This window comes from Streptomyces sp. AM25, assembly GCF_058146165.1.
The window spans coordinates 113,203-168,562 of the sequence record NZ_JBKIWN010000010.1 but is presented as its reverse complement, the minus strand read 5'-3'; the positions used below and the strand labels follow the sequence as shown (position 1 = coordinate 168,562).

Sequence of the window (55,360 nt, the reverse complement as noted above, 5' to 3'; positions counted from 1 at the left end):
CCGCACGCCCACCCGGGTGCGGGTGGCCACCAGCCGCCCCTCCTGCGGATAGGCGTGCCAGGTGCGCCAGCTGACCTGGCCGTCGCGGCGCTGGGCGAGCATCGCCGTAAAGGCGTGGGGGCTGCCGGGAAACGTTCCCGCCAGCCCCTGGGGATGCTCGGCGACCAGCGCCAGCAGCTCTTGTGCGCGCCCTGCGAAGGAACAGCGCGAGAGCGTCTCGACGCGGGCCGCGAATTCGTACTCCCATGCCCCCACCCGCTTGGCGACGCCGAGCGGCAGCGGGGTGCTGCTGCCGGCTATGCAGGCCACCGTCTCCGAACAGGTGCCGCCCTCCTCCTCCAGCAGGACCTGGTGGGAGGCGCCGAGGAGCCGCAACTGCACGAAGGACGCTTCGAGTCGGAGGTCGAGCACCGCCAGCGCCGGGAGGGGATCCTTCCCCAGGCACCAGGCGAGATCGGCGGCTCGGGTGTCGGTATAGGCGGTCTTGAGCGTGGTGAGCATGGGGTCGGCTCCGCGAGCGAGCAGTGAGGGTGGGCCGGCCCGCCCCGAGGAGGACCAGATTCCTTTTCGGTGCACCGGCTCATGCCCACTGGGGGTCCTTGGCCCGGGCCTTCGATTCCGGTGGAGCCGTGAATCCGGCCCGGGAGGGAGAGGCAATCATGAATGACCGGCGCTCACAGCCTTTTTACCCATCATCTGCATCTTTCCATACCCGGGAGGGCCGGATAGTTCACTTGTTCAACAGCCCGGCACCCGGCGGATGTTCGAGTTCCGCCGGGCGCATATGCGGGCAGCCATGGGCCGCTTGCACATCCACTGCGAACCCACTGCAGATCAGCGAATCAGACGGCGCGGGCCAGCTTCTCCACCGCATCCCGCACCGAGTTCTCCAGCTTGCAGAAGGAGAAACGCACCAGATAGGACGGGGCGTCGGGGCGCACATAGAAGGCGGAGGTGGGAATGGCCACCACCCCGGCGCGCGAAGGGAGTTCACGGCAGAAACGCACGCCGTCCGAGTGCCCCCACGCGCGGATGTCCGCCTGCACGAAATAACCGGCGTCCGCACGATACGGGCGCAGCCCGGCGCGTTCGAGCCCCTCGCTCAGCAGGTCACGGTTGCGCCGCAGCGTGAGCCGCAGCCCCGCCGCCCACGCCTCCACTCCCCCCAGCGCCCGCGCGAGCGCCTCCTGGTAGGGCGTGCCGGAGGCGTACGTCAGGAACTGCTTCGCCGCGGCGACCGCCGCCACCAGCGGGGCCGGGCCGCACACCCAGCCGACCTTCCAGCCCGTGACGTTGAAGGTCTTGCCCGCCGAGGAGATGACCAGCGTCCGCTCGCGCATGTCCGGCAGCGCGGCGATCGTCCGGTGCCCGAGCGCCTCGTCGTACACCAGGTGTTCGTAGACCTCGTCCGTGACCACCGTCAGGTCGTGCTCCCGGCACACCTCGGCGACGGCCGCCAGTTCCTCGTCCGTGAACACCTTGCCGGTGGGGTTGTGCGGGGTGTTGAGGATCAGCACGCGGGTGCGCGGGGTCACGGCGGCGCGCAGCGCGTCCGCGTCCAGGGCAAAGGACTTGCCTTCCTTCTCGTGGTGTTCCGCGAGCGGCACCCCCACCAGCGTCGCCCCCGCGAACCGGACGACCGCCGGGTAGGCGTCGTAGCAGGGGTCGAAGGCCAGCACCTCGTCACCGGGGTCGCACAGCGCCAGCAGCGTCGCCGCGATCGCCTCGGTGGCCCCGGTGGTCACCAGCACCTCGTCCTGCGGGTCGTACGCGACCCCGTGGCGCTGCAGCCGGTGCGCGGCCACGGCCTCGCGCAGGACCGGGAAGCCGTGCGCGGGCGGGTACTGGTTGCGGCCGGCGAGCACCGCCGCCGCCACCTCGTCCAGCAGCCCCTGGGGCCCGGCCAGCTCGGGCACCCCCTGCCCCAGGTTGACCGCTCCCGTGCTCCTGGCCAGCTCGGTCATCTCCGTGAACACGGACGTCCCGAGCCCCCGCACCCGAGCCGCCGGATACCACTTCTCCATGCGCCCTCCCTCGACGTGATCAACCCACGATAGGTGCCCCGTCAGGGGCGCGGGGAACTGCGCGACCGGCCCCCACCGACCCGCACCCGAAGTGCGCCCGAGCGGGTGGAAGCGTCACCGCTTCCGGGCGTACCTGATCCCCCGTGCGAGGCACACAACGGAAGGCCGGGGATGGTCGGTACGCCCGTATGCCCCGCACCCCACCGGAGGTGCCCCCGTGTTCGCCGACACCGCCGTGCCCGTCCGCACCCCCGAGCCGCGCCGCGCCCCCGGCGCCCGGCCCGACCGGCGGGTGGACCGGGTGCGCGAGGCACTGCGCCGGGCCCTGCCCGCGCTCGGGCTCTACGCGGCCGCCCGGCTGACCGGGATGACGGTGATGGCCGCCTGGGCCTGGTGGATCGGCAAGCACCCGCGCACGCTGCTCGGGCACCTGTGGGACGGCATCTGGTACGCGGGCATCGCCCGCCACGGCTACGGGACGGTCGTGCCGTCCCCCACCTCCCCCGGCGTGATCTTCAACGACCTGGCGTTCTTCCCGCTCTTCCCCGGCCTGGTCAAGGCCCTCACCACCGTCCTGCCGCTCACCGTCGTCACCGCCGGGCTGCTGGTCGCCTGGGCCTCCGCGGGCGCCGCGGCCTGGGGCGTCTACGCGGTCGGCGAGCGGCTGCACGGGCGCCGCACGGCCACCGTGCTGGTGCTCCTGTGGGGCCTGCAGCCGCACGCGATCGTGCAGACCATGGCCTACACCGAGTCGCTGATGACCGCGCTGTGCGCCTGGTCCCTCTACGCCCTGATCACCGGGCGCCGGCTGTGGGCCGGGGTACTGGCCCTGCTCGCCGGGCTGTCCCGGCCCAACGCCGTCGCGGTCGCCGCCGCCGTCTGCTGCTCGGCGGCCGTCGCGCTGTGCCGGGACGGCCGGGCCCGCACCGACTGGCGCGTCTGGGCGGGCGCCGCGCTCGCGCCGCTGGGCTGGGGCGGCTACGTGCTGTGGGCCGGGGTGCACTCGGGGCGCGGGCCGCTCGGCTACTTCGAGGTGCAGCGGCTGTGGGGCTCGCGCTTCGACTTCGGGCGCAACGCGCTGGGGTTCGTCCGCCACCTGATCGTCGGCCGCGACTGCCTGGCCTACTACATGGCCCTGGCCACCCTGGTGGTGGCGCTGGCGGCGCTGGTGTACCTGCTCGTCGACCGCCCGCCGGCCGCCCTGCTGGTCTACGTCGTCGTGCTCGCCGTGATCGCGGTCGGCGGCTCCAGCTACTTCGCGTCCAAGCCGCGCTTCCTGCTGCCGGCCTTCCCGCTGCTGCTCCCGGCGGCCCTGGCCATGACGAGAGCCCGGCGGCGCACCGCCGTCGTGACGGCGGGTGCACTGGCCGGGCTCTCGTTCTTCTACGGGACCTACCTGCTGACCGTGGCCCGCATCCCCATGTGAGCGGGGACGGGCCGTGGCGAACCGGTGATCAGGCCTCGTCGTCGGGCTTCTCGCCGTCGTCGGACTCGGCGTCGGCCTCCAGGCCGAGCTGCTCGACGAGCCAGCGGTCGAACTCGATGGAGGCGCGCACCCAGCTGACCGTGCTGGAGACGAAGTGCTCCAGCGAGACGCCGACGCCGATCAGCATCTGCGCCTCACCGATGAGGCGGACGGTGCCGTCGTCATTGGTGTGGGTGTAGACCTTCGGCCACAGGGTGCGGCGGTTCCAGTCGTCGATGGCCTCGAGGAGCCGGCCCTTCTCCTCGATGGCGTGCGGGCGGTCGTAGAACGTCCGCACGGAGAAGACCTGCTGCTCCTCCTCGCCACGGAACATGAAGTACGTGCGGAAGAGCTCCCACGGCGCGGCGAGGTCGCCCTCGTCGTCGACGACGTACTTCAGCTCCATCTGCTCGAGGAGCTGCTTGACCAGGTCCTGGTCGGGGATGACGGGGCCTGCCGGGCCCGTCTCGTGCGGTTCGGGCTGGCCCCCGAAATTCGGAATCGAGGACGGGTCGATGCTCACCGTGTATTTCCCTTCATGCGGATAAGACTCATCCTCCCCCATGCCCGGCGGTCACTGGCAACCCCTGGGGGCGCCGCCGGGGGGCTCACGCCTCCTGGGGCACCCGCTCGCTGGCCGTCACCGACAGACCCTCGGACCGGCCGGGCTCCCGGTCGACGACGACGGTGTCGCCGTCGCGGACCTCACCTCCCAGGATCGCGCGCGCGAGCCGGTCGCCGATGGCGGTCTGGACCAGACGGCGCAGCGGCCGGGCGCCGTAGCTGAGGTCGGGCGCCTCTGCGCCCTCCTTGTCCTCCTTGCCCAGGGTGGCCAGCCAGTGCAGGGCGGCGTCCGTGACGTCGAGGGTGAGGCGGCGGTCGGCGAGGCGGCGCTGCAGGTGGGCGATCTGGATCCGGGCGATGCGCTCCAGCTGGTCGGTGCCCAGCGGGTGGAAGACGACGATGTCGTCGAGCCGGTTGAGGAACTCGGGCCGGAAGGAGGCGCGGACCGTCTCCAGCACCCTCTCCTTCTTCTGCTCCTCCTTCAGCAGCGGGTCGACGAGGAAGGCGGAGCCGAGGTTGGAGGTCAGGATGAGGATGGCGTTGCGGAAGTCCACCGTCCGTCCCTGGCCGTCGGTGAGCCGCCCGTCGTCCAGGACCTGCAGCAGGATGTCGAAGACCTCGTGGTGGGCCTTCTCCACCTCGTCCAGCAGCACCACGGTGTACGGGCGCCGGCGCACGGCCTCGGTGAGCTGGCCGCCCTCCTCGTAGCCGACGTAGCCGGGGGGCGCGCCGACGAGGCGGGCGACGGAGTGCTTCTCGCTGTACTCCGACATGTCGATGCGGACCATGGCCCGCTCGTCGTCGAAGAGGAAGTCGGCCAGGGCCTTGGCCAGTTCGGTCTTGCCGACGCCGGTCGGGCCGAGGAAGAGGAAGGAGCCGGTGGGGCGGTCGGGGTCGGCGATGCCGGCGCGGGAGCGGCGCACGGCGTCGGAGACGGAGCGCACGGCCTCGGTCTGCCCGATCAGGCGCTTGCCGAGCTCCTCCTCCATGCGCAGCAGCTTCTGCGTCTCGCCCTCCAGCAGGCGGCCGGCGGGGATGCCGGTCCAGGCGGCGACGACGTCGGCGATGTCGTCCGGGCCGACCTCCTCCTTGACCATGAGGTCCTTGGCCGCGGCCTCCTGCTCGGCCTCCGCCTCGGCCTGCGCGGCCTCCTCCAGCTCGCGCTCCACGGCGGGGATCTCGCCGTACAGCAGCTTGGAGGCGGCGTCGAAGTCGCCGTCGCGCTGGGCGCGTTCGGCCTGCACGCGCAGGTCGTCCAGCTTCTCCTTCAGCTCGCCGACCCGGTTGAGGGACTGCTTCTCCTTCTCCCAGCGGGCGGTCAGGCCACGCAGCTCCTCCTCCTTGTCGGCGAGGTCGCGGCGCAGCTTGGCCAGGCGCTCCTTGCCGGCCTCGTCCGTCTCGTTCTTGAGGGCCAGCTCCTCCATCTTCAGCCGGTCGACGGCGCGCTGGAGCTCGTCGATCTCGACGGGCGAGGAGTCGATCTCCATGCGCAGCCGGGAGGCGGCCTCGTCGACGAGGTCGATGGCCTTGTCGGGCAGGAAGCGGGAGGTGATGTAGCGGTCGGAGAGGGTGGCGGCGGCCACCAGCGCCGAGTCGGCGATCTGCACCTTGTGGTGCGCCTCGTAGCGCCCCTTGAGCCCGCGCAGGATCGCGACCGAGTCCTCCACCGACGGTTCGGCCACCAGCACCTGCTGGAAACGGCGCTCCAGCGCCGGGTCCTTCTCGATCCGCTCGCGGTACTCGTCCAGCGTCGTCGCACCGACCATGCGCAGCTCGCCGCGCGCCAGCATCGGCTTGAGCATGTTCCCGGCGTCCATCGCCGAGTCCCCGCCGGCACCGGCGCCCACGACGGTGTGCAGCTCGTCGATGAACGTGATGATCTGGCCCTCGCTGGACTTGATCTCCGCCAGGACCGTCTTCAGCCGCTCCTCGAACTCGCCGCGGTACTTCGCACCCGCGACCATCGCGCCCAGGTCGAGCGAGACCAGCCGCTTGTTCTTCAGCGACTCGGGGACGTCGCCCTTCACTATCCGCTGCGCGAGCCCCTCGACGACGGCCGTCTTGCCGACGCCGGGCTCGCCGATCAGCACCGGGTTGTTCTTGGTGCGCCGCGACAGCACCTGCACCACGCGCCGGATCTCATGATCCCGCCCGATGACGGGGTCGAGCTTGCCCTCGCGCGCCGCGGCCGTGAAGTCCGTACCGAACTTCTCCAGCGCCTTGTACGTGCCCTCCGGGTCCGGCGACGTCACGCGCTGCCCGCCGCGCGCCTTCCCGAAGGCGTCCAGCAGCTTCTTCGCGGAGGCGCCCTGCCGGCCGAGCAGCTCCCCGGTGCGCCCGCCCTTGGTGGCGAGGCCGGTCAGCAGGTGCTCGGTCGAGATGTACTCGTCCCCCAGGTCCCGCGCGCGCTCGGCGGCGTCCGCGATGACGGCCAGCAGCTCCCGGTTCGGCTGCGGCGGCGAGACGGTGGACCCCTGCACGCTGGGCAGCTCGGCGAGCTGCCGCTCGGCACCGCCGCGCAGCGCGGCCGCGTCCGCATCCACGGCGGCCAGCAGGTCGAGCAGATTCTCGTTGTCCCGGCCGGCGAGCAGGGCCAGCAGCAGGTGCGCGGGCGTCAGATCGGCATGCCCGGCCGACACAGCCCGTTCCTGGGCGGCGCTCAGCGCCTCACGGCTCTTGTTGGTCAGCTCGGCATCCACGGTTCGGAACCCTCCTTGCTCATACCTGCGTGCAGTAAGTTGAGTGTAGTCGACTCAACCCGGATCCGGGAGGGGCGGCTCCGCAGATCACGTCCCTTTTGCGAGTGAAGCGGTACGAAGAAACGCCCGCCACTTGGGGGCGGGCGGTCAGGAAGGCGCTCCGAGCCGATCCTCCGAGCCGGCGGCAGGCCACTACGCTGCACCCATGGCCCAGGACCTCCGGAACCCCGACCCCGCCTACCTCGACTTCTGGCGCGAGCGGCACGTCTGCACCCTCACCACTCCGCGCCCGGACGGCTCTCCGCACGTCGTCCCCGTCGGGGTCACGTTCGACCCGGAGACCCTGACGGCCCGCGTCATCGCGGACAAGAACAGCCGCAAGGTCGCCAACGTCCAGGCAGCCGGCCCCGAGGGCGCCCGGGTCGCCGTCTGCCAGATGGAGGGCCGGCGCTGGGCCACCCTGGAGGGCCGCGCCGTGGTCCGCGCCGAATCCGACGCCGTGGCCGACGCGGTCGCCCGCTACGCGGTGCGCTACGGCCGCGACCCGCGCCCCAACCCGGACCGCGTGGTGATCGAGATCGCGGTGACGAGGGCCCTGGGCAGGGGCTGAAAACACGAGTTCCCCGCGCCCGTCAGGGACGCGGGGAACTGCGCGAGCAACCGAAGACGAACCCGCAGGCTCAGTCCTTCCGCTTGGGCCGCCAGACCACCAGCGCACTGGTCTGCTGCGCCTCCGCATACGGCACCAGATCCCGCCGGTACGACGCATGCACCTGCGCCTCCCGCTGCTGCATGGCGGCAGCGGCCCCGTCGACGACGGCCTGCAGCTCCGCCACCCGCGCGCTCAGCGCGGCGACCTGGTTCTCCAGCTCGATGATGCGCTTGATGCCGGCCAGGTTGATGCCCTCGTCCTGGCTCAGCTGCTGCACCTGGCGGAGCAGCTCGATGTCGCGCGCCGAGTAGCGGCGGCCGCGCCCGGCCGTGCGGTCGGGCGAGACCAGGCCGAGGCGGTCGTACTGGCGCAGGGTCTGCGGATGCAGACCCGACAGCTGAGCCGCGACCGAGATGACGTAGACCGGCGACTCGTCGGTCAGCTCGTAGTGGAGATTCCGTCGACGGCCTTCCATCTCAAGCTCCCTTCGCCGCCTGGAAGAGCTCGGCCCTGGGGTCCTCGCCCGAGGTGGCCTGGCGGTACTGCTCCAGGGCCTCACGGGCCTTGTCGTCGAGCGCGGTCGGCACCGCCACCTCGACGGTGACCAGGAGGTCGCCGCGGGTGCCGTCCTTGCGCACCGCGCCCTTGCCGCGGGCGCGCATCGTGCGGCCGTTGGGCGTGCCGGGGGGCAGCTTGAGGGTGACCGGCGAGCCGCCCAGCGTCGGCACCTTCACCTCGCCGCCGAGCGCCGCCTCCACGAAGGAGACCGGCACGGTGACGGTCAGGTTGTCGTCCTTGCGCCCGAAGACGGGGTGGTCGCCGACGTGCACCACGACGTACAGGTCGCCGTTGGGGCCGCCGCGCTCGCCCGGAGCGCCCTTGCCGCGCAGCCGGATCCGCTGACCGTCGGAGACGCCCGCCGGGATCCGCACCTGCATGGTGCGGGAGGACTTCGCGCGCCCGCTGCCGTGGCAGACGTCGCAGGGGTTCTCGGGGATCAGCCCGCGGCCCTTGCAGTCGGGGCAGGGGTCGGTCAGCGAGAAGCCGCCGCCCGAGCCGCGCGAGACCTGGCCGGTGCCCACACAGGTCGGGCAGACCCTGGGCGTACCGTTTTTGTCGCCCGTGCCGGAGCAGGCCTTGCAGGCCGCCGCGGAGGACATCCGCAGCGGAACCGTGGCCCCCTCCACCGCCTCGGTGAAGCTGAGCGTCACCTCGGACTCGATGTCCTGGCCGCGGCGCGGCTGGGTGCGCGTACCCGCGCCGCCGCCACCGCGGTTGAAGAGACCGCCGAAGACGTCGCCCAGACCGCCTCCGAAGCCGCCGCCCCCGCCCTGGGCGCCCCCGAAGAGGTCGCCCAGGTCGAAGTTGAAGGAGCCGCCGGCGCCGCCCGGCCCGGGACGGAATCCACCGTTCCCGAACAGGGCGCGCGCCTCGTCGTACTCCTTGCGGCGCTTGGGGTCGGCCAGGACGTCGTTCGCTTCGGAGATCTCCTTGAAGCGCTCCTCGGCCGAGGCGTCGCCCTTGTTGGCGTCCGGGTGGAACTCGCGGGCGAGCTTCCGGTACGCCTTCTTGATCTCCGCCTCGGTGGCGTCCTTGGGGACGCCGAGGACCTTGTACAGATCCTTCTCCAGCAGATCCCTGCTCAGGCTCATCGACGTCCCTCCTTCCTCATGTGCTCAGCCCTCGTCCGGGCCACCGCTCGCCTCGTCCGGTGCATCCGCTGCGTTCGGTGCCTCGCCGTCCTTGCCGGACGGCTGCGCGCCCGGCTGCGGCTCGGCCACGGCGACCCGCGCGGGGCGGATCGTCCGCTCGCCGATCCGGTACCCCGGCTGCAGGATCTGCACGCACGTGGTCTCGGTGACGTCCGGCGCGTAGCTGTGCATCAGGGCCTCGTGCACCAGCGGGTCGAAGGGCTCGCCCTCCTTGCCGAACTGCTGCAGGCCCATCTTGGCGACGACCGTCTCCATCGACTCGGCGACGGACTTGAAGCCGCCGACCAGCTCGCCGTGGTCACGGGCGCGGCCGATGTCGTCGAGCGTGGGGAGCAGCTCGGACAGGAGGTTCGCCACGGCGACCTCCTTGACCGCGACCCGGTCCCGCTCCACCCGGCGACGGTAGTTCTGGTACTCGGCCTGGAGCCGCTGGAGGTCTGCGGTGCGCTCGCCGAGCGCAGCCTGGGCCTGGTCCAGCTGTGCCTGGAGGCCTGCCTCGACGAGTTCCTCGCCCTTGGCCGGGCCGGCCGGGCCCGCCTTGTCGGCGGACCCGGCGGCCTTCGCCGCGTCGTCGGGTGCGGTGGCGTCGGAGGTGCCTTCAGGCTTCTCGTTGTCGAAGCCCGGGGTCTCCTCCGTCACGCGGACGCACCGCCCTTCGGCTTCTCGTCGTCCACGATCTCGGCGTCGACCACGTCGTCCTCGGCCTTGGCCTGCTGGCCGGCACCGGCACCCGCGCCCGCGGCACCGGCGGCGCCCTGCGCGGCCTGGGCGTCGGCGTACATGGCCTGGCCGAGCTTCTGGCTGACCGCGGCGACCTTCTCGGTCGCGGTGCGGATCTCGGCCGTGTCCTCGCCCTTGAGCTTCTCCTTCAGCTCGGCGACGGCGGTCTCGACCTCGGTCTTCACCTCGGCCGGAACCTTGTCCTCGTTGTCCTTGAGGAACTTCTCCGTCTGGTAGACGAGCTGCTCGCCCTGGTTGCGGGACTCGGCGGCCTCGCGGCGGCGGTGGTCGTCCTCCGCGTACTTCTCGGCCTCCTCGCGCATGCGGTCGACCTCGTCCTTCGGCAGCGAGGAGCCGCCGGTGACGGTCATCTTCTGCTCCTTGCCCGTGCCCAGGTCCTTGGCGGTCACGTGCATGATGCCGTTGGCGTCGATGTCGAAGGCGACCTCGATCTGCGGGACGCCGCGCGGGGCCGGCGGCAGGCCCGTCAGCTCGAACATGCCGAGCTTCTTGTTGTACGCCGCGATCTCGCGCTCGCCCTGGTAGACCTGGATCTGCACGGACGGCTGGTTGTCCTCGGCCGTCGTGAAGATCTCGGAGCGCTTCGTCGGGATCGTGGTGTTGCGCTCGATCAGCTTGGTCATGATGCCGCCCTTGGTCTCGATGCCGAGGGACAGCGGGGTCACGTCGAGGAGCAGGACGTCCTTGACCTCACCCTTGAGCACACCGGCCTGCAGGGCGGCGCCGATGGCGACGACCTCGTCCGGGTTGACGCCCTTGTTGGCCTCCTGGCCGCCGGTCAGCTCCTTGACGAGCTCGGCGACGGCGGGCATACGGGTGGAGCCGCCGACCAGGACCACGTGGTCGATCTCGGACAGGGCGATGCCCGCGTCCTTGATGACGTTGTGGAACGGGGTCTTGCAGCGCTCCAGCAGGTCCGCGGTCAGCTGCTGGAACTGGGCGCGGGTGAGCTTCTCGTCCAGGTGCAGCGGGCCCTCGGCGGACGCCGTGATGTAGGGCAGGTTGATCGTGGTCTCGGTGGACGAGGAGAGCTCGATCTTCGCCTTCTCGGCGGCCTCGCGCAGGCGCTGCAGCGCCATCTTGTCCTTGGACAGGTCGACGCCGTGGCCGTTCTGGAACTGCTTGACCAGGTAGTCGACGACGCGCTGGTCCCAGTCGTCACCACCGAGGTGGTTGTCGCCGTTGGTGGCCTTGACCTCGACGACGCCGTCGCCGATCTCGAGCAGCGAGACGTCGAAGGTGCCGCCACCGAGGTCGAAGACGAGAATGGTCTGGTCGTCCTTGTCGAGACCGTAGGCCAGGGCGGCCGCGGTGGGCTCGTTGACGATGCGCAGGACGTTCAGACCCGCGATCTCACCGGCCTCCTTGGTGGCCTGGCGCTCGGAGTCGTTGAAGTACGCCGGCACGGTGATGACCGCGTCGGTGACCTTCTCGCCCAGGTAGGCCTCGGCGTCCCGCTTCAGCTTCTGCAGGATGAAGGCGCTCATCTGCTGCGGGTTGAAGTCCTTGCCGTCCAGGTTGATCTTCCAGTCGGTGCCCATGTGGCGCTTGACCGACCGGACGGTCCTGTCGACGTTGGTCACGGCCTGGCGCTTGGCGACCTCGCCGACCAGCACCTCGCCGTTCTTCGCGAAGGCGACAACGGACGGCGTGGTCCTGGCGCCCTCGGCGTTGGTGATGACGGTGGGCTCACCGCCTTCGAGAACACTGACGACGGAGTTCGTCGTACCCAGGTCGATGCCGACCGCACGTGCCATGTCGATTCCTCCAGCTGACTTGAGTGGAACAGACTCAAGAGTGCAACACCGGAGCGCCGGTGTCAACGGAGCTGAGTCGGGTGGGCTCAACTTTTATATCGGTCTTACGATCATCCACCGCCGTGACGTCGCCACGAGACCCGTTCGGGCGACGCAGATCACCGGCTTTGCGGGTATGGCACGCGCGCGAGAGTGAGTAGTCTCGTACGGACTGGATAAGTTACTGATTGGTAATCCGGCTGGTGATCCAGCCCGGTCCCGCTCTCGCAGGTTCGAGGAGCCTCCCCATGCAACTCGCCGCGATCATCGTGGTGCTGGTCCTCAGCGCGGTCGGTGTCGCGCTGATCGGCCGCGCCATCGCGCAGTTCGTCCGCTTCTTCCGGCTCGGCGCACCCGTACCGGCCGGCACCCGTACCGACGACCCGGCAGGCCGCACGGTCACCCTGGCCAAGGAGTTCGTCGGCCACACCCGCATGAACAAGTGGGGCGTCATCGGCGTCGCGCACTGGTTCGTCGCCGTCGGCTTCCTCACGCTCGGCCTGACGATCGTCAACGCCTACGGCCAGCTGTTCAAGGCCGACTGGACGCTTCCGATCATCGGCGACTGGCTGCCGTACGGGCTCTACATCGAGTTCATCGGCACCACGACCACGCTGGGCATCCTCGCGCTCATCGTGATCCGGCTGATGAACCTGCCCTCCAGGGCCGGCCGCAAGTCCCGCTTCGCGGGCTCGACCGCCTGGCAGGCGTACTTCGTCGAGTACGTGATCCTGGTGATCGGCCTGGCCATCATGGTGCTGCGCGGGCTCGAGGGCGCGCTGCACGGCGTCGACCACTACGAGGCCGCCTACTTCGTCTCGTACCCCCTGGTCGCCGCCTTCAAGGGGCTGAGCGTCGGGACGCTGCAGAACCTGGTCTACCTGGTCGCGATGATCAAGCTCGGCGTCACCATGATCTGGATGATCACGGTCAGCCTGAACATCGACATGAGCGTCGCCTGGCACCGCTTCCTCGCCTTCCCCAACATCTGGTTCAAGCGCGAGGCCAGTGGTGACGTGGCGCTGGGCGCGCTGCAGCCGATGACGAGCGGCGGCGAGCCGATCGACTTCGAGGACCCGGCCGAGGACGCCCAGTTCGGCGTCTCGCAGATCGAGCACTTCTCCTGGAAGGGCCTGCTCGACTTCTCCACCTGCACCGAGTGCGGCCGCTGCCAGTCGCAGTGCCCCGCCTGGAACACCGGCAAGCCGCTGTCGCCGAAGATGCTGATCCTGGCGCTGCGCGACCACTCGCACGCCAAGGCCCCGTATCTGCTCGCCGGTGGCGGCAAGACGGTGGAGGGCGAGGAGAAGGCGACCGAGGAGCAGCTCAAGGACGTCCCTGCGGCCGCCCTGGCCGAGGCCGGGCGCCCGCTGATCGGCACCCTGGAGGAGAACGGCGTCATCGACCCGGACGTCCTCTGGTCCTGCACCACCTGCGGTGCCTGCGTGGAGCAGTGCCCGGTCGACATCGAGCACGTCGACCACATCGTCGACATGCGCCGCTACCAGGTGATGATCGAGAGCTCCTTCCCGTCCGAGGCGGGCACGATGCTCAAGAACCTGGAGAAGAAGGGCAATCCCTGGGGCCTCGCCAAGAAGCAGCGCCTGCAGTGGACCAAGGAGGTCGACTTCGAGATCCCGGTCGTCGGCAAGGACGTCGAGGATCTCACCGAGGTCGACTACCTCTACTGGGTCGGCTGCGCAGGCGCGTTGGAGGACCGGGCCAAGAAGACCACCAAGGCCTTCGCGGAACTGCTGCACATCGCGGGCGTCAAGTTCGCCATCATGGGCGGCGAGGAGAACTGCACCGGCGACTCGGCACGCCGCCTGGGCAACGAGTTCCTCTTCCAGCAGCTCGGCCAGCAGAACGTCGAGATGCTCAACATGGCGTTCGGTGAGGATGCCGAGGAGGGCGTCAAGGTCGAGAAGGCGAAGAAGAAGATCGTCGCGACCTGCCCGCACTGCTTCAACACCATCGCCAACGAGTACCCGCAGCTCGGCGGCGAGTACGAGGTCATCCACCACACGCAGCTGCTGCAGCACCTGATCGACGAGGGCAAGCTGATCCCGGTGACCCCCGTCGAGGGTCTGATCACCTATCACGACCCCTGCTACCTCGGCCGCCACAACAAGGTCTACACGCCGCCGCGCGAGATCATCGCCAAGGTGCCGGGCCTGCGCAACGAGGAGATGCACCGTCACAAGGAGCGCGGCTTCTGCTGCGGCGCCGGCGGTGCGCGCATGTGGATGGAGGAGCGCATCGGCAAGCGCATCAACAACGAGCGCGTGGACGAGGCCCTGTCGCTCAACCCCGACATCGTCTCGACGGCCTGCCCGTTCTGCCTCGTCATGCTGACGGACTCGGTCAACGGCAAGAAGGCTGCAGCTGACAGCGGCTCCGCCCCGGGCGGCCAGGCGAAGGAGTCCATCCAGGTCGTGGACGTGGCCCAGCTGCTGCTGGAGTCCGTCAGGACGCCCGCCGCGCCGGAGGGCGACGGCGAGACGGCGGACGAGCCGGAGCCCGAGCCGGTGAAGTAGCCCTTCCGAGCTGCCTGCTGCGGCCGGTGCCCCGCGATGAGCCGGGGCACCGGCCGCAGCCGTTCCCGGCGTGAAACCTCTTACGGGATGGCCTGTTCCCGGAGCTTTCCCCTAGGGGATGTCACAGCTCGGCCGCAAAGCCGGGCCCGTTCCCCTTTGCCCGGGTCCGGGGGCTCTCCGGACCGGGTACGTTCGAAGACGTGGCTGGATTCAGGATGGGACGCGGACGGGACGACCGGCACCCGAACCCCGCGCCGCAAGGACAACAGCAGTGGCAGCAGCCCGGCGGGTACGACGAGCCGGAGTACTTCGGCGGCGCGACGGCACCGCAGCCGGGATACGGGCAGCAGCCACCGGTGCAGCACGGCTATGCCCAGGGCGCGCAGCAGGGCGGTCCGTACCAGGACCCGTACTACGGCGGCCCGCCCGCCGGCGACCCCGGGCGCACCCAGCAGTTCGCCTTCGGCGAGGCCCCGGACGCCTACCCGCCCCAGGGGCAGGGCGGCCCGGACCCGTACGCGGGCTACGGCACCGGCAGCACCTACGGCCCCGGGCAGCCCGCCGCCCCCGCGCCGCCCCCCGGGCCGCGGCTGCACTGGAAGGAGCTGCTGAGCGGCATCGTGCTGCGCCCGTCGGCCACCTTCTGGCAGATGCGCGACCACGCGATGTGGGGTCCGGCCCTGATCGTGACGTTCGTCTACGGCCTGCTGGCGGTCTTCGGCTTCGACAAGGCCCGGCAGGACGTGCTGCACGCCACGCTCGCCGACAGCATCCCCTGGGTACTGGCCACCAGCGTCATCGTGCTGATGGCCGGGCTGATACTCGGGGCCGTCACGCACACGCTCGCCCGCCAGCTCGGCGGCGACGGCATGTGGCAGCCGACCGTCGGCCTGTCGATGCTGATCATGTCGATCACGGACGCCCCGCGGCTGCTGTTCGCGATGTTCCTCGGCGGCGACAGCCCGCTGGTGCAGGTCCTCGGCTGGGCGACCTGGCTGGCCGGCGGTGCGCTGCTGACGTCGATGGTGAGCAAGTCGCACGACCTGCCCTGGCCGAAGGCGCTCGGGGCCTCGGCGATCCAGCTGGTGGCCCTGCTGTCCCTGATGAAGCTGGGCACGCTGTAACCGCACCCCGGCCACGCGGAAGCCCGGGCCCCCACTGCGGGGACCCGGGCTTCCGGCTGTTCGCTGTGCTACGCGCTCACGCGTCGAGGATCTGGCCCTCGCGCCGCACGACCGGCGGCTCCACGCTCCACGGGAAGTTGATCCAGTCGTCCGTGCGCTTCCACACGTACTCGCACTTCACCAGCGACTGCGGCTTCTCGTAGATCACCGCGCTGCGCACCTCGGCGACGTGGTCGAGGCAGAAGTCGTGCACGAGCTTGAGCGTCTTGCCGGTGTCGGCGACGTCGTCCGCGATCAGGACCTTCTTGTTGGAGAAGTCGATCGCGTTCGGCACGGGCGCCAGCATGACCGGCATCTCCAGCGTCGAGCCGACGCCGGTGTAGAACTCCACGTTGACCAGGTGGATGTTCTTGCAGTCCAGGGCGTAGGCCAGGCCGCCCGCGACGAAGACGCCGCCGCGCGCGATGGAGAGGACGATGTCGGGCTCGTAGCCGTCGTCCGCGATCGTCTGGGCCAGTTCACGGATGGCCTGCCCGAAGAGCGGGTAGGTCAGGTTTTCGCGGTTGTCACTCACTGTCGTTGCTGCTCTCAGACCTGCGTGCGATGGAAATTCTGGAAGGAGCGCGAGGGCGTCGGCCCGCGCTGGCCCTGGTAGCGGGAGCCGTGCTTCGCGGACCCGTACGGGTGCTCGACGGGGGAGGACAGCCGGAACATGCACAGCTGCCCGATCTTCATCCCCGGCCACAGCTTGATCGGCAGGGTGGCCATGTTCGACAGCTCCAGCGTCACGTGGCCCGAGAAACCCGGGTCGATGAAGCCGGCCGTGGAGTGGGTCAGCAGGCCGAGCCGGCCGAGGCTGGACTTGCCCTCCAGGCGGGAGGCGATGTCGCCGGGGAGCGTGATGACCTCGTACGTCGAGGCGAGCACGAACTCACCGGGGTGCAGGATGAAGGCCTCGTCACCGTCCGGCACGACCTCGCGGGTGAGGTCCGCCTGCTCGACGGCGGGGTCGATGTGGGGGTACCGGTGGTTCTCGAACACCCGGAAGTAGCGGTCGAGGCGCACGTCAATGCTCGACGGCTGCACCATCGATTCGTCGTACGGGTCGATCCGCACCCGGCCAGCGTCGATCTCGGTCCGGATGTCCTTGTCTGAGAGAAGCACGGGTCGAGGATACGCAAGAAGCCGGACAACCGGAGAATGCGAGAGGGCCCGGTCCTCGATCGGACCGGGCCCTCGTGCACTCAGCCCTTCTCGGATGCCACCGGTACGGAGTGCCGCAGCCGGGCGCAGCGGGGGCAGCGCAGCAGCCGTCCCGGGCCGATCCGGCCGGCTCCGAGGTTCTGCATCGGGAACGAAGCGGTGCTGAACACGTGCCCTTCGGCACAACGGACGACGGTGCGCTCCATCGAGCTCCCTTTCCCCAATGTTGTGAAAGACAAAAGCCACATTAGGGGATCTATCCGACGCACTCGCACGCGGCACTCCCGGCACCCCCCGACCGGCTTCCACGCCCCCACGGTACGCCCCAACTCCCGCGCCCCACGCCCGCGTCCCCACCCCCCGCACAGGCCCCTCACACGACAAGAAGGCCACCCGGACCAGTGCACCGGGGGCCTTCGATGGGGTAGAGTGTGCGACGATGCGACGCCCTGAGGGCGTCCCTTCGCGGGCGTAGTTTAATGGTAGAACATGAGCTTCCCAAGCTCAGAGCGCGAGTTCGATTCTCGTCGCCCGCTCTTCGACAGAGCCCCAGGCCGGACGGCCTGGGGTTCTGCGTTTGTCCAGCCGCTCACGGAGCGGCCCCGTCACGGAGCGGCCGCCTCCAGGTCGGCGATGCTGCCCGACATGATCGTCCGTACATGCCCGGTGATGTGCTCCGCGGGCCAGTCCCACCAGGCCACCGCCAACAGCCGGGCGACGTCCTCGTCGTTGTAGCGGGTGCGGACGAGGCGGGCCGGGTTGCCGCCGACGATGCCGTAGGCGGGCACGTCGCTCGTGACGACGGCGCCGGAGGCGATGATCGCGCCGTGGCCGATGCGTACGCCGGGCATGACCGTCGTGCCGTGACCGAACCAGACGTCGTTGCCGACGACGGTGTCCCCCCGGCAGGGCAGGCCGGTGAGCAGGTCGAAGTGCTCGGACCAGGAGCCGCCCATGGTGGGGAAGGGGAAGGTCGACGGGCCGTCCATGCGGTGGTTGGCGCCGTTCATGATGAAGCGCACGCCCGTGCCGAGCGCGCAGAACTTGCCGATGACCAGCTTCTCCGGCCCGTAGTGGTAGAGCACGTTGCGCGTCTCGAACGCCGTCGGGTCGTCCGGGTCGTCGTAGTAGGAGTACTCCCCGACCTCGATCAGCGGGGACGTCACCAGCGGCTTGAGCAGCACCACGCGCGGGTGCTCGGGCATCGGGTGGAGGACCGTGGGGTCGGCGGGTACGGGCATGGGGGTTCCTCCATCGGCAGCGGGTTCGCGACCCGTCCATGATCGCGGCGCGCGCCGTCCGGGAACACCGGATTTCGTCACACCCGGACCAGCCCCGTCCGGTAGGCGGTGACGACGAGTTGGGCGCGGTCGCGGGCGCCGAGCTTGGCCATCGCGCGGTTCACGTGGGTCTTGGCGGTGAGGGGCGTGACGTGGAGGCGCCCGGCGATCTCGTCGTTGGACAGGCCGGTGGCGACGAGGGCGACCACCTCCCGCTCCCGCGGCGTGAGGGCGGCCAGTCGGGGCGTCCTCTCCGGGTCGGGGGCGTCGGGCCGGGACAGGAAGCGGGCGATCAGGGCCTTGGTGGCCGCCGGTGACAGCAGCGCGTCGCCGGCCGCCACGAGCCGTATGGCGTCCAGCAGTTCACCGGGGTTGATGCCCTTGCCCAGGAAGCCGCTCGCACCGGCGCGGAGGGCCTCGGCGACGTACTCGTCGTTCTCGAAGGTGGTGAGGACGAGGACCTTGACGCCCGCGAGGTCCTCGTCCTCGGTGATGAGCCTGGTCGCGGCGAGGCCGTCGAGGTCGGGCATCCGGATCACCCCGTGTCCGGTGTCGGCGCCGGGCCGCCGCCGCCCGTACCGGCGGGGCCGTCGTCCTCGACCGTGACGCGCAGGACGTCCGTGCGGTACTCCAGGCGGACCCGCGCCGGGACGGGACCGGCGTGCTTGCGGGTGTTGGTGAGCGCTTCCTGGCCGCTCCGGTAGGCCGCCAGGTCGGTGATGGCCGCGAGTTCCACGGCCCGGCCGGTGCGTTCCAGGGCGATGTCGAGGCCGCTGTGGCGGAAGGAGTCCAGCAGGTGGCCGATGTCGCCGAGAGCGGGCGCGGGTTCGCGGGGTGCGTCGGCGGTCTCGCCGTTCCGGAGCACCCCCACGGTGGCGCGCAGTTCGTCGAGGGCCGCCCGGCCGGTGTCACGGATGCGTTCGAGCGCCTGGCCGGCGTGGCCGGGATCGGAGCCCATGAGGTGGTGGGCGACGCCTGCTTGGGCGTTGACGAGCGTGATGTGGTGGGCGACGACGTCGTGCAGTTCGCGGGCGATGCGCAGGCGCTCCTCGGTGACCCGGCGGCGGGCCTCCTCCTCCCGGGTGCGCTCGGCGCGTTCGGCACGTTCCACGGCAGGCATCAGTTCCCGCATCCGGCGGACGGTGAACTGGCCGGTGAGCAGCCGGCGGAACCGGGTGTGCTCCGGCGCGTCCATGAGGATGAACCACCCCGGCGCGGGCGGCGGCACCGCACCGTCCTCGGCCAGGGGGATGCCCGCCCGGAGCATGCGACGCCGGGAGCTGAACCGCGGATCGGCGAGCACCGTCCGGATGTCCGCGTACCGCGTGACGAGCCAGCCGGCCGCTCCGTCCGGAAAGGTCACCTGTGCGACCGGGGCCTCTTCCCGGAACGTCCGGTACTCCGGCGGCGGGTCGAACGGGCACGTCCGCGTCACAGGCTGCAGTGCGGTGACGGGCTGTATGTCGCTCACGAAGCGGTCCCTTCAAGCGGTGCGGCGTCCTGGCGTCCACCGTGCCGTTTCGCCCGGAGCATGTCGTCGCGCGTCCGCAGACACTCGGGCTACTGCGGCTGCGGTACGGATCCGGCACCGGCTACCGCGCACGCGGACGGCGCGAGCCCTCTCACCCGGCCGGCAGGGTCCACTCGTTGACCAGCTGCCGGGCCCGGCCCGCGTCCTTGGCGAACACCAGCACCTGCAGCCGCCACGGGGACCGCCGGCGGCGCGGGCAGGGGGCCGTGGTGGAACGGATCCCGCACAGGTCGAGGAAGCTGCGGACCTCCTCGGCCGCCGTCGCCGTGGCGACGCGCACCACCGGGACCAGCAGGCCGTACGGATAGGAGCTGCGGCGGACCGGGCGTCTCACGGGAGGGGGACGGGCGCCGGGTCAGTGGCTGCCCTCGCCGACCTTGGCGACGGCATGGTGCTCGTGGTGGGCCTCCTGGATCTCCCGGAACTCCTCCGCCGTCGGCTTCGGGATCTGGCCCATCTCGCCGAAGTACGCCTCGGACAGCCGGGCCCGCACGCGCTGGAGCCAGGAGATCTTGCGCGGATTGCCGTTCTCGTCGACGGCGGGCGGCAGTTCCCAGGGCGTGTGCTGCTCGTGGGCGGTGAGCGTGTAGCGCGCCTCCTGCGACAACGGCTCGTGGATCTCGACGAATTCACCGTGCGGATAGCGCGCGATGACGCCCGACTCCCGTCCGTGCAGCACCTTTTCGCGGTCGCGGCGCTGGAGGCCGAGACACCACCTGTGGGTGATCACGAAGACCAGGACGGGAATGGCGAAGAAGCCGATGCGGACCAGCCAGGTGATCGCGTTGATCGACAGGTGGAAGTGCACCGCGATGATGTCGTTGCCGCCGCCCACCAGCAGGATGACGTACTCGGAGATCCAGGCCGCGCCGAATGCGGTGCGCACCGGGTTGTTGCGGGGCCGTTCGGCGATGTGGTGTTCGCGCCGGTCCCCGGTGACCCAGGCCTCGAAGAAGGGATAGCACCAGATCGCCAGGAAGACGGTGGGGAAGACGACCAGCGGGATGAAGACGCCGAGGACGAGCGTGTGGCCCAGGAAATTGATCTCCCAGCCGGGCATGACGCGGATCAGGCCCTCGGAGAAGCCCATGTACCAGTCGGGCTGGGCGTCGGTGGTCACCATGTCCGGCCGGTACGGGCCGTACGCCCAGATCGGGTTGATCTGCGCGAAGCCCGCGAAGGCCGAGATGATGCCGCTGACCAGGAAGAAGAAGCCGCCCGCCTTGGCCATGTAGACCGGCATGAGCGGCATGCCCACGACGTTCTCGTTCTTCCGTCCGGCGTGAATTCCCTGAGTGTGCTTGTGGTAGAAGACCAGGATCAGGTGGGCCGCCAGCAGGGCCGCCATGATGCCGGGGAGCAGCAGCACGTGGACGGTGAACATCCGCGGGATCCAGATGTGACCCGGGTACTCGCCGCCGAAGATGAAGAACACCAGATAGGTGCCGACGATCGGCACGGACAGGATCGCGCCCTCCATGAACCGGACGCCCGTTCCGGAGAGCAGGTCGTCGGGCAGCGAATAGCCCATGAAGCCGTCGAACATGCCGAGGATCAACAGGCTCGCTCCGAACAGCCAGTTGAGCTCGCGGGGCTTGCGGAAGGCGCCGGTGAAGAAGACGCGCATCATGTGGACGAGCATCGCCATGATGAACACCAGCGCGGCCCAGTGGTGCAGCTGACGGAGCAGCAGCCCGCCGCGGACGTCGAAGCTGATGTCGAGCGTCGACTCGTAGGCGGTCGACATCCTGATGCCGTTCAGCGGCGTGTACCGGCCGTGGTAGACGACCTCGTTCATGCTGGGCTTGAAGAACATCGTCAGATAGACGCCGGTCACGATGATGACGATGAACGAGTAGAGCGCGACCTCGCCCAGCATGAAGGACCAGTGGTCGGGAAAGACCTTCCGCAGATTGGCCTTGGCGAGTGAATACAGCCCGACGCGGCCGTCGAACCAGTCCGCGAGCCGCTCCCCCTTGGATGCCTGGGCAGAGGTCTTTTGCGTATTGGTCATGCGCCGCGCTCCCGGAACCTGGTGGTGGTCGTCTTCGCCACACCTGTGACCACAGTTCCGTCCATCTTCCATGCATTTGCCGAGGAAGATGGGATTTGCCCGGGAGTGTCGGGGCAGCCTGCCGAACCCCCAGGTCAGCAGCCTGATGTCACCCTTCCGGGTCCTCGAAGGGGGCCTCCTCGACGAGGCGTTCGCCGATGTCGTCGGACCACTCCTGCGCCCAGCGCCGCAGCGCCGCGCTCGCCTCGCCGTCCAGCCCGTACGCGGCGAACTCGGCGTCGCCGTACCAGTCGGCCCGGTCGAGCCGGTCCCGCAGGTCGGCGAGGTCGAGGGCGTCCCGCGCGTGCCGCCGGCCGAACTCCTCCAGCTCGGGCCGGGACCAGCGGGCCGAGGCGGCGTGCACGTCGACGAGGTCCCGCACGAAGCCCCGCTCGGCGAGGGCGCGCACCTTGGTGCCGACGACGTCCTCGACGGCGAGGGCCGGGCCCCAGGCGGTGGGGACCGGCGGGCGCCACATCGTCTCCTTGAGGACGTGCACCTGGCACTCCGCGTCCGTCACCGGGTCGCCCGCCGTGAAGCGGGCCGAGAGCGGGTCGGACTCCACGTCCCGCACCCGCCAGCCGCGTTCCGGCAGCCCGCCGCGCAGCACGGCGACGATCTCCGGCATCGGCGCCGGGGACCCCGTGGCCAGGGCCGGGCCGTGGACCGGCCGCTCCACCAGGCCGTGCGCCCGCAGCGCGTAGCCGCCGGTGAGCACCAGCGGGAAGGACGCCCCCACGGCGACCGCGTCGGCGAGCAGCCGCCGGTGCAGCTCGGGAGGGAGCTGCACTCGGCGGTCCGCTTCCATGGCCGGGATTATCGCGCACGGTCCCCGGCCGGGCCCGCAACCGCTCAGTGGCCGGGCCAGCCCTCGAGGTGGCGGTGCACGGTGACGGCCCGGGCGGCCGGGTGGTTCGCCGCTGCGACGGCGTCCTTGAGGATCCCGGTGACCTCGGCGGCCAGGGCGTCGGTCTGCTGCTTCAGCTCGGTGGCCGGCAGCCGGGAGCGGCCCAGGGCGTCGAGCCTGCGGTGGACGTCGGCCAGCCGGGCGCGGGTGGCGGCGCCCAGGCGGAGCGGGGAGGGCGTGGAGACGACGAACTGGTAGGCGCCCGCCAGGGTCTGGCAGCCGGTGCAGTGGTCGTTGACCGCCGTGCCGTCGTTGACCGCGTTGAGGTGGACGTGCTGTCCCGCGAGGGTGACGATCTGGAAGGACAGCGCCACCGAGCGGCAGGCGTCGTCGGCGGTGCAGCCGGCACCGGTCGCGGTGGCCTGGTTGCGGACGGCCGCGGTGCCGACCTTGCCGAGCTGGTGGACCGCGAAGCTGTCGCGGAACTGCACGTGGTGCTGGTGGTTCGCCGTGGTGCGGACGTTGTCCATGGTGATCTCGGCCGCCTGGGCGGGCACGGCGGTGGCGGCGGCCGCGACGCCTGCCGCCATCAGGCCGAGGCGGAGGACGGAACGGGACAGCGGTGTGGACTGGGACATGGTCGTGTTCCTTTTCGACGTACTGCTTTCGACGTACTGCTTCGGTGACGGTGCTCAGTTGCTCAGTGAGCGGGCCGCGGTGACGCGGGCGGCGATACGGCCGGCGGGCTCACCGCGGGCTTGGAGACGCCGGGCGACGGAGTCGCGCCGGCCGGCGGGGACGCGTGGGCGCTCGGGTGCGTCACGGGCGACGGGAGCGCGCCCGGGCCGACGACGGGTGCCGGCTTCGACGCGGCGGCCGAGGGGGCGGAGGCGGGCGGCCGCGGTGCCGCGGCGGTCGGGGCCAGCTTCGCGCCGGGGGGCGCGGGCGTCGTCCCCGGGTTCGGGGGCGGCAGCACCACGGCCGGGCTGCTCGGCTGCGGCGTGCGCCACGGCAGCGGCACGACCACCGGTCCCGTTCCGCCCTGGCCGCCGGACGCGCCGGGGCCGGTGTGCCCCCGGACGGGGGTGCGGCCGGGCAGGGTGGGCCGGTCCGCCGCGGGCGGAGCGGTGGGCACGTGGGGCTGCAGGATCGGTGCGATGGGCGGCGCGGGCGGCAGCGGCTTGGGCGTGACGCCGCTGAACCACGCGAAGCCCAGCGTCGTGGCCACCCCGGCGACGGCCGTCGCGAGGACGACCCGCAGCCACAGCCGGTCGGCGGTGGCGCGCAGGGCGTTGCGCGCCAGCCGCCCGGTGAGCCGGACGGACAGGTACGTCATGCCGGCCAGCGGACAGATCAGCATGAGACTGCCGAGCACTCCGGCCAGCCCGCCGGCCACCTGTCCGTCGGCGAACGCCTCGAAGGTGCCGGTGAGTTGCTGCGTGAGCGAGCGCACTCCGGTGTCGATGAGGCGGGGCAGGTTCCACAGCGCGTAACAGAGGTCGCCCAGCAGCAGCGGCACCATCGTGACGACCCAGGCGGTCACGATGACGCGGGTGCTGCGCTTGAGGTCGGCGACGGCCGGCTCGACCGGACGGCCCGGCACCATGCTCAGCAGGATCGGCCTGATCTTGCCGTAGAGGTCCGGTACTCCGGCGAGGTCGCCGAGGATGAAGTAGCCGTCCAGCCGGACGGCGGGCATCAGTTGCTCCAGCACCTCGAAGTGGCCGAGGTAGACGGCGCTCAGCAGGAACGGCTGTCCGGTGAGGAAGTACAGGCCGGTCAGGCCGAGCATGAAGACGACGTTGAAGTAGACGCCGCCGAGGTCGGTGCGGATCCGCCCGGCGCGGCCGATCCGGTAGACGTCGGTGACGTCGGTGTACATCGACGGCCAGATCAGGAAGAGCCCGCAGCCGATGCAGCCGGGATCCGCGCCGCCGTATCTGCACGCCGACGCGTGGCCGAACTCGTGGAACACGAGCGACGCCACGATCAGCCCGAACACGGCGAGCAGCAGCAGCGGTTGGTCCAGGACGTGCAGTACGGGCGTCATGGCGCCGTAGAAGCCGAACAGCCAGGTGTCCATGGCGACGGCCGCGAGCAGCACCAGCACCACCACGGTCGGCCGGTGCAGCCAGGCCAGTGCGCGGGAGATGGCGGCGACGCGGCGCTCGCCGAACAGGACGGTGTGGCCCTTGAGGCTGAGCAGCAGGTCCGACCGCGGGCCGCCGGCCGGGTCCTCCTCCTGGCCCTCGGGCACGGTGATGCCCATCGGGTCGAGCTTCTGCTCCACCAGGTAGGCAATGTTCTCGGCGCTGACCTCCCGCCCGAACTCCGCGCTGACCAGGCGGGCGATGGCGTGGGCGTCCCGTTCGCCGTCGACGGCGGACGCGGTCAGGTGCAGCAGCCGGGACAGCTGCACGACCTGGCCGTCGCCGCGGCGGGCGATGTACTTGGGCTCGGTGAAGCCCGACCCCTGGTACTCGCCGTGCAGACGCAGTCCCGCGCTGAGCCGCGGGACGACGGCCCGCGTTCCGGGCGACGGGCCGGCGGACTGCGTCTGCGGCGGCCGCTGCGGTACGGGCAGCGGCGCGACGGCGGTCTCCCCCGCCCCGTCCTCCCACGGCCGGGAGTACGGAAAGCCGCCGGGCCCCGGCACCGGGGCCCCGGATTCGTCCCCTGTCAGGACGTCCGGCCACACGGTGCCGAGCAGCGAGGTCGCGGTGTCGCCCGTGCGATGGCGGCTGCGGCCGGCGTCGTGGTCTCCGACCACCGTCATCTGTGTTCTCCCCCTCGGCGAAACCGCTGTCCCCCTCGCGGACCGCGTCCTCCCCCGGACGCGGTCCGCCTGCGTGGGTGTGCTGCGGGTGGAACTACTGGTGGATGTTGATCGACTGCGCCGCCTCGGACTGGGCCGTGGCGAACGGGGAGTCGTTGTTGAGCGCCAGCGACTGGTTGTGCGCGTGCACGTGGGCGACGTGCTTGGTGACGTGCGTGGTGCGGTGGAAGCTGAACTTCAGCTTGCCCAGGGCCTCGCGGCCGGGAAGCAGTTCGGCGGACTCGGCCTCGAGCTCCTGCGGGTTCATGCTCATGGTCTTGCCTCTCTCTGTCGGTGCGAAGTGCTACAACTGGGTGCTACAACTGGTGTGGCGGAACGAACTGCCGGTGCGGCTGGGGGTGTTGCTACTGCGAGACGGAGATCGACTGCATCGCCTCGGACTGGGCGATCGCGTCCGGCGAGCAGATGTTGACCGCGTCCGACTGGTTGTACGCGGCGACGTCGGCCGCGTGCGTGGTGAAGTTCTCCGAGCGGAAGAAGTCGAACTTCAGCTTCCCCAGGGCCTCGCGGCCCGGGAGCAGTTCGGCGGACTCGGCCTCGAGCTCGGTGACGTCCAGCATGGTCGTCCCCCTCCGGGATGGTGGTGCACGGCGTTGCGACCGGGACGCAGGCAGGACCCCCCAGCCTGCGTCCGATGCGATCGGACGAGCTGTCCAACGAGATTGGACAGTAGTGGCGCGGCACGGCTCCGCGCAAGCGGTTCGGCAACCTCCCCCATGGCGCGGCCGGCCCCCGCCCGTAGAATCGGTTCCACCCGAGCGGGCCAGAGCCAGCCGAGAGCAGGAAGCGACCGTCAGTGGCCAACGCACTGCAGCAGATCATCCGACAGCGACTCGACCGGCAGGGCTGGTCGTACGGGGAGGTCGCCCGGCGGGGTGGGATCCCCCGCTCGACGGTGCACCACCTGGCCACGGCCGAGCGCGTGGCGCGCATGCCGCAGCCGGCCACCCTCGAAGGCCTCTCCCGCGGACTCGAACTCCCCCTGGAGACCCTGCGCCGCGCGGCCGCCGAGGCCTGCGGCATCCACCTGTACACCTCCGAGGAGGAGCAGGCCGCCGAGTCCCGGCCCGACCCCGAGGTGGACCTGCTGATCGCCAGTGTCCAGCGGCTCTCCGCCGACGACCGCCGGCACGTGACCGCGCTCGTCGAATCCCTTCTCGACCGCGGCCCCAAGGGCGAATAGCCGTACGAGGCGATACGGGCAACGGCGCATATCCGCCCGGCACTTGGCGTTCCTGACGCCCGCCGTGCCCGTTCCGGTTCCCGGAACGACAGAATCCAGTGAATATTCCGGAGCGCCCGAGGATCAAGCAACCGCCCGGATATCGTCTCCACCTGCCCGAGGCGAGTGAGTGGCACGAACCCTCTGGTGGATGGGGGAACGTGTGCTCGTTGTCAGTGGTGGCTCGACGTCCAATGCCGTCGTCCGGGGCCGCTCCGGGGAGTCCGTGGTGCTGCTCTCCGGCGAACTGCCCGATGTGCTCACCGATCGCAGCGTCGCCGAACTGCTCGACCTGGCGGCCGCGGTGCTGACCGGTGAGGAGATGGAGATGTTCCGCAGATGCCTCGACGCCCTGCGCAAGGGCGAGGTCCGCGACCACCGGCGCATCGAGGTGGGCGGCGCGGTGCTCACCGTCTACCACGAGAGCCCGCACGGAACATGAAGAAGCCGCCCCCGGGTTCGCCGGGGGCGGCTTCCGTACTGCCCGCCGCGGCGGGCCGGCCGGCTGGTGGCCGTACCGGCCCGCGTGGTGGCCCTTACCGCCCGAAGCCGGGGCCGAACTCGTGCCCCTCCTCGTCGCCGGAACCGTTGCCGGAGAGGATCGGGATGTCGTCCAGGATGTGCGACAGCGGGTCGTCGCCGTCGTTGATCGTCGAGTTCTCGGTGCACATCTGCTGCTGCTGCGAGGACAGGATCGGAATGTCCTGCAGACCGATGTTGACCAGGCCGAGGACCGACTGGAGGCCCAGCTTGCCGATGGCGATGCAGGGCTTGTTGAACGAGCCGTTGATGAGGCCCATCTGCGGGCTCATGTAGCCGCCCGTGTAGGTGTTCCCGTAGGACTGGTACGCGCCGTTGGCGTTGGCGACACCGTTCTCGTTGCCCGCCGCCAGCGCGGGAGCCGTCCCTGCGCCGACGGCGGAAGCCGCCAGAGCGGCCGTGGCCACAACCTTCTTGATCACGTGATTTCCTTCGCTCCGGTCGACGAATTCCAGTGACTCAATGCCTAACTCACGGCATCGGCGGAGGTTATCCGGCATCAGTCGTTCGGCCCACGCCGCGACCCGATGAGAATCAAGTCGGCGGAATCCTCCGGGCATACGGAAATCCCCCTGTGGCAGGTCCCGCACACCCGCCACAGGGGGACTGTTCCGATGACCGGAAGGTCAGTGCCCGTTCGCCGAGCCGTTGCCCGAGAGCACCGGGATCTCGTCGACCAGGTGCGACAGGGCGTCGTCGCCGTCGTTGATCGTGGAGTTGTCGGTGCACTGCTGCTGCTGCTGCGACGTGAGGATCGGCACGTCCTGGACGCCGACGTTGATGAGGGCCAGGACCGACTGGACGCCCGCCTTGCCGACGCCGATGCACAGCTTGTTCAGCGTGCCCTGGATCAGGCTCATCTGCGGGCTTTCCTTGCCGCCCGTCGCAGTGTTGCCGTAACCGGTCTTGGCACCGTTCGCGTTGGCGACGTCGGTGTCGTTGCCGACGGCCATGGCGGGGCCGGCCATGGTGCCGACCGCGGTCGCCGTCAGCGCGGCCGTCGCGAGAACCTTCTTGAGCACGTCTATGCCTTTCGATCGAGTAGCGCCCCCATTGAGAAAGCGCTCTGCCTAACTCCGGCCCATTTGAGAAGTTCCGGGCTTTCACTCATTCGAGCCAGCGCGCCCAGAAAACAGGGGAGTTGTCGGCCGAAGGCATTCGACGGCTTTTATCGGGTGCGTCGTCGATAGGAAAAAATGCTGGTCAGGGTGACGTAGCGGTATTGCCCGCCGCGCTCGCTGACGAGTTCGCCGCGCTCTATGAGGTGGGCCACCGTCCAGGGGGAGAGGCCCAGCAGCGAGGCGGCCGTGCGGATGGGGACGCTCAGCCCCTCGAAGACGGCGGGGAGGGCGCCCTCCGGGAAGGACTCGTCCGGAAGGGAGTCGTCCGGTACCTGCCGGGCCACCACGCCGGGGTCCATCGCGTAGCGGCCCGTCGCATAGATGTCGTGTGCGGCTGCGGCAGCAAGGTGTCGTGCCATGTGACGCGCACCGTCCCCTCGGTCCGGAGTGTTGTTCTCAGATGTCGTGCGGTGCTGTGTCCAGCAAAACGGAACCAGGCATTCCGGTCAGCTCACCGGCTGCTTCTGACGACAGTTCAACTTCCTTACCTGCCGCCGGGCTAGCGTCCACCGAAAGACTAGAAACCGGCTTGCCGGGCGTCAAGTAGGCTAGGCTGCCTGCCTGCTGAGCGGCAAGAGAGCGGCCGGTCCCCGGCCCTCCCGAGCGAAGGGAACAGCCGATGGGGAGCACGACGACACCCCGCCGTAGCAACACCCGGCAGCGCATCCAGGACGTCGCACTGAAGTTATTCCTCGAGCAGGGATACGAGAAGACCGCACTCCGGGAGATCTCGGACGAGCTCGGTGTCACCAAGGCGGCCCTCTACTACCACTTCAAGACCAAGGAGGACATCCTCGTCAGCCTCTTCCTGGATCTCGGAAGAAAAATGGACGAACTCATCGCCTGGGGCAAGCGGCAGCCGCGCGAACTGGCCGTCAAACAGGAGCTGCTGGCCCGCTGCAGCGTCATCTTCCACGATGCGGCACCGCTGTTCGACATCCTGATAGCGAACCAGGCGACGCTCGACGCGCTCAGCGTCGGCCAGGACTTCAAGGACCGGGTCGCCGCCCTGTCGGACCTCCTCCAGGAGGAGAACTCCTCACTGAGCTCCCAGGTCCGCTGCGCCACGGCACTGCTCACCCTGCACTTCGGCACCTTCGCCATCCGGCAGCTGGACGGCGATCCGGAGGAGAAACGGCTGGCCCTGCTGGCCGGCGCGACCGAACTGCTCACCTCGGCGCACGAGGACGTCCTGTCCGGGGCGGCGGGGGTACCTCCGGAAGGGTGACGGCGGAGATTCCGTCGGCGTCGCGCGTCCGGATGACGCGAACCGCCCTCTCCGCAGCGATATCGCGCCAGCACCCGCCCCGCGGCGGCCGGTTCCTGCGCCATCATCGTCCTCCGCACCCCCGCGGGTGCGGGGCTCCCGACGACGGACCGGTGAACCTCCTTGCCGACCGGCCAGTTTCGTTCATAACGTAACCGGTCCGGTGGCTAACCGGGCGTCAAGTAGGCTCACCGGCCGGGGGGAGCGGACGGCTGGACGACGCGACGGAGAGCAGGAGAGCAGGTCATGGGCACAACCCCCCGGGCGCGCAGGAGCGACACCCGCGAACGCATTCAGCAGACCGCTCTCGGCCTCTTCGTGACGCATGGCTACGAGAAGACCTCGCTGCGGGAGATCGCCGAAGAGCTCGGGGTCACCAAGGCGGCCCTCTACTACCACTTCAAGACGAAGGAGGACATCCTCACCGCGCTCTCCGACCGGTTGGGCGAGCCCGTCGACGAACTCATCGCCTGGGGCCGGGAACGGCCGCCCACGCTGGCGAACAAGCGGGAGCTGCTGACCCGTTACAGCGTCGCGGTGCGCGACGCCGCACCGCTGTACCGGATCCTGCAGGAGAACCAGGCGACGCTGCGCGACCTCGGCATCGGCGCGCGGCTGCGGGAGCGGGTCGGCGCCGTCTCCCAGCTCGTGCACGCCGCGGAGGAGGGCGAGGACGCTCCCCTGGAGACCCTGGTGCGGTTCTCCAGCGCCCTGCTGACCGTGCACTTCGGCACCTTCACGCTGGACGAGATGCCGGGCGACCCGGAGGCGAGGCGGGCCGCGCTGCTCAAGGTCGCCATGGAGATCCTGGACTCCACGGACGGCGGCTCCACGGGCTGACCGGGGCCGCCGGCCCCGTCCGGGTGCGGCTGACCGATACCCCGGGCGACCGGAGTGTCCCTCGATTATGGTCGGGCGAAGTCACCGCAACCGATCGCCGCCGAGCCGAGGGAGCGCCTGCGGGATGAGTCTGACCGGAACCGCGTTCCTCGCGCTGCTCCTCGCGGTGACCGTACTGACCGTGCTGGCCACGCTGCTGCTCTGGGCGAGGATCCCCGGACCCGGGGCGGTGCGCTGGCTGGGGCGGGTGGTGCTGATCGGGCTGTGCCAGCTGACCGCGATCTGTGTGGTCGCCGTGTGGATCAACACCAGTTACGGCCTCTACGCCTCCTGGGACGACCTGCTGGGCCGCTCCGGGGACACGGGCCCGGTCTCCATGCCGGGCCCGCCCGCGCAGCGGGCCCGGTTCATCCGCGGGGACGACGGGATGAAGGAGACGTACTTCCACGGCTCCCGGTCCGGGCTCTCCGGCCAGGTCATGGTGTGGACCCCGCCGCAGTACGACGAACCGCGGTACCGCCGCACGGCGTTCCCGGTCGTCCTGCTGCTGCACGGGGTGCCGGGCTCGCCGCAGTCGTGGATGGAGCAGGGCAGGATGCCGGGGGCCTACGAGCGGCTGCTGCAGAACGGGGAGACGCGGCCGTTCATCCTGGTCGCGCCGATCATCAACCCCGGCGGCGTGGACACGGACTGCTCCGACGTGGACGGGCGCAAGGTGGCCACGTGGCTCGCCGCCGACGTGCCGGAGCTGCTGCGCAGCCACTTCCGGACGGCGCCGGAGCCGAAGTCGTGGGGCCTGCTGGGGATTTCCACGGGAGGCCTGTGCGCGGCGAAGCTGCCGCTGCAGTACCCCAAGGTCTTCGGGGCCGGCGCCGGGCTGGACCCGGATCCGCTCAACGGGGACCGGGGGGCGGTGAACGACCCGGTGCTGCGGGAGCACAACAGCCCCACCTGGCTGGTGTCGCACACCAAGGCCGAGGTGGCGCTGTTCCTCGCCACGTCGCGGCAGGACCGGGAGAGCCCGCCGAGCTACATCGAGGACTTCCAGCGGGCGGCGGCCGGTTCGCCGGTGCGGCTGAAGACGATGCTGCTGCCGTCCGGCGGCCACAACTACGGGACGTGGATCACGCTGTACCCGGCGGCGTTCGGCTGGCTGGGCGAGCAGCTGACGGGCGGGCCGCCGCGCTGATCGCTACTGGTGGTCCTGCTTGGGCTTGTCGGCGGTGTCCTGCGGGAAGGTGAGCTGCTGGCTCATCCACTCCAGGGCCGGGCCGATCTCCCGGCGCCAGGTCTGGAAGTTGTGGCTGCCCTCGGGAAGGATGACCGACGAGGCCGTCATCGGCTGCTTGACCGCCTTCAGGAACTTCTCGGTCTCCCCGAAGTTCTTCTCGCCCTTCCTGCTGCTGGTGACGAGCACCGACACCCGCGGCACCGGCATGTTCTCCAGGCGCCAGATCAGGTCGTGTTCGCGCTGGCGCTGCTTGGCGTCGGGGCCGCTGCCGAAGAGCTTGCCGGTCGTGGGGTCGCTGCCGACCTTGTAGTCGCCGGAGAGGGCGGCGGCCGCGGGGTAGACGTTCGGCTGGCGCATCGCGAGCTCCAGGGCGCAGGTGCCGCCCGAGGAGTAGCCGAGGACGCCCCAGGCGCTGGGGTCGCTGCCCACGCGGTAGGTGCTCTTCAGCGCGTCGGGCAGGTCCTTGGTGAAGAAGGTCTCCGCCTGCGGGCCGTCCGGCACGTCCACGCACTCGGTGTCGCGCGGCGGGGCGATGGTCGGGCGGACCATGACGATGATCGTCGGCTGCATCTTGTTCTGCGCGAGCAGCGTGCCCGCGGTCTGCGGCACCTGCAGGTGCTGGGCGAGATTCATGATCCCGCCCGGATATCCGCTGATGACCACCATGACGGGGAAGCGGTGGCGCTCGTACTGCTTCTGGAAGTACTGCGGCGGCAGATAGATGAAGGCCGGATTGATCGCGCGCGATTTCTGCCCCATGATCCGGACCGACTGGACCTTGCCCTCCTTCTCGGCCGGGCCGCGCGGAATTCCGCCCACCTTGTCGATGCCCTGCGGGCCGGCCGGCTGCACCAGTCCGTCCTTCGAGGCGCCGACCGTCGCGTACGGGGCGCCCTGGGTCATCTCGTTGACGTTGACCGGCGCCTTGTCGACGCGGCCGAGCAGCTGTCCCCAGGTGCCGTAGAACTGGCCCCAGGAGTTCACCGCGAGCAGCAGGGCCGCCATGATCGCCAGTTGGGTGGTCAGGATGGAGCCCAGCCGTCCCAGCACGGGCAGCACTCCGCGTCCCGCCAGCCGCGGCCACACCCACACCATGAGGGCAACGCACAACACGGCGCCGAACGTCACCGTGTAGAAGAGCGACCTGCTGGTCAGGCCCATGTGCGACTCAACTCCCTGCCCCCGTGGTGGGTACTCGTGTTCGTCCGGCAATACTCACCGATAAAGAGTCACGAACGGGACGGGAGGGTTGCCCGGCCCGCATTTATTGCCCTGCTCTTGTCCTGCCCGTGTCCTGGGCTTCCCCCCGTGTTCCCCGCTCCGAAAGGACCTCCGGGCGCTGCCGGAAAGTGCGGCCGCCGCTGGCAGAACTCCCCCTTCCGCTGGATGGTGGTCGGGAGGGCGCCGCGGGGGCGGGCCGGCGGGAGGCGGTGGGGACATGACCGGTGCGGACCGAGCGGCCAACCCCTTCCTCGGCGGCCTCTTCGCCCCCGTGCACGACGAGATCACCGCCTTCGACCTGCCCGTCACCGGCCGGCTCCCCGAGTCGCTGCGCGGGCGCTACCTGCGCAACGGGCCCAATCCGCTGCACGTCGACGAGCCCGCCGCGCACCACTGGTTCAGCGGCGAGGGCATGATCCACGGGGTGCGGCTGCGCAACGGCCGGGCCGAGTGGTACCGCAACCGCTGGATCCGCTCCGACGCCGTCGCCGGGCGGCTCGGCGAGAAGCTGCTGCACGGGCCGCGCCACCTGGGGACGGACTTCGCGCCCAACAGCCACGTGCAGTTCTTCGCGGGCCACTGCCTGGCGCTCGTCGAGGGCGGTGCGCTGCCCTACGAGATCGACTCCGAGCTCTTCACGATCGGCCCGTTCGACTTCCACGGCACCCTGCCCGGCGGGTTCGCGGCGCACTCGGTCGTCGACCCGCGGACCGGGGAGCTGCACGCGGTCGCGTACTGCTGGGCCTGGCCGTACGTGCAGTACCTGGTCGTGGGGACGGACGGCTGTGTGCGGCGCCGCGTCGACGTCCCCGTCGGGGGGCGGCCGATGATGCACGACTTCTCGCTCACCGAGCACCACGTGCTGCTCTACGACCTTCCCGTGCTCCTCGCCCCGGAGTGCGGCCGCAGCGGTTTCCCGTATGCCTGGGAGCCCGGGCGTCCGGCGCGGCTCGGGGTGCTGCCGCGGGACGGGCGGGCCGCGGACGTCCGCTGGCTGGAGATCGAACCGTGCTTCGTGCTGCACCCGGTGAACGCCTACGAGCACGACGGCGGGCGGTGCGTGACCGTCCATCTCGTGCGCTACGAGCGGCTCTTCGACGGTGACCGGCCCGCTCCGGACGAGCACCGCGGGCGGCTGGAGAGCTGGACGGCCGACCTGGCGGCCGGGACCGTGCGGCGGCAGCAGCTGGACGACCGGGCGGTGGAGTTCCCGCGGACCGATCCGCGGCGGCTGACCGGTCCGTACCGCTACGCCTATGCGGTGCACGAACGGGAGGACTGCCGGGGAACGGACGGCTACCGGGGCGGCTTCGGTGCCGGACTCGTCAAATATGACTTCCTGCGCGGAACGAGCGAGGAGTTCCGGGTTCCGCCGGGCGGCGACGTCGGCGAGGGCGTGTTCGTCCCCGCTGCCGCGGACGCGGCGGAGGACGACGGCTGGGTGCTGGCCTTCGCCTACGACCCGGCCCGCGCGGCCTCGGATCTGGTCGTGCTGGCGGCCCAGGACGTCGCGGCGGGTCCGGTGGCCCGGGTGCACCTTCCGGTGCGGGTTCCGCTGGGATTCCACGGCAATTGGATTCCTGATGACGCGTGATGACGTGTGAGGCGCGTGTTGCTGTCTGTGTGACAGCGACGCGCGCGGGGCAGGTGTGGCCCTGCGGGACGGGTGTTGACGGCTAGCCTTACTGCGTCGCACCACCGGGGAACTTTTCCCATCACATCAGATACTTCACACCAAGAGGACATCTCCCCATGGGCATTCGGAGTCTGCTGCGGAACGCATTCGGCTTGGGCAAATCCGCGAGCCGTGATGAACCGGGTGTGCCCCAGCAGAGTTCGGGGCCCGACAGCGCGGCGGCCGGTCCGGTGACCGTCCCCGCGCAGACCACCGCCGAGCGCGCGGGCGACCCGACGATCCCCGACCCCGGACCGCTGGGCCCGGTCCCCACGCCCGGCCCGCCGCGACCCGAGCCGGTCCCCGAACCGGAGCCCGCGCCGACCCCAATGCCGCAGCCCAAGCCCGTCCCGCAGCCGGAGCCCGCCCCCGCGCCGCAGCCGCACCCGGTCCCCGAGCCGGCCCCCGGCCCGGAGCCGGAGCCGTCCCCGGCCATGGGCGGGGCGGCCGTCAGCCTGGAGAAGGTGCAGCAGCAGGCCCCCGCGCTGGTCAGCCTCTACAAGTCGGCCGGGGTCTCGCTGCACAAGCAGGGCCTCGCGGGCCGGCGGGCGGCGGTCTACCTCGTCCTCGACCGCTCCGGCTCGATGCGCCCGTACTACAAGGACGGCAGCGTCCAGCACCTCGCCGAGCAGGCGCTGGGCCTCGCGGCCAACCTGGACGACGACGGCATCGTGCCCCTCGTCTTCTTCTCCACCGACGTCGACGGCACGGCCGAGATCGACCTCGGGAACTACGAGGGCCGGATCGACGAACTCCACGCGTCCTACGGCCACATGGGCCGGACCAACTACCACTGGGCCATGAAGGCCGTGATCGACCACTACCAGGCGTCCGGCGCCACCGATCCCGCCTTCGTCATCTTCCAGACCGACGGCGCCCCGTACAGCAAGCCGGCCGCCGAGAAGGCGCTGTGCGAGGCCGCGCACCTGCCGATCTTCTGGCAGTTCGTCGGCTTCGGCGACCCCGAGGGCAAGGGGTTCGACTTCCTGCGGCGGCTGGACGACCTGCCGGTGCCGGGGCGACGTGTCGTCGACAACGCGGGGTTCTTTCACGCGGGGCGTGAGCCGATGCTGCTGACGCACGACGAGCTGTACAAGGAGCTCATGGTGGAGTTCCCCGACTGGCTCGTCGAGGCGCGGGCCGCGGGGATCGTGCGTTAGCGCTCCGCGCCACGGTGCCCCGTGAGGGGCGCGGGGAACTGCGCGGTCAGCCACGACGAGCCTGCAGCCGAGGTCCCCGGGGCTTCGCCCCGGACCTCTGGGGCTGTGCGTCGACTGCAGGCCGTCGGTGGCTGGTCGCGCCCACGCGGCGGAGCCGCATATGTCACCGCCCCGCGCCCCTTACGGGGCTCTGCTGCTGCGGGCGCGTCGTGGTTGCTCGCGCCGTTCCCCGCGCACCGCGAAATCCACTGTCACCCTCAGGCCGCCCTCCGCGCGAGGAACCGCCTTTGCCGTGCCGCCGTGGGCGCGGGCGATGGAGCGGACGATCGACAGGCCCAACCCGACGCCCCCGCCGAGCCGCTCACGGCCGGCGCCCCGGCGGAACGGTTCGAAGAGCCCGTCGACCTCCGGACCCGGCACCGGCGGGCCGGTGTTGACGACGGTCAGCCGTCCCGGCCGGACGTCCACTTCGACGCTGCCGCCGGGGTGGTTGTAACCGACCGCGTTGCGCAGCAGGTTGCCGGTGAGCTGGGCGAGCAGGACGCGGTTGCCCTGCATCGGGGCGGACGCGGCGGTCAGCCGGAGCCGTACGCCGTTCTGCGTCGCCTGCGCGGACACCGCGGCCACCTCGTCGGCCACCACGGCGGCCAGATCGAGGCGTTCACAGCTGTCCAGGCCGCGTTCGCTGCGGGCGAGTACGAGCAACCCGTCGATCAGACGCTCCGAGTGCCGGTTGGTCTCCAGCAACGTGGCCTTGGTGCGGGCCAGTTCCTCCGGGGACGGGTCGCCTTCGAGCCCGACCTGGATCGCGGTGCGCTGCACGGCCAGCGGAGTGCGCAGCTCGTGCGAGGCGTTGGAGATGAAGCGCCGCTGACTGTCGAACGCCCCCTGCACGGGCCGCAGTACGCGCCCGGCCGTCCACCAGCCCACGCCGACCGCCAGCAGCGCGGTGATCAGCAGGGCCGCCGCGGACCAGACGACCATCTCCTGCGAGGCGGCGGCGCTGACGTCCCCGGAGACCCGGTAGACCGTCGACATGCTGATGGTCTCCCCCGGCCGCACGAGGTCCATGGGCACGGCCGTGCGCGCGATCGTCGTGGCCCGCTGCCGGGTGGTCTCGCGCGAGAGCACGTTCACGGTCGCCAGCAGCGCCGTCCCCAGGACGAGGAAGATCGCCCCGAAGGCGAAGGCGATCCGGGCCCGGGCGGTGAGGACGGGCCGCCTCACAGGGAGTACCCGACGCCCTGCACGGTGCGGATCAGCGGGGGTTCGCCGAGCTTGCCGCGCAGTTTGCTCATCGCGACGCGGACCGCGCCGGTGAAGGGGTCGGCGTGCGCGTCCCAGGCGCGCTCCAGCAGCTCCTCGGCGCTGACGACCGCACCGTCGGCCTCCAGCAGGATCTGCAGCAGCGCGAACTCCTTGGGCGAGAGGTCGAGCTCCCGCCCCTCGCGGTCCGCCGTGCGCCGCACGGTGTCCAGCCGCAGGCCGTGCCGCTCCAGCAGCGGCGGGGCGGGGCGGGCGCTGCGGCGGCGCAGTGCGCGGACGCGGGAGATCAGCTCGGGGAACTCGAAGGGCTTGGGGAGGTAGTCGTCGGCGCCCAGGTCCAGGCCCGAGACCCGGTCCTCCATGGAGCCGGCCGCGGTGAGCATCAGGATGCGGGTGCGGGAGCCGGAGGCGACCAGGCGGCGGGTGACGTCGTCGCCGTGCACCCGGGGCAGGTCGCGGTCGAGCACGACGACGTCGTAGTCGTGCAGCCCGAGGTAGGCGAGCGCGGCGTCCCCGCTGTAGACGGTGTCCACGGCGAAGCCCGCCCGGCGCAGCCCGGTGGCCACGAGCTCGGCCAGCACCTCTTCGTCCTCGGCGACCAGCACGCGCATGACCTTCGTTCCTCTCGTCGGTTATGCCCCCTTCTCTCCAGGATGCGGGTGTACCAGAGGGGATGTTTCGCAAATGTCTCTCTGGGACGAGGCTGTAGTGGGCATGGTTACGGCGTGACCGAAGAACAGTGCACGGGGCCGAAAACGGTCTACCGGTTCGCCCGGTGGACACTGCAGCCCGACCGCGAGCCGGACGCCGAGCCGATCGTCTACGCCATGCAGTGCGCCGTGTGCGGAGAGGGCTCGCAGCCGGACGAGGACCTCGCCGAGGCGCAGACCTGGACGTTCCGGCATGCGGGACGCCATCCCTCGCACCACACCTACCGGGAGACGATCACCCGGCCCTGGCGGGCCTGGATGGAGCGGCCGGGGTGAGCGGCCGGGCGGCAAATGCGGCGCGGCCGCGTCCCGGTGCTCGGATACGCTAAAGGCCTCCGTAAAAACACCGCGACCAGGGAGCAGCCGCAATGGCTCGACACCTCATCACCAGCGCCCTTCCGTATATCAACGGGATCAAGCACCTGGGCAACATGGTGGGGTCCATGCTCCCTGCGGACGTCTACGCCCGCTTCCTGCGCCAGACCGGCCGCGAGACGCTCTACATCTGCGCCACGGACGAGCACGGCACCCCGGCCGAGCTGGGCGCCAAGGAGCTCGGCCTGCCCGTGGACGCGTTCTGCACGCAGCAGCACGAGGCGCAGAAGGCGATCTACGACGGCTTCGGGCTCTCCTTCGACTACTTCGGCCGCAGCTCCTCCCCGGAGAACCGGGAGATCACGCAGCACTTCGCGCGGCAGCTGCAGCAGAACGGGTTCATCGAGGAGCGGGCGATCCGCCAGGTGTACTCGCTCACCGACGGCCGTTTCCTGCCCGACCGCTACATCGTCGGCACCTGCCCGCACTGCGGCTACGACAAGGCCCGCGGCGACCAGTGCGAGAACTGCACCCGCGTGCTCGACCCGACGGACCTGATCGACGCCCGCTCCGCGATCAGCGGCAGCAGCGACCTGGAGGTGCGCGAGACCAAGCACCTCTTCCTGCTGCAGTCCAAGCTGCAGGGCGAGGTCGAGGCGTGGATCGACGAGCACGGCAAGGACTGGCCGGTGCTGGCGTCCTCGATCGCCCGCAAGTGGCTGACCGAGGGCCTGAACGACCGCGCGATCACGCGTGACCTGGACTGGGGCGTCCCGGTCCCGGCCGACACCTGGCCGGAGCTGGCGGCCGAGGGCAAGGTCTTCTACGTGTGGTTCGACGCCCCGGTCGAGTACATCGGCGCGACGAAGGAGTGGGCGGGCCAGGACCCGGAGAACCGGGACTGGAAGTCCTGGTGGTACGAGGCGACGGACGTCCGCTACACCCAGTTCATGGGCAAGGACAACGTCCCGTTCCACACGGTGATGTTCCCGGCCACCCAGCTCGGCACCCGCGAGCCGTGGAAGAAGGTCGACTACGTCAAGGCCTTCAACTGGCTGAACTACTACGGCGGCAAGTTCTCCACCTCCCAGAAGCGCGGCGTGTTCACGCACGACGCCCTGGAGCTGCTGCCCGCCGACTACTGGCGCTACTTCATGATGGCCAACGCCCCCGAGTCGGACGACACGTCGTTCACCTGGGAGCTGTTCTCGGCGACCGTGAACAAGGACCTCGCCGACGTCCTGGGCAACTTCGTGAACCGCGTCCTCTCCTTCTCCAAGAAGCGCTTCGGCGAGGAGGTCCCGGCCGGGGCCGAGGCCGGCGAGGCAGAGGCCGCCCTCGGCCGGGAGGTCGCGCAGCTGCTCGCGGAGTACGAGGAGCACATGGAGGCCCTGCAGTTCCGCAAGGCCGCCCAGGCGCTGCGCGCCCTGTGGAGCGCGGGCAACGCCTACCTGGAGACCAAGGCCCCCTGGCTGGAGATCAAGACGGACCCGGAGGCGGCCGCGCTGACGCTCCGTACCGCCATGAACCTGATCCACCTCTACTCGGTGGTCTCCGAGCCGTTCATCCCGGCCTCGGCGGCCGCGATGCGCTCGGCGTTCGCGCTGGAGGGCGACACCCGTACGTGGGTGACGGCGGACGAGGCCCTGTCCCTGTCCTTCGTCCCGGCGGGCACGGCGTTCACGGTGCCGCCGGTGCTCTTCGCAAAGATCACCGAGGACGACCTGGCGGCGTACCGCGAGCGCTTCGGCGGCTCCGAGGAAGCCGCGTAGCAGTCGGTCACTGCTGTCACGGGCCCGGAAACCAGGCGGTTTCCGGGCCCGTTGATCGTTCGACAATCGTTCGTTCAGCGCGCTTCGGAACGCTGGTCCCGTCGTTACACGGGGGCAGACGAGGAAGTGCAACAGCAGTGTCCGAGAAGCGCATTACCGTACGCGTCCACACCGCCGACGAGGTCGCCCGGGCCCGCGTCGCCAGACAGCTGCGCGCACTGCCGGGGGTGAGCGTGGTCCGCGAGGGGGCGGCCGTCGACGTGCTGCTCCTGGGGCGGCACGACGACGGCGCACCGGGCGCGCTGCGACGGCTCGCGCGGGAGCACCGGGCGCCGCTGGTGGTCATCGCCGACGACCTCGGCGAGACCGAGCTGATGGCGGTGACGGAGTACGGGGTCCGGTCCGTGCTGTGGGGGCAGCGGCTGACCCCGGGACGGCTGCAGCGCGCGGTGCACCAGGCCGCGGGGTGCTGCCCGAGACTGCCGATGGTGACGGCGCTGAACGCACTGACGTGACCCTCGTGCAGAAACGAGGGCGGGCCGGTGAGAAGCTCACCGGCCCGCCCTCTGCGCTGTGCTGCCGCCCTTACTTGGTCGGCTTGTACGGGGTCGGCTTGGCCGCGCCCTTGTAGATGCTCAGGTGGAGCTCCTTCAGGCGGGCGTCGTCGACCTCGCTCGGGGCGCCCATCAGCAGGTCCTGCGCGTTGCCGTTGAGCGGGAAGGCGATCGTCTCGCGGATGTTGGGCTCGTCGGCCAGCAGCATCACGATGCGGTCGACGCCCGGGGCGATGCCGCCGTGCGGCGGGGCGCCGAACTTGAACGCGCGGAGCATGCCGCCGAACTCGCGCTCGACGTCGTCCTTCGAGTAACCGGCGATCTCGAACGCCTTGTACATGACGTCCGGCTCGTGGTTCCGGATGGCGCCGGAGGACAGCTCGGTGCCGTTGCAGACGATGTCGTACTGCCAGGCGAGGATGTCCAGCGGGTCCATGGTCTCCAGGGCCTCGAGGCCGCCCTGGGGCATGGAGAACGGGTTGTGGGAGAACTCGATCTGCCCGGTGTCCTCGTTCTTCTCGAACATCGGGAAGTCGACGATCCAGCAGAACCGGAAGACGTTCTCCTCGAAGTGGCCGGCGCGCTTGGCGGCCTCGACGCGGACCGCGCCCATGATCTTGGAGACCTCGTCGAACTCGCCCGCGCCGAAGAAGACCGCGTGGCCGGGGGCCAGACCGAGGGCCTCGGTGAGGGCCTTGACGTTCTCCTCGGTGAGGAACTTGGCGATCGGGCCGGAGAGCTCTGTGTTTTCAGCGGTCCCGCCCACCCGCACCCACGCAAGGCCCTGCGCACCCTGCTGGACCGCGTACTCGCCGAGGCCGTCGAAGAACTTGCGGGACTGGCCGGCGGTGTCCGGCACGGCCAGCGCGCGCACGTGCTTGCCGGCAAAGGCCTTGAAGCCGCTGTCGGCGAAGACCGCCGAGACGTCGACGAGTTCCAGCTTGGCGCGCAGGTCCGGCTTGTCCGAGCCGTACTTGAGCATCGCCTCGCGGAACGGGATGCGCGGGAAGGGGGAGGTGACGTGGCGGCCGTTGCCGAACTCCTCGAAGAGGTCGGTCATGACCTTCTCGATCACCTGGAAGACGTCCTCCTGCTCGACGAAGGACATCTCCACGTCGAGCTGGTAGAACTCGCCCGGCGAGCGGTCGGCGCGGGCGTCCTCGTCACGGAAGCACGGGGCGATCTGGAAGTAGCGGTCGAAGCCCGCGATCATCAGCAGCTGCTTGAACTGCTGCGGCGCCTGCGGCAGCGCGTAGAACCGGCCGGCGTGCAGCCGCGAGGGCACCAGGAAGTCGCGCGCGCCCTCGGGGGAGGTGGCGGACAGGATCGGGGTGGCCAGCTCGTTGAAGCCGAGCGCGGTCATCTTCTGCCGCATCGCGGAGATGACGGCCGAGCGCAGCATGATGTTGCGGTGCATGCGCTCGCGGCGCAGGTCGAGGAAGCGGTACTCCAGGCGGCGCTCCTCGTTCACGCCGTCCTCGGCGTTGATGGTGAACGGGATCTGCTCGGCGGCGCCGAGCACCTCGACGCCGGTGACCTCGATCTCGACCTCACCGGTGGGCAGGTCGGGGTTGACGTTCTCCGAGCCGCGGCTCATGACCTTGCCGTCCACGCGGACGACGGTCTCCTTGGTCAGGTGGCTCAGGGCCTCGTTGGCCGGGGTGCCGGGACGGGCCACCAGCTGGGTGATGCCGTGGTGGTCGCGGAGATCGATGAAGAGGATGCCGCCCAGGTCGCGCCGATTGTGCAGCCAGCCGCTCAGTCGCACGTCGGTGTCGACGTCAGCCGCACGGAGCTCGCCGCAGGTGTGGGACCGGTACCGATGCATCATTCATCCAAGTCGTGGTCGGAGTCGTTGGTCGGGCGGAACGCCGCGCGCCCGGTGGTGCGCCGCCGGTGCGGATGCGGCACCTGACTGGTGCGCATACAGCACCTGTGCAAGGGTACTGCCCCACCTGTCTTCGGTGGTCCCCACTGCCCACACCTGCATAAAGTGGGGCAATGCGCACCGAGGACGTACTGGCCGCCGTCTCCACAGGACTGTGGCACTGGGACAACGCCTCGGGCATCGTCACCTTCGACGCCGAGGCCGCGCGGCTCCTGGGCCTGCCCGCGGAGCGGGTGGAGCTGCCCGAGCGGGCCGCCCGGGCCCGCTTCCACGCCGTCGACTGGGTGGAGATCCAGAGCATCATCGGCCTGGCCGTCGCCGAGGACACCCTCGCCGAGGCCCGCATGCGCGTGGTCGACGAGGAGGGCCGGGTGCTGCGCACCGTCCGCAGCCGCACCAGGCCCGTCGCCACCGACGCCGGCGCCCTCCTCGTCGGCACCCTGGAGGAGGTGCCCGCGCCGCAGCCGGGCACCACCGCAGCCCGCACCCCCGTCACCGGCGACTGGAGACGCAACCGCGAGGCCTTCCTGCTGGACGCGGGCCGGGCGCTCTCCGAGGCACGCTCGACCTCCGAGGTGCTGCGGGTGGCGGCCGGCCTCTCCATGCCGGGCTTCGAGCCCTCCGCCCTCGCGGTCTTCGCCGGCGAGGCCAACCGCGTCCGGCTCATCGGCCAGCAGGGCTACACCCCCGGCGACATGGACGCCTTCCTGGACCTGCCGGTGGACTCGCAGTACCCGGCCGCCGAGGTCATCCGCACCGGGCGCGCGGTCTACATCCCCACCCCCGGCGAGTACGGGCGCCGCTTCCCGCTCATCTACCCGATGGTCGAGCGCTTCGGCCGCAGCTCCTGGGCCTTCCTCCCGCTGATCAACGCGGGGCAGGTGATCGGCGCCTGGATGGCCGGCTTCAGCACGCCGGTGGCCTTCACCCCCGACGAGCGGTCCGTGCTGACCACCGTGGCCCGGATGCTCGCCCAGGCGCTGAGCCGGGCCAGCGTCCACGAGTCCGAGCGCGAGCTGAGCGACGGCCTGCAGCGCACGATGATGCCGACCGTCCAGCCGGACATCCCCAACATGGCGGTGGCCGCCCGCTATGTGCCCACCGGCGGCGGTCTGCAGATCGGCGGCGACTGGTACGACATGATCCCGCTGCCCTCGGGCAAGATCGCCCTGGTCATCGGCGACGTCCAGGGCCACGACGTGCGCGCGGCCGGGCTCATGGGACAGCTGCGCATCGCCCTGCGCGCCTACGCCTCCGAGGGCCACCACCCCGACGCCGTGCTCTCCCGCGCCTCGCGCTTCCTCGCCGGCGTCAACGGCGCCGGCGGCGACGAGACCGACCCGCGCTTCGCCACCTGCCTCTACATCGAGGTCGACCCGCTCACCGGACTGCTCGTCATCGCCCGCGCCGGCCACCCCGACCCGGCCGTCCGGCTCAACGACGGCACCATGCTCGTCCGCTCCACCGCGGGCGGGCTGCCGCTCGGCATCGACCCCGACACCGACTACCCCACCACCCGGCTCGTCCTGGAACCCGGCGAGACCATGCTCGTCTGCACCGACGGACTGATCGAGACCGGCGGCCACGACCTGGAGAGCGGCTGGAACCGGCTGCGCGAGGTCGTCGAGGGCCACGCCCTGGAGCCGGAGCCGGGCGAGGGCGGCCTGGAGGAGAGCCTGGAGCGGCTCGCGGACTACCTCGTGCAGGCCGTGCACGGCCCGTCCTCGCACCACACCACCGGGCCGCTGGTCGACCGGCGCGAGGACGACATCGCCCTGCTGCTCCTGTGCCGCGAGCCGGGCGTCCCGGCCGGACCCGGCGTCGCCGCCCTGCCGCGGCCCACCCGGCGCACGGTCCTGAGCATCGCCCAGGCCGAGCCGGAGCGCATCGCCGAGGCCCGCCGGCAGGTGCGGGACCTGATGTACGACTGGCCGGACGAGGACCAGACGGACTCGGCGGTGCTGATGGTCTCCGAGATGGTCACCAACGTCCTCGTCCACACGGACGGGGACGCGCTGATGGTCGCCGAGATATCGGGCGAGCTCGGCTCGCGCTGCGTCCGCGTCGACGTCGCCGACAGCAGCGACGAGCTGCCGCACCGCCGGCACCCGGGGGAGATGGCCTCCTCCGGGCGCGGCCTGGTGCTGATGGAACTCCTCGCGGGGGCGTGGGGGGTGGACCCGCGGGGGGAGGGCAAGAACATCTGGTTCGAACTGCACGAGTCCTCGGCCGGGGAGGCCGAGGACTACGAGGGGATCACCTGAGGGGTGCCCGTGCCCCGTAGGGGCGCGGGGCTGTCACTCCCCCAGCTACCGCTGGGGGTGCCCCCAGGAGGTGCCCCCAGCGGCTCCGCCGCGTGGGCGCGACCAGCCACAGCCGGCCCGCAGCCGAAGGCTCACTCGCCTGCGGGCACGGTGCCGAGCCGACCGGCCTGGAAGTCCTCAAACGCCTGGGCCAGTTCGGCATGGGTGTTCATGACGAACGGGCCGTAGTGCATCATCGGCTCCCGGATCGGCAGGCCGCCGAGCAGGACGACCTCGAGGTTCTCGCTGCGGGACTCCTGGGCCTCGTCCGCACGGACCGTGAGCGAGTCGCCGTCACCGAAGACGACCGTCTGACCCATCCGGAAGGGGCGCCGTTCCGCGCCCGCCGAGCCGAGGCCCGCGAGACCGTACGCCAGGGCGTTGAAGTCCTTCCGCCACGGCAGGGTGACCGAGGCGCCGGGACTCACCGACATGTGGATCATCGTGATCGGGGTGTGCGTCGCGCCCGGACCCTCGTGGCCCGCGATGTCACCGGCGATCAGGCGGACGAGCGCACCGCCGTCCTCGGAGGCCAGCAGCTTGACGCTGCCGCCCCGGATGTCCTGGTACTTCGGCGCGATCATCTTGTCCTTGCGGGGCAGGTTCACCCACAGCTGGAGGCCGTGGAAGAGACCGCCCGACATGACCAGCGCCTCCGGCGGCGCCTCGATGTGCAGCAGGCCGGAACCCGCCGTCATCCACTGGGTGTCGCCGTCGGTGATGACACCGCCGCCACCGTGGGAGTCCTGGTGCACGAACGTGCCGTCGATGATGTAGGTGACGGTCTCGAAGCCGCGGTGCGGGTGCCAGGGGGTGCCCTTGGGCTCGCCCGGGGCGTACTCCACCTCACCCATCTGGTCCATCATGATGAACGGGTCGAGGTACCGGTGGTCGATCCCCGCGAAGGCCCTGCGGACGGGGAAGCCCTCGCCCTCGAAGCCGCTGGGAGCGGTGGCGACATGCAGCACCGGTCGCTGCTGCGCCGCCGCGGGAGCGGACACGCGGGGCAGGGTCAGCGGGTTCTCGACGGTCACTGCAGGCATGACGTCCTCCTCGGGGTCTCTGCGCCTCCAATTTAGTTGAATGGTGAACGACCCGCAAGACGGGGTTATTCCTGGGTCCGCCACAGCCTGCTCACAGCGCCAGGGTGGACACTTGATCAATGCGCCTGAACGTCAGAGGCCCCGGCCCTGCCGGGTACGCCGCCCTCGCCGCCGCCGTGCTGGCCCTGGCCGTCATCGGCCTGCTGGTGGCCACCCGCGGTCTGGCGGCGACCGACGCCCCGGTCGCCGAAGGGGACTCCGCCGGGCACTACCGGGAGCCCGCGGCGCTGAGCGCGGCATCGGCGCAGGCCATGCGCTCCGCGGTCCGTACGACCGTGCCGCGGGAGCCCGTACAGCCTGTCTCGCGCGGCATGCGCACCGAGACGCTGTCCCCGTCGGACCCCCTGCAGGCGGCCGCCATGGCGCCCTCGCCGGCCGTGGGGCCGCTGTTCTACACCGGGCAGGGCGATCCGGACCACGGCTGCACGGCGAGCGTCGTGCACAGCCCCTCGGGCAATCTGCTGATCACCGCCGCGCACTGCGTCCACACCGGCGGCTTCCGCACGGACATCGCCTTCGTGCCCGGCTACCACGACGGGCAGGCGCCCTACGGGGTCTGGGTGCCCACCTCCGTCGACGTCGCCCCGCAGTGGGCGGACTCCCGGGACCCGGACTACGACGTGGCGTTCGTCCACGTCCGCAGCACGGAGGGCGACGCGCAGATCGAGCGCGTGACGGGGGCGGAGCAGATCCGCTTCGACCCGCCCGTCCACCGCCCGGCACGGGTGCTGGGCTACCCGAGCGGCAGCGAGCAGCCGCTCGGCTGCCAGAACACGACCACCACCGAGGGCCCGACGCAGCTGCGCTTCGACTGCGAGGGCTTGCCGAACGGGACGAGCGGGAGCCCGATCCTCACGGACGTGGACGCCGCCACCGGGCTCGGTACGGTCGACGGCGTCCTGGGCGGGAAGGACGAGGGCGGTGACGACGAGACGTCGTACAGCTCGTACTTCGGCCCGGCAGTGAAGGCGCTGTACCAGCGGGCAACCGCCTAGACGGCGCTCAGCCGTACATCCGCCGCATCGCGAAGTCCACCATCTGTTCCACCGACTTCGCATCGAACACCATCCGGTGATCCCCCTCCATGTCGAGGACGAACCCGTACCCGGTCGGCAGCAGATCGAGTACCTCGGCGCCCGTGATCACGAAGTACTTGGACTCCTTGCCCGCGTACCGCCGCAGCTCCTTCAGCGAGCTGAACATCGGGATCACCGGCTGCTGGGTGTTGTGCAGCGCGAGGAAACCGGGGTTCTCGCCGCGCGGGCAGTAGACCTTGGAACCGGAGAACACCGTCTGGAAGTCCTCTGCGGACATCTGGCCCGTGGTGAAGGCACGCACCGCGTCGGCCAGGGACGGCGGCGACGGCTCGGGGTAGAGCGGCTGTTCGCCGTAGCCGCCGGGCTGCTGCGGCGGGGCGTAACCCTGGGCTCCCGCATTCTGGTCGTAGCCGTACATGGGCCAAAGCGTAACGAGTCACAGTTGGGCGATCGGGTCTTGCGCCTTATTACCGACGGGTAGCATCATGCTGCTTACTGACCGGTACGCACAGAGGATCGCACCTCCCGTCTCTTACGGAGCCGTCTGTCATGGGCCACTACAAGTCGAATCTTCGCGACATCGAGTTCAACCTCTTCGAGGTACTCGGCCGCGACAAGGCGTACGGCAGCGGCCCGTTCGCAGAGATGGACGTCGAGACCGCGAAGAGCGTCCTGTCGGAGCTCACCCGCCTCTCGGAGAACGAGCTGGCCGCGTCCTTCGCGGACACCGACCGCACCCCGCCGGTCTTCGACCCGGAGACCAACACCGCGCCGGTGCCGGCCGCGTTCAGGAAGAGCTACCAGGCGTACATGGACGCCGAGTGGTGGCGTCTGGGCATCCCGGAGGAGATCGGCGGCACCACCTCGCCGCGCTCGCTGATCTGGGCGTACGCGGAGGCCATCCTCGGCTCCAACCCCGCGATCTGGATGTACGCCTCCGGCCCTGCATTCGCCGGCATCCTCTTCGAGGAGGGCACGGAGCAGCAGAAGCACATCGCGAAGATCGCGGTGGAGAAGCAGTGGGGCTCCACCATGGTCCTCACCGAGCCGGACGCCGGCTCGGACGTGGGCGCCGGCCGCACCAAGGCCGTGCAGCAGGAGGACGGCTCCTGGCACATCGAGGGCGTGAAGCGCTTCATCACCTCCGGTGAGCACGACATGTCGGAGAACATCCTCCACTACATCCTCGCCCGCCCCGAGGGCCACGGCCCGGGCACCAAGGGCCTCTCGCTCTTCCTCGTGCCGAAGCACGAGTTCGACTTCGAGACCGGCGAGCTGGGCGAGCGCAACGGCGTCTACGCCACCAACGTCGAGCACAAGATGGGCCTGAAGGCCTCCAACACCTGCGAGATGACCTTCGGCGACAAGCACCCCGCCAAGGGCTGGCTCATCGGCGAGAAGCACGACGGCATCCGCCAGATGTTCCGCATCATCGAGTTCGCCCGGATGATGGTCGGCACGAAGGCCATCGCCACCCTCTCCACCGGCTATCTCAACGCCCTGGAGTACGCCAAGGAGCGCGTGCAGGGCCCGGACCTGGCCGCCTTCACCGACAAGGCCGCGCCCAAGGTCACCATCACGCACCACCCCGACGTGCGCCGCGCGCTGATGACGCAGAAGGCGTACGCGGAGGGCATGCGCGCCCTCGTCCTCTACACGGCCACGGTCCAGGACGAGATCATGGTCAAGGAGGCCGCGGGCGAGGACGCCAAGGCGCTGCACGGCCTCAACGACCTGCTGCTGCCGATCGTCAAGGGCTACGGCTCCGAGAAGTCCTACGAGCAGCTGGCCCAGTCGCTGCAGACCTTCGGCGGCTCCGGGTACCTGCAGGAGTACCCGATCGAGCAGTACATCCGCGACGCGAAGATCGACACCCTCTACGAGGGCACCACGGCCATCCAGGGCCAGGACTTCTTCTTCCGGAAGATCGTCCGCGACCAGGGCCAGGCGCTGACCACCCTCTCCGAGGAGATCAAGAAGTTCCTCGCCGAGGCCGCCGGCGGCGAGGACCTGGCCGAGGCCCGCGAGCAGCTCGCCAAGGCCGCGGTCGACCTGGAGGGGATCGTCGGCGCGATGCTGACCGACCTCGCCGCCACCGAGCAGGACGTGAAGTCCATCTACAAGGTGGGCCTCAACACCACCCGCCTGCTGATGGCTTCGGGTGACGTCGTCGTCGCCTACCTGCTCCTCAAGGGCGCCGCGGTGGCCGCCGGGAAGCTGCCCTCCGCCTCCTCCAAGGACAAGGCCTTCTACCAGGGCAAGGTGGCCGCGGCGAAGTTCTTCGCCCGCACCGTGCTGCCGGCCCTGGCCGTCGAGCGGACGCTGGCCGAGTCGGTCGACCAGTCGCTGATGGAGCTGGACGAGGCCGCGTTCTAACCACGCGCGGACACTGTCGAACGGGCAAGGGCCGGGCGCCGAAAGGCCGCCCGGCCCTTGCCCTGATCCTTATCCTGAGGCCATGAGCTCTGCGCACCGCTTCGACCGCGGCCACACCGATGACCTGATGTCCTACCTCGCCGCAAGCCCGTCCCCGTACCACGCGGTGGCCAACGCCGCCGAGCGGCTGGAGAAGGCGGGTTTCCGCCAGGTCGCGGAGACGGAGGCGTGGGACGCCGCGGCCGGCGGCAGGTTCGTGCTGCGGGGCGGCGCGCTCATCGCGTGGTACGTGCCGGAGGGGGCCACCCCGGCCACCCCGTTCCGGATCGTCGGCGCGCACACCGACTCCCCCAACCTGCGCGTCAAGCCGCTGCCCGACACCGGCGCGCAGGGCTGGCGGCAGGTGGCCGTGGAGATCTACGGCGGCACGCTGCTCAACACCTGGCTCGACCGCGACCTCGGCCTGTCCGGCCGTATTACTCTGCGTGATGGGGGCACCTCCCAGACGAAGTCTGGGGGAGGCAGCCACCGGCTCGTCCACGTCGACCGCCCGCTGCTGCGCGTGCCCCAACTGGCCGTGCATCTCGACCGGTCGGTCAACCAGGAAGGCCTCAAGCTCGACAAGCAGCGTCACATGACCCCGATCTGGGGTCTGGGCGAGGTGGCCGAGGGCGATCTGATCCGCTTCGTCGCCGAGGAGGCCGGCGTCGACGCGCAGGAGATCGGCGGCTGGGACCTGATGGTCCACAGCGTGGAGGCCCCCGCCTACCTCGGCCGCGACCGCGAACTGGTCGCCGGGCCGCGGATGGACAACCTGCTGTCCGTCCACGCCGGCCTCGCCGCGCTCATCGCCGCGGCCGGCTCGTCCTCGCTGCCCTGCATCCCGGTGCTCGCCGCCTTCGACCACGAGGAGAACGGCAGCCAGTCCGACACCGGTGCGGAAGGGCCGCTGCTCGGCAACGTCCTGGAACGCTCGGTCCTGGCGCGCGGCGGCACGTTCGAGGACCGGGCGCGGGCGCTCGCCGGTTCGGTCTGCCTGTCCTCCGACACCGGTCACGCCGTGCACCCCAACTACTCCGAGCGGCACGAGCCCGGGCACCACCCGCTGCCCAACAAGGGCCCGATCCTCAAGGTCAACGTCAACCAGCGGTACGCCACGGACGGCAGCGGCCGGGCCGTCTTCGCCGCGGCCTGCGAACGCGCCGGCGTGCCGTGGCAGCACTTCGTCTCCAACAACTCCGTCGCCTGCGGCACCACCATCGGCCCCATCACGGCCGCGCGGCACGGCATCCACACCGTCGACATCGGCGTGGCCATCCTCTCCATGCACTCCGCGCGCGAACTGTGCGGCGCGGAGGATCCGCACCTGCTCGCATCCGCACTGACGGCCTTCCTCGAAGGCTGAGGGGAACGCACCATGACCACGCGCACCGCGCGCAGGGCGGCCGCCGCCGCTGCGCTTGCCGCTGTGACCGCCCTGTCCCTCACCGCCTGCGGCGGCGGCAGCAAGGACGGTTCGGACACCGCCAAGGGCGACGCCGCGGAGCAGTCGGCGAGCCCCGACGACGAGGGCAGCGACGGCGGTGACGAGGCGGACGACGACGCCAAGTCGTCGCCGCAGGCGACCGGGGACGCGTGCACCCCGGCGCAGATGAAGGTGGAGGCGAAGGCGGTTCGATCGCCCGTGAACCACGTGCTGCTGGTCGCCACCAACACCGGCAAGAAGGAGTGCACCGCGTACGGTTTCCCCTTCCTCCGCTTCGACCAGGACCAGGCGACGGCCGGGGTGACGGAGGAGAGCAAGCCGGGGGCGGCGCTGAAGGTGGCGCCGGGGAAGGCGGTGTACGCCGGGGTGACGGCGTCGGCCGCGGATGCCTCCGGCGGCAAGGGGCGGGACGTGAAGAAGCTGTCGGTGTCCTTCCAGACGCCGAACGGGGATCCGGTGGACGGGGATCCGTCCGTTCCCGCCCTGCCGGGCGGGGCGCTGCACGTGGACGACTCGGCGAAGGGGACTTACTGGGTGGAGAGCGAGGGTGCGGCGCTGAAGTGGTGACGGGGCGGGCCGCAGGCCGCAGGCCTACGCCATACCCGCCAGCACCAGCGGCAACCGCCCCGCGCCCCCGGCAACGACCCGTACCGGCACCCCCCAGTCCTGCTGGTGCATGTGGCACGCCGGGTATTCGTTCTCCGGGTCGTCGTCGCACGACGCCGCCATCGCGGAGACGTGCAGCACGCCCTCCGTCACCCCGTCCGCAAGCACCAGGTCGCGCTGCAGGTCCGTGCCCGCACCCGCGCCCTCCGCCAGGAGTTCCGGCGGGGTGGCGGAGACGAGCAGCCGTGTGGACGGGCCGTAGCGCGTGTCCAGCTTCTGGCCCGCCGGGGCCTGGAAGACGACGTCGAGGTGCAGGCGCCCCGGCGCGATGTCCGTCGCGGCCCGCTGTGTGCGGTGCGCCACCGCCTCGACGCGGACCGCCTCCTCCGGCAGCCGCAGCCGGGTCAGCCGGTGCCGGGCGGACTCCACGACGACGATGTCGTCGCCGACGAGCACCGCGTCCGACGGCTCCCGCAAGTCGGTGGCCAGCGTGGTGACTTCGCCCGTGGCGGGGTCGTAGCGGCGCAGCGCGTGGTTGTACGTGTCCGCGACGGCCACCGAGCCGTCCGGCAGGGCGGTGACGCCCAGCGGGTGCTGGAACAGCGCCTGCGCGGCGTCCCCGTCCCGGTGCCCGAAGTCGAAGAGGCCGGTGCCGACGGCCGTCCGTACGGCGAAGCCGTCGCCGTCGCGCTCGACGTACCGCAGCGCGGACGTCTCCGAGTCGGCCAGCCACAGCCGGTCCCCGGCCGCGGCCAGTCCGGACGGCTGGGCGAACCAGGCCTCGTCCGCGGGCCCGTCCACCAGGCCCTCGTTGGTGGTGCCGGCCGCGACGGCGACGGTCCCGGTCGCGGGGTCGTACGTCCACAGCTGGTGGACGCCGGCCATGGCGATCCAGACGCGGTCCGCCCACCAGGCCACGTCCCAGGGGGACGAGAGCGCGACCTCGCGGGCGGGCCCGGAGGTCGGCTGCCCCTGCATCCACTGCCGGCCGGTCCCTGCGACGGTCACGACCTCGCCCGTCTCCGGGTCGTACGTGCGCAGCGCGTGGTTGACCGTGTCGGCCACGAGGACCTTGCCGTCCGGCAGCAGCGCGAGCCCCTGCGGCTCGCTGAAGCTCTCCGGCCCGAAGCCGCGCTCGCCGCTGCCGATGCGGCGCACGACGGTCTCGCCGTCGGCCTCCAGCTCGACGAGCTGGTGCCGGGTGGAGTCGGAGACCAGGAAGGTGCCGGCGGGCAGCACGACCGCCTTGCCCGGGAAGCGCAGGTCCGTGGCCTGCGGCTCGGGCGCCACGTAGGGGCCGTCGCCGCGCCGCAGGGTGCCCTTGGCGGCGTGCTCGGTCTCCAGTTCCTCGACCAGCGCGGCCAGCGCGTGGGCGTGGCCCTCGCCCGCGTGCTGCGCGACGACGTAGCCCTCGGGGTCGATCACGACCAGGGTCGGCCAGGCCCGCACCGCGTACTGCTTCCAGGTCGCCAGCTCGGGGTCGTCCAGGACGGGGTGGTGCACCTCGTAGCGCTCGACGGCGTCGACAACGGCCTGGTGATCGGCCTCGTGGACGAACTTCGGCGAGTGGACGCCGATGATCACCACGGTGTCGCGGTGCTTCTCCTCCAGCTCGCGGAGCTCGTCCAGGACGTGCAGGCAGTTCACGCAGCAGAACGTCCAGAAGTCGAGGATGACGATGCGGCCTCGGAGGTCGGCCAGGCTCAGGGCGTTGCCGCCGGTGTTGAGCCAGCCGCCTTTGCCGGTCGGTTCGGGGGCGCGGACGCGTGCACGGTTTGCCATGCCTTCATCCAACAGCACGGAAGCGGAATCGCTTCCCCCCGAATCATTAACGTCCGATGACGCGGTCCTTCAGCGCCGGGAAGTCCGCCCGCGTCTTCGCCACCGTCGCCAGGTCGAGGTCCACCGTCAGGACCTCCTCGTCCTCGCCCGCCTCCGCGAGGACCGTGCCCCAGGGGTCGACCACCATGCTGTGGCCCGCCTGCTGCACGTCCGCATGGGTGCCCGCGGTGCCGCACGCCAGGACGTAGCACTGGTCCTCGACCGCGCGGGCGCGGGCGAACAGCCTCCAGTGCTCGCGGCGGCGGGCCGGCCAGCCCGCGGGGACGACGAGGATCTCGGCGCCCGCGTCGGTCAGGGCGCGGAAGAGTTCGGGGAAGCGGAGGTCGTAGCAGGTCGCCAGGCCGAGCGTGGCCTCCGGCGTGGGGACGGTGACGATCTCGCTGCCGGCGCTCATCAGGACCGCCTCACCGCGGTCGAAGCCGAAGCGGTGGATCTTGCGGTAGGTGCGGGCGAGTTCGCCGTCGGGGGAGAAGACGAGGGAGGTGTTGTAGAGCGAACCGTCGGGGGCCTTCTCGACGATCGAGCCCGCGTGCAGCCAGACGCCCGTGTCGCGGGCGGCCCGCGACATCGCCTCGGCCGTGGGGCCGTCGAGGCTTTCGGCCTCCGCCGCGAAGGACTCGTACGCGAACGCGCCCACGGTCCACAGTTCGGGGAGCACCACCAGGTCGCTGCCGTGCCGGGCCCGCACGAGCTCCGCGGCACGTTCGCGGCGTGCCGCCACGGATTCGGCCGGATCGACCTTCATCTGCATCACGGAGGCGCGCACCGTACCCACCATTCCTCTGCCGAGTTGACCGTGCGCAGCGTAACTTAACGGGAGAGCACCCAGACAGCACTTGCCCCGCCCGCGCTCCAGTACCGCCGAGGGATCCACGTGACCGTGCACCCGAGTCTTCAGCCCGCCATCGACGCCTGGACCCACTCCATCGAAGCCGTCGGCGACTTGGTGAAACCGCTCGCCGAGAACGACTGGAACCTGCGCACCGAATGCCCGGGGTGGTCCGTGCGCGACGTGGTGTCGCACATCATCGGCGTCGAATGCGAAATGCTGGGAGAACCACGGCCCATTCACACCCTGCCGCGCGATCTGTACCACGTCACCGACGAGTTCTCGCGGTACATCGAGGTGCAGGTCGACGTGCGGCGCTGCCACACGGCGCTGGAGATGACCTCCGAGCTGGAGTACACGGTCATCCGGCGGGCGCGGCAGCTGCGCAACGAGATGCGTTCGCCGAATGCGGTGGTGCGCTGGCCGCTCGGCAGCGGCAACGAGGCGAGTCTCGAACGGACGTTGACGACACGGGCCTTCGACGTGTGGGTGCACGAGCAGGATCTGCGCAGGGCGCTCGGTGTGCCGGGGAATCTGGACTCCCCGGGTGCGCTGCTCGCGCGGGACTTCCTGCTGCGGGCGCTGCCGAAGGTGGTGGCCGAGGAGGCGGAGGCGAAGCCGGGTTCGACGATCGCCCTCGACGTGCACGGCGCGGTGGAGTTCCTGCAGACGGTGCGGGTCGGCCCGCAGGGCAGGGCCACGATCGACAGCAGCATCGCCCTGGGGCCGACGGTGGGGTTCGCAATGGACTGGGAGCTGTTCGTCCGGCTGGCGTGCGGCCGGGTGCGGGCCGAGGCCGTCGCCGACCGCATCAAGGTGGAGGGCGATCAGGCGCTGGCGGCCGCGATCCTGCGGGAGTTCGCGGTCACGCCGTGAGCGGACCGCCCCCTCACGCCGGTACGTGCACCGTCTCCACGCGCGAGGCCACGATGCGCTCGCGTTCGCGCTGCCGGGCCCGGCCGCGCAGGCGCAGGATCCGGTAGAGGCCCAGCGCCTGGAGGACGAACACCGAGGAGAAGGCGGCCCGGTAGTCCTCGCCGGTGGCGTCCAGCAGGATGCCCACCGCCAGCAGGGTGGTGATCGAGGCGGTGAATCCGCCCATGTTGACGATGCCGGAGGCGGTGCCCTGGCGCTCGGGCGGGTTGGCGGGCCGGGCGAAGTCGAAGCCGATCATCGAGGCCGGTCCGCAGGCCCCCAGCACCGAGCACAGCGTCACCAGCAGCCACATGGGCGCGTGCCCCGGCCAGGCCAGAACGGCCGCCCACAGCAGGACCGTTGCCGCGACCGTGCCGAGGGCGAGCGGCAGCCGGGCCGCGTGGTGGCGGCCGATGACCTGCCCGTAGACGAGGCCGACGGCCATGTTCACCAGCACCACCAGCGTCAGCAGCATCCCGGCCGTGCCCCGCGAGAGCCCCTCGGCCTCCACCAGGAACGGCAGCCCCCACAGCAGCAGGAACACCATCGCCGGGAACTGCGTGGTGAAGTGCACCCACAGGCCCAGCCGGGTCCCCGGTTCGCGCCAGGCCAGCGCGATCTGCCGGCGTACGAACCCCTTGCCCGCCGGGGGACCGGCCGGCGGCTCGTGGCCCTCGGGGTGGTCCTTGAGGAACAGCAGCATCAGCACGAGGACGAGCACGCCCGCGGCCGCGCTGCCGGCGAAGGTGGCGGTCCAGCCCGCGCTGTGCAGCAGCCGTGCGAGGACGACGGTCGAGACGAGGTTGCCCGCCATCCCGAACAGCGCGGCGACCTGCGCGATCATCGGCCCGTGCCGGGCGGGGAACCAGCGCGCGCCCAGCCGCAGCACGCTGATGAACGTCATCGCGTCGCCGCAGCCGAGCAGCGCCCTGCAGGCCAGGGCGGCGGCGTACGAGTGCGAGAGCGCGAAGCCGAACTGGCCTGCGGTGAACAGGACGACGCCGAGGGCCAGCACCT

General features: G+C 70.8%; 52 protein-coding genes, 1 tRNA gene and 1 pseudogene (2 of these 54 running past the window's edge). 21 read left to right on the top strand and 33 right to left on the bottom strand.

What is annotated here, in order from left to right; all coding sequences use genetic code 11:
- Positions 1-501 carry the 5' portion of a DUF2617 family protein gene (locus tag ACLHRZ_RS15810; protein ID WP_490419057.1) on the bottom strand. It extends 18 nt beyond the left edge of the window, so only the first 501 of its 519 coding nucleotides appear in the window; its start codon is at positions 499-501; the stop codon falls past the left edge of the window.
- A gap of 341 nt (positions 502-842) precedes the next feature.
- A complete protein-coding gene (locus ACLHRZ_RS15805) occupies positions 843-2,024 on the bottom strand; it encodes an aminotransferase class I/II-fold pyridoxal phosphate-dependent enzyme (RefSeq protein WP_490419056.1) in 1,182 nt (393 codons plus the stop codon).
- Positions 2,025-2,241: 217 nt separating this feature from the next.
- Here ACLHRZ_RS15805 and ACLHRZ_RS15800 point away from each other — a divergent pair, with 217 nt between their 5' ends.
- Complete coding sequence (locus tag ACLHRZ_RS15800; protein ID WP_490419055.1) at positions 2,242-3,450, top strand: hypothetical protein; 1,209 nt, start codon at positions 2,242-2,244, stop codon at positions 3,448-3,450.
- Positions 3,451-3,478: 28 nt separating this feature from the next.
- Here the strand turns inward: ACLHRZ_RS15800 and ACLHRZ_RS15795 are convergent, their stop codons facing one another.
- Together ACLHRZ_RS15795 and clpB are read right to left on the bottom strand one after the other, a co-directional pair.
- Entirely contained in the window at positions 3,479-4,012 is a 534-nt protein-coding gene (locus ACLHRZ_RS15795; RefSeq protein WP_490419054.1) for a YbjN domain-containing protein, read from the bottom strand.
- Between the two features lie 85 nt (positions 4,013-4,097).
- On the bottom strand, positions 4,098-6,752 hold the full coding sequence (clpB, locus tag ACLHRZ_RS15790; protein ID WP_490419053.1) for an ATP-dependent chaperone ClpB: 2,655 nt from the start codon (positions 6,750-6,752) through the stop codon (positions 4,098-4,100).
- Between the two features lie 205 nt (positions 6,753-6,957).
- Between clpB and ACLHRZ_RS15785 the strand changes: the two genes are divergently transcribed.
- Positions 6,958-7,362: a pyridoxamine 5'-phosphate oxidase family protein gene (locus ACLHRZ_RS15785; protein WP_490419052.1), complete on the top strand. Its 405-nt coding sequence runs from the start codon at positions 6,958-6,960 to the stop codon at positions 7,360-7,362.
- A 70-nt stretch (positions 7,363-7,432) separates the two neighbouring features.
- On the opposite strand, the gene ACLHRZ_RS15780 is transcribed toward ACLHRZ_RS15785, so the two are convergent.
- Genes ACLHRZ_RS15780 through dnaK form a run of 4 tightly spaced genes read right to left on the bottom strand, consistent with a single transcriptional unit; the run spans position 7,433 to position 11,614 of the window.
- Positions 7,433-7,879, bottom strand: a complete 447-nt coding sequence (locus ACLHRZ_RS15780) for a heat shock protein transcriptional repressor HspR (protein WP_490419051.1) — start codon at positions 7,877-7,879, stop codon at positions 7,433-7,435.
- Between the two features lies 1 nt (position 7,880).
- Positions 7,881-9,056, bottom strand: a complete 1,176-nt coding sequence (gene dnaJ / locus ACLHRZ_RS15775; protein WP_490419050.1) for a molecular chaperone DnaJ — start codon at positions 9,054-9,056, stop codon at positions 7,881-7,883.
- A gap of 24 nt (positions 9,057-9,080) precedes the next feature.
- Complete coding sequence (gene grpE / locus ACLHRZ_RS15770; protein ID WP_490419049.1) at positions 9,081-9,755, bottom strand: nucleotide exchange factor GrpE; 675 nt, start codon at positions 9,753-9,755, stop codon at positions 9,081-9,083.
- Positions 9,752-11,614: a molecular chaperone DnaK gene (gene dnaK, locus ACLHRZ_RS15765; RefSeq protein ID WP_490419048.1), complete on the bottom strand. Its 1,863-nt coding sequence runs from the start codon at positions 11,612-11,614 to the stop codon at positions 9,752-9,754. The genes grpE and dnaK overlap by 4 nt, the downstream gene beginning before the upstream one ends.
- 287 nt (positions 11,615-11,901) lie before the next feature.
- Here dnaK and ACLHRZ_RS15760 point away from each other — a divergent pair, with 287 nt between their 5' ends.
- Positions 11,902-14,190: a (Fe-S)-binding protein gene (locus ACLHRZ_RS15760; RefSeq protein WP_490419047.1), complete on the top strand. Its 2,289-nt coding sequence runs from the start codon at positions 11,902-11,904 to the stop codon at positions 14,188-14,190.
- Between the two features lie 215 nt (positions 14,191-14,405).
- On the top strand, positions 14,406-15,314 hold the full coding sequence (locus tag ACLHRZ_RS15755) for a Yip1 family protein (protein WP_490419162.1): 909 nt from the start codon (positions 14,406-14,408) through the stop codon (positions 15,312-15,314).
- 76 nt (positions 15,315-15,390) lie between these two features.
- On the opposite strand, the gene ACLHRZ_RS15750 is transcribed toward ACLHRZ_RS15755, so the two are convergent.
- The 3 genes from ACLHRZ_RS15750 to ACLHRZ_RS15740 all read right to left on the bottom strand — a co-directional run bounded on the left by ACLHRZ_RS15750 (position 15,391) and on the right by ACLHRZ_RS15740 (position 16,723).
- Positions 15,391-15,888 carry a phosphoribosyltransferase gene (locus ACLHRZ_RS15750; protein ID WP_490419046.1) on the bottom strand — a complete coding sequence of 166 codons (498 nt, stop codon included), beginning with the start codon at positions 15,886-15,888 and terminating at the stop codon, positions 15,391-15,393.
- Between the two features lie 14 nt (positions 15,889-15,902).
- Positions 15,903-16,478 (bottom strand): dCTP deaminase, encoded by a 576-nt coding sequence (dcd, locus tag ACLHRZ_RS15745; protein WP_171078667.1) that lies wholly within the window; start codon positions 16,476-16,478, stop codon positions 15,903-15,905.
- Between the two features lie 80 nt (positions 16,479-16,558).
- The gene (locus ACLHRZ_RS15740; protein ID WP_490419045.1) at positions 16,559-16,723 is read right to left on the bottom strand and encodes a hypothetical protein; all 165 of its coding nucleotides are present in this window, start codon (positions 16,721-16,723) and stop codon (positions 16,559-16,561) included.
- Positions 16,724-16,982: 259 nt separating this feature from the next.
- Here ACLHRZ_RS15740 and ACLHRZ_RS15735 point away from each other — a divergent pair.
- Positions 16,983-17,053 (top strand) — tRNA-Gly (locus tag ACLHRZ_RS15735).
- A 69-nt stretch (positions 17,054-17,122) separates the two neighbouring features.
- On the opposite strand, the gene ACLHRZ_RS15730 is transcribed toward ACLHRZ_RS15735, so the two are convergent.
- From ACLHRZ_RS15730 to ACLHRZ_RS15685, 10 genes and pseudogenes are all read right to left on the bottom strand, one after another.
- Positions 17,123-17,758 carry a CatB-related O-acetyltransferase gene (locus ACLHRZ_RS15730; RefSeq protein WP_490419044.1) on the bottom strand — a complete coding sequence of 212 codons (636 nt, stop codon included), beginning with the start codon at positions 17,756-17,758 and terminating at the stop codon, positions 17,123-17,125.
- A 77-nt stretch (positions 17,759-17,835) separates the two neighbouring features.
- Positions 17,836-18,333 (bottom strand): annotated as a pseudogene (locus ACLHRZ_RS15725) (LuxR C-terminal-related transcriptional regulator); the annotation flags it as partial.
- Positions 18,333-19,268, bottom strand: a complete 936-nt coding sequence (locus ACLHRZ_RS15720; RefSeq protein ID WP_490419043.1) for a sensor histidine kinase — start codon at positions 19,266-19,268, stop codon at positions 18,333-18,335. The gene ACLHRZ_RS15720 and the pseudogene ACLHRZ_RS15725, both read right to left, overlap by 1 nt.
- A 151-nt stretch (positions 19,269-19,419) precedes the next feature.
- On the bottom strand, positions 19,420-19,662 hold the full coding sequence (locus ACLHRZ_RS15715) for a hypothetical protein (protein WP_490419042.1): 243 nt from the start codon (positions 19,660-19,662) through the stop codon (positions 19,420-19,422).
- A 21-nt stretch (positions 19,663-19,683) separates the two neighbouring features.
- Positions 19,684-21,342, bottom strand: coding sequence for a cytochrome bc1 complex cytochrome b subunit (gene qcrB, locus ACLHRZ_RS15710; RefSeq protein ID WP_490419041.1), 1,659 nt, complete (start codon positions 21,340-21,342; stop codon positions 19,684-19,686).
- Between the two features lie 148 nt (positions 21,343-21,490).
- Positions 21,491-22,189 (bottom strand): nucleotidyl transferase AbiEii/AbiGii toxin family protein, encoded by a 699-nt coding sequence (locus tag ACLHRZ_RS15705; protein ID WP_490419040.1) that lies wholly within the window; start codon positions 22,187-22,189, stop codon positions 21,491-21,493.
- Positions 22,190-22,233: 44 nt separating this feature from the next.
- Complete coding sequence (locus ACLHRZ_RS15700) at positions 22,234-22,866, bottom strand: hypothetical protein (protein WP_490419039.1); 633 nt, start codon at positions 22,864-22,866, stop codon at positions 22,234-22,236.
- A gap of 62 nt (positions 22,867-22,928) precedes the next feature.
- Positions 22,929-25,004 (bottom strand): zinc metalloprotease, encoded by a 2,076-nt coding sequence (locus ACLHRZ_RS15695; RefSeq protein ID WP_490419038.1) that lies wholly within the window; start codon positions 25,002-25,004, stop codon positions 22,929-22,931.
- Between the two features lie 94 nt (positions 25,005-25,098).
- A complete protein-coding gene (locus ACLHRZ_RS15690) occupies positions 25,099-25,317 on the bottom strand; it encodes a hypothetical protein (protein ID WP_490419037.1) in 219 nt (72 codons plus the stop codon).
- A 91-nt stretch (positions 25,318-25,408) separates the two neighbouring features.
- A complete protein-coding gene (locus ACLHRZ_RS15685) occupies positions 25,409-25,624 on the bottom strand; it encodes a hypothetical protein (RefSeq protein ID WP_490419036.1) in 216 nt (71 codons plus the stop codon).
- A gap of 236 nt (positions 25,625-25,860) precedes the next feature.
- On the opposite strand from ACLHRZ_RS15685, the gene ACLHRZ_RS15680 reads away from it, so the two are divergent.
- Together ACLHRZ_RS15680 and ACLHRZ_RS15675 are read left to right on the top strand one after the other, a co-directional pair.
- Positions 25,861-26,247 (top strand): helix-turn-helix domain-containing protein, encoded by a 387-nt coding sequence (locus ACLHRZ_RS15680; protein WP_490419035.1) that lies wholly within the window; start codon positions 25,861-25,863, stop codon positions 26,245-26,247.
- Between the two features lie 190 nt (positions 26,248-26,437).
- Positions 26,438-26,728, top strand: coding sequence for a hypothetical protein (locus ACLHRZ_RS15675; protein WP_490419034.1), 291 nt, complete (start codon positions 26,438-26,440; stop codon positions 26,726-26,728).
- 94 nt (positions 26,729-26,822) lie between these two features.
- On the opposite strand, the gene ACLHRZ_RS15670 is transcribed toward ACLHRZ_RS15675, so the two are convergent.
- The 3 genes from ACLHRZ_RS15670 to ACLHRZ_RS15660 form a co-directional block, all read right to left on the bottom strand.
- Positions 26,823-27,248, bottom strand: a complete 426-nt coding sequence (locus tag ACLHRZ_RS15670; RefSeq protein ID WP_490419033.1) for a rodlin — start codon at positions 27,246-27,248, stop codon at positions 26,823-26,825.
- A 204-nt stretch (positions 27,249-27,452) separates the two neighbouring features.
- A complete protein-coding gene (locus tag ACLHRZ_RS15665; protein ID WP_490419032.1) occupies positions 27,453-27,848 on the bottom strand; it encodes a rodlin in 396 nt (131 codons plus the stop codon).
- A gap of 146 nt (positions 27,849-27,994) precedes the next feature.
- Positions 27,995-28,306, bottom strand: a complete 312-nt coding sequence (locus ACLHRZ_RS15660) for a hypothetical protein (protein WP_490419031.1) — start codon at positions 28,304-28,306, stop codon at positions 27,995-27,997.
- Between the two features lie 260 nt (positions 28,307-28,566).
- On the opposite strand from ACLHRZ_RS15660, the gene ACLHRZ_RS15655 reads away from it, so the two are divergent.
- The 3 genes from ACLHRZ_RS15655 (at position 28,567) to ACLHRZ_RS15645 (ending at position 31,243) form a co-directional block, all read left to right on the top strand.
- Positions 28,567-29,175 (top strand): TetR/AcrR family transcriptional regulator, encoded by a 609-nt coding sequence (locus ACLHRZ_RS15655; RefSeq protein ID WP_490419030.1) that lies wholly within the window; start codon positions 28,567-28,569, stop codon positions 29,173-29,175.
- 285 nt (positions 29,176-29,460) lie between these two features.
- Positions 29,461-30,054 carry a TetR/AcrR family transcriptional regulator gene (locus ACLHRZ_RS15650; protein WP_490419029.1) on the top strand — a complete coding sequence of 198 codons (594 nt, stop codon included), beginning with the start codon at positions 29,461-29,463 and terminating at the stop codon, positions 30,052-30,054.
- A gap of 124 nt (positions 30,055-30,178) precedes the next feature.
- Complete coding sequence (locus ACLHRZ_RS15645) at positions 30,179-31,243, top strand: alpha/beta hydrolase (RefSeq protein WP_490419028.1); 1,065 nt, start codon at positions 30,179-30,181, stop codon at positions 31,241-31,243.
- 3 nt (positions 31,244-31,246) lie between these two features.
- Here ACLHRZ_RS15645 and ACLHRZ_RS15640 read toward each other — a convergent pair whose 3' ends face one another.
- Positions 31,247-32,446 carry an alpha/beta hydrolase gene (locus ACLHRZ_RS15640; RefSeq protein ID WP_490419027.1) on the bottom strand — a complete coding sequence of 400 codons (1,200 nt, stop codon included), beginning with the start codon at positions 32,444-32,446 and terminating at the stop codon, positions 31,247-31,249.
- Positions 32,447-32,723: 277 nt separating this feature from the next.
- On the opposite strand from ACLHRZ_RS15640, the gene ACLHRZ_RS15635 reads away from it, so the two are divergent.
- Together ACLHRZ_RS15635 and ACLHRZ_RS15630 are read left to right on the top strand one after the other, a co-directional pair.
- The gene (locus tag ACLHRZ_RS15635) at positions 32,724-34,100 is read left to right on the top strand and encodes a carotenoid oxygenase family protein (RefSeq protein ID WP_490419026.1); all 1,377 of its coding nucleotides are present in this window, start codon (positions 32,724-32,726) and stop codon (positions 34,098-34,100) included.
- Between the two features lie 227 nt (positions 34,101-34,327).
- Positions 34,328-35,341 (top strand): vWA domain-containing protein, encoded by a 1,014-nt coding sequence (locus ACLHRZ_RS15630; protein ID WP_490419025.1) that lies wholly within the window; start codon positions 34,328-34,330, stop codon positions 35,339-35,341.
- 180 nt (positions 35,342-35,521) lie between these two features.
- On the opposite strand, the gene ACLHRZ_RS15625 is transcribed toward ACLHRZ_RS15630, so the two are convergent.
- Both ACLHRZ_RS15625 and ACLHRZ_RS15620 read right to left on the bottom strand, forming a co-directional pair.
- Complete coding sequence (locus ACLHRZ_RS15625; RefSeq protein ID WP_490419024.1) at positions 35,522-36,568, bottom strand: sensor histidine kinase; 1,047 nt, start codon at positions 36,566-36,568, stop codon at positions 35,522-35,524.
- Positions 36,565-37,218: a response regulator transcription factor gene (locus tag ACLHRZ_RS15620; protein WP_490419023.1), complete on the bottom strand. Its 654-nt coding sequence runs from the start codon at positions 37,216-37,218 to the stop codon at positions 36,565-36,567. Before ACLHRZ_RS15620 ends, ACLHRZ_RS15625 begins: the two co-directional genes overlap by 4 nt.
- Before the next feature lie 114 nt (positions 37,219-37,332).
- Here ACLHRZ_RS15620 and ACLHRZ_RS15615 point away from each other — a divergent pair, with 114 nt between their 5' ends.
- The 3 genes from ACLHRZ_RS15615 to ACLHRZ_RS15605 all read left to right on the top strand — a co-directional run bounded on the left by ACLHRZ_RS15615 (position 37,333) and on the right by ACLHRZ_RS15605 (position 39,919).
- Entirely contained in the window at positions 37,333-37,593 is a 261-nt protein-coding gene (locus tag ACLHRZ_RS15615; RefSeq protein ID WP_490419022.1) for a DUF7848 domain-containing protein, read from the top strand.
- Positions 37,594-37,685: 92 nt separating this feature from the next.
- Positions 37,686-39,404: a methionine--tRNA ligase gene (metG, locus tag ACLHRZ_RS15610; protein WP_490419021.1), complete on the top strand. Its 1,719-nt coding sequence runs from the start codon at positions 37,686-37,688 to the stop codon at positions 39,402-39,404.
- Between the two features lie 137 nt (positions 39,405-39,541).
- On the top strand, positions 39,542-39,919 hold the full coding sequence (locus tag ACLHRZ_RS15605; protein WP_490419020.1) for a DNA-binding response regulator: 378 nt from the start codon (positions 39,542-39,544) through the stop codon (positions 39,917-39,919).
- A gap of 70 nt (positions 39,920-39,989) precedes the next feature.
- Here ACLHRZ_RS15605 and aspS read toward each other — a convergent pair whose 3' ends face one another.
- Positions 39,990-41,786, bottom strand: coding sequence for an aspartate--tRNA ligase (gene aspS / locus ACLHRZ_RS15600; protein WP_490419161.1), 1,797 nt, complete (start codon positions 41,784-41,786; stop codon positions 39,990-39,992).
- Positions 41,787-41,959: 173 nt separating this feature from the next.
- On the opposite strand from aspS, the gene ACLHRZ_RS15595 reads away from it, so the two are divergent.
- On the top strand, positions 41,960-44,110 hold the full coding sequence (locus ACLHRZ_RS15595; protein ID WP_490419019.1) for an ATP-binding SpoIIE family protein phosphatase: 2,151 nt from the start codon (positions 41,960-41,962) through the stop codon (positions 44,108-44,110).
- A 131-nt stretch (positions 44,111-44,241) separates the two neighbouring features.
- Here the strand turns inward: ACLHRZ_RS15595 and ACLHRZ_RS15590 are convergent, their stop codons facing one another.
- Entirely contained in the window at positions 44,242-45,192 is a 951-nt protein-coding gene (locus tag ACLHRZ_RS15590; RefSeq protein WP_490419018.1) for a pirin family protein, read from the bottom strand.
- Between the two features lie 119 nt (positions 45,193-45,311).
- Here ACLHRZ_RS15590 and ACLHRZ_RS15585 point away from each other — a divergent pair, with 119 nt between their 5' ends.
- On the top strand, positions 45,312-46,247 hold the full coding sequence (locus ACLHRZ_RS15585; RefSeq protein WP_490419017.1) for a trypsin-like serine peptidase: 936 nt from the start codon (positions 45,312-45,314) through the stop codon (positions 46,245-46,247).
- Between the two features lie 7 nt (positions 46,248-46,254).
- Here ACLHRZ_RS15585 and ACLHRZ_RS15580 read toward each other — a convergent pair whose 3' ends face one another.
- Complete coding sequence (locus tag ACLHRZ_RS15580; RefSeq protein WP_336410223.1) at positions 46,255-46,707, bottom strand: SseB family protein; 453 nt, start codon at positions 46,705-46,707, stop codon at positions 46,255-46,257.
- 131 nt (positions 46,708-46,838) lie between these two features.
- Between ACLHRZ_RS15580 and ACLHRZ_RS15575 the strand changes: the two genes are divergently transcribed.
- The 3 genes from ACLHRZ_RS15575 to ACLHRZ_RS15565 all read left to right on the top strand — a co-directional run bounded on the left by ACLHRZ_RS15575 (position 46,839) and on the right by ACLHRZ_RS15565 (position 50,718).
- Positions 46,839-48,665 carry an acyl-CoA dehydrogenase gene (locus ACLHRZ_RS15575; RefSeq protein ID WP_490419016.1) on the top strand — a complete coding sequence of 609 codons (1,827 nt, stop codon included), beginning with the start codon at positions 46,839-46,841 and terminating at the stop codon, positions 48,663-48,665.
- 82 nt (positions 48,666-48,747) lie between these two features.
- A complete protein-coding gene (locus tag ACLHRZ_RS15570) occupies positions 48,748-50,070 on the top strand; it encodes a M18 family aminopeptidase (RefSeq protein ID WP_490419015.1) in 1,323 nt (440 codons plus the stop codon).
- Between the two features lie 12 nt (positions 50,071-50,082).
- Positions 50,083-50,718 (top strand): DUF4232 domain-containing protein, encoded by a 636-nt coding sequence (locus tag ACLHRZ_RS15565; RefSeq protein ID WP_490419014.1) that lies wholly within the window; start codon positions 50,083-50,085, stop codon positions 50,716-50,718.
- Between the two features lie 24 nt (positions 50,719-50,742).
- Here ACLHRZ_RS15565 and ACLHRZ_RS15560 read toward each other — a convergent pair whose 3' ends face one another.
- Positions 50,743-52,539 (bottom strand): NHL domain-containing thioredoxin family protein, encoded by a 1,797-nt coding sequence (locus ACLHRZ_RS15560; protein ID WP_490419013.1) that lies wholly within the window; start codon positions 52,537-52,539, stop codon positions 50,743-50,745.
- Between the two features lie 46 nt (positions 52,540-52,585).
- On the bottom strand, positions 52,586-53,365 hold the full coding sequence (locus tag ACLHRZ_RS15555; protein ID WP_490419012.1) for a carbon-nitrogen family hydrolase: 780 nt from the start codon (positions 53,363-53,365) through the stop codon (positions 52,586-52,588).
- Between the two features lie 108 nt (positions 53,366-53,473).
- Between ACLHRZ_RS15555 and ACLHRZ_RS15550 the strand changes: the two genes are divergently transcribed.
- The gene (locus tag ACLHRZ_RS15550; RefSeq protein WP_490419011.1) at positions 53,474-54,304 is read left to right on the top strand and encodes a maleylpyruvate isomerase family mycothiol-dependent enzyme; all 831 of its coding nucleotides are present in this window, start codon (positions 53,474-53,476) and stop codon (positions 54,302-54,304) included.
- Positions 54,305-54,317: 13 nt separating this feature from the next.
- On the opposite strand, the gene ACLHRZ_RS15545 is transcribed toward ACLHRZ_RS15550, so the two are convergent.
- Positions 54,318-55,360: the 3' portion of an MFS transporter gene (locus tag ACLHRZ_RS15545; RefSeq protein ID WP_490419010.1), read on the bottom strand. It continues 280 nt past the right edge of the window; only the last 1,043 of its 1,323 coding nucleotides appear in the window; the start codon falls outside the window, past its right edge; its stop codon occupies positions 54,318-54,320.

What these genes read in the sequence shown, in the direction of transcription:
- ACLHRZ_RS15700 (WP_490419039.1), bottom strand. Translation starts at nt 22,866, where the DNA reads ATGTCCCAGTCCACACCGCTGTCCCGTTCCGTCCTCCGCCTCGGCCTG.
- ACLHRZ_RS15785 (WP_490419052.1), top strand. Translation starts at nt 6,958, where the DNA reads ATGGCCCAGGACCTCCGGAACCCCGACCCCGCCTACCTCGACTTCTGG.
- ACLHRZ_RS15585 (WP_490419017.1), top strand. Translation starts at nt 45,312, where the DNA reads ATGCGCCTGAACGTCAGAGGCCCCGGCCCTGCCGGGTACGCCGCCCTC.
- ACLHRZ_RS15560 (WP_490419013.1), bottom strand. Translation starts at nt 52,539, where the DNA reads ATGGCAAACCGTGCACGCGTCCGCGCCCCCGAACCGACCGGCAAAGGC.
- ACLHRZ_RS15685 (WP_490419036.1), bottom strand. Translation starts at nt 25,624, where the DNA reads ATGCTGGACGTCACCGAGCTCGAGGCCGAGTCCGCCGAACTGCTCCCG.
- ACLHRZ_RS15780 (WP_490419051.1), bottom strand. Translation starts at nt 7,879, where the DNA reads ATGGAAGGCCGTCGACGGAATCTCCACTACGAGCTGACCGACGAGTCG.
- ACLHRZ_RS15570 (WP_490419015.1), top strand. Translation starts at nt 48,748, where the DNA reads ATGAGCTCTGCGCACCGCTTCGACCGCGGCCACACCGATGACCTGATG.
- ACLHRZ_RS15635 (WP_490419026.1), top strand. Translation starts at nt 32,724, where the DNA reads ATGACCGGTGCGGACCGAGCGGCCAACCCCTTCCTCGGCGGCCTCTTC.
- ACLHRZ_RS15575 (WP_490419016.1), top strand. Translation starts at nt 46,839, where the DNA reads ATGGGCCACTACAAGTCGAATCTTCGCGACATCGAGTTCAACCTCTTC.
- dnaK (WP_490419048.1), bottom strand. Translation starts at nt 11,614, where the DNA reads ATGGCACGTGCGGTCGGCATCGACCTGGGTACGACGAACTCCGTCGTC.
- dnaJ (WP_490419050.1), bottom strand. Translation starts at nt 9,056, where the DNA reads ATGAGCCTGAGCAGGGATCTGCTGGAGAAGGATCTGTACAAGGTCCTC.
- ACLHRZ_RS15660 (WP_490419031.1), bottom strand. Translation starts at nt 28,306, where the DNA reads ATGGCACGACACCTTGCTGCCGCAGCCGCACACGACATCTATGCGACG.
- ACLHRZ_RS15595 (WP_490419019.1), top strand. Translation starts at nt 41,960, where the DNA reads ATGCGCACCGAGGACGTACTGGCCGCCGTCTCCACAGGACTGTGGCAC.
- ACLHRZ_RS15655 (WP_490419030.1), top strand. Translation starts at nt 28,567, where the DNA reads ATGGGGAGCACGACGACACCCCGCCGTAGCAACACCCGGCAGCGCATC.
- ACLHRZ_RS15640 (WP_490419027.1), bottom strand. Translation starts at nt 32,446, where the DNA reads ATGGGCCTGACCAGCAGGTCGCTCTTCTACACGGTGACGTTCGGCGCC.
- ACLHRZ_RS15760 (WP_490419047.1), top strand. Translation starts at nt 11,902, where the DNA reads ATGCAACTCGCCGCGATCATCGTGGTGCTGGTCCTCAGCGCGGTCGGT.
- aspS (WP_490419161.1), bottom strand. Translation starts at nt 41,786, where the DNA reads ATGCATCGGTACCGGTCCCACACCTGCGGCGAGCTCCGTGCGGCTGAC.
- ACLHRZ_RS15730 (WP_490419044.1), bottom strand. Translation starts at nt 17,758, where the DNA reads ATGCCCGTACCCGCCGACCCCACGGTCCTCCACCCGATGCCCGAGCAC.
- qcrB (WP_490419041.1), bottom strand. Translation starts at nt 21,342, where the DNA reads ATGACCAATACGCAAAAGACCTCTGCCCAGGCATCCAAGGGGGAGCGG.
- ACLHRZ_RS15675 (WP_490419034.1), top strand. Translation starts at nt 26,438, where the DNA reads ATGGGGGAACGTGTGCTCGTTGTCAGTGGTGGCTCGACGTCCAATGCC.
- ACLHRZ_RS15645 (WP_490419028.1), top strand. Translation starts at nt 30,179, where the DNA reads ATGAGTCTGACCGGAACCGCGTTCCTCGCGCTGCTCCTCGCGGTGACC.
- ACLHRZ_RS15590 (WP_490419018.1), bottom strand. Translation starts at nt 45,192, where the DNA reads ATGCCTGCAGTGACCGTCGAGAACCCGCTGACCCTGCCCCGCGTGTCC.
- ACLHRZ_RS15620 (WP_490419023.1), bottom strand. Translation starts at nt 37,218, where the DNA reads ATGCGCGTGCTGGTCGCCGAGGACGAAGAGGTGCTGGCCGAGCTCGTG.
- ACLHRZ_RS15565 (WP_490419014.1), top strand. Translation starts at nt 50,083, where the DNA reads ATGACCACGCGCACCGCGCGCAGGGCGGCCGCCGCCGCTGCGCTTGCC.
- metG (WP_490419021.1), top strand. Translation starts at nt 37,686, where the DNA reads ATGGCTCGACACCTCATCACCAGCGCCCTTCCGTATATCAACGGGATC.
- ACLHRZ_RS15695 (WP_490419038.1), bottom strand. Translation starts at nt 25,004, where the DNA reads ATGACGGTGGTCGGAGACCACGACGCCGGCCGCAGCCGCCATCGCACG.
- ACLHRZ_RS15705 (WP_490419040.1), bottom strand. Translation starts at nt 22,189, where the DNA reads ATGGAAGCGGACCGCCGAGTGCAGCTCCCTCCCGAGCTGCACCGGCGG.
- ACLHRZ_RS15650 (WP_490419029.1), top strand. Translation starts at nt 29,461, where the DNA reads ATGGGCACAACCCCCCGGGCGCGCAGGAGCGACACCCGCGAACGCATT.
- ACLHRZ_RS15805 (WP_490419056.1), bottom strand. Translation starts at nt 2,024, where the DNA reads ATGGAGAAGTGGTATCCGGCGGCTCGGGTGCGGGGGCTCGGGACGTCC.
- ACLHRZ_RS15690 (WP_490419037.1), bottom strand. Translation starts at nt 25,317, where the DNA reads ATGAGCATGAACCCGCAGGAGCTCGAGGCCGAGTCCGCCGAACTGCTT.
- ACLHRZ_RS15755 (WP_490419162.1), top strand. Translation starts at nt 14,406, where the DNA reads ATGGGACGCGGACGGGACGACCGGCACCCGAACCCCGCGCCGCAAGGA.
- ACLHRZ_RS15740 (WP_490419045.1), bottom strand. Translation starts at nt 16,723, where the DNA reads ATGGAGCGCACCGTCGTCCGTTGTGCCGAAGGGCACGTGTTCAGCACC.
- ACLHRZ_RS15580 (WP_336410223.1), bottom strand. Translation starts at nt 46,707, where the DNA reads ATGTACGGCTACGACCAGAATGCGGGAGCCCAGGGTTACGCCCCGCCG.